Below are 57,671 nucleotides of genomic sequence, written 5' to 3' on the forward strand. Positions count from 1 at the left end.
AACTGGTGGTTTTGATTATGATTTCCAATCGGGCGCGTTGATGGGGAAGCCATGAACTTCAAGACTCTTTCTCAGCAGGGAGTCATGGTTCAACTTTTGTGAGGAGGTCCCCTTGTGGTACCTGCCGGTCTTGCAACTCTTGAAACGCTACTTGAAGATGTTTAATGGAACACGACACAGAATTTAGAATATACGATAATGTAGTACTTGAAAGATCAATTTATCACTAAAATGAAATTTACCAGGCTGTTGGCCTCGTTGATATTGTGCTGAGAAAGTATTGAAAAGCACAATAATTATTTCTGAAAATCCTCTACTAAAAGCGTTCATCTTTAATTGTTGTAATCAATTGTTCCATAAAAACATGGCTAGCTGCACATAAATGTTTATTCTTTCGATAAGCGATTCCAATTTGTGTGGTGATCACCGGATCTTGAATAGGAATCGTTTTGATGTGAATATTATCAATATAATCTAAGTAAGCTTTTGGTAGTATCGTAACACCGACACCTTTGCTTACCATTTGGATGATAGATTCCATTGTCGTCATTTCAAGTACTGGTTTTGGTGTGAAATTCAGTGACCGACACTGTTCATTAATAACTTGTCGTAAGAAATAGGTTTCAGGTAGTAAAATGGATGGTGTATCGTTTAAAATTTGAAGTGTTACAAATTCTTTTTGAGCAAAAGGATGATCTATAGGTACGGCAAGTGCAAGGTTTTCTTTAAAAATCGGAATCGCTTCCAAATCTTCATGTTCGAGAGGTAAAAAAACGATACCCAAATCTAGTTTATTTTGCAATAGGCCTTTGTAAATATCTCCAGTTCGTAACCCTTGTACAGAGAGTTCCACATTGGGATAAGCATTATGAAACCCGATAACTGTTGGGGGAAGCAGGTAATTAACAACTGTGAGTAGGGAGCCTATTTTAAGGGTGCCTCTCTCTAATCCCTGAAGCTCGCTAATTGCAGCACGTGCCTGAGAAATTTCATGAAACACATTGTAGCTGTGTTGTAACAATGTTTTCCCTGCATCAGTAAGTATATTTTTTTTGCCAATACGATTAAACAAAGGCATCCCAACTTCATGCTCTAACAAGGCAATTTGTTGACTAAGAGAAGGTTGGGCAATGCCTAACTTCTCGGCCGCACGTGTAAAGTGTAGCTCTTGACATAATACGATAAAGTATTCCAATTGTTTAAGTTCCACAGATTTCCTCCTCAAAGTACTTATATATAAATAATAGGTTATATCTATCATTTTACATTAAATTATTACAATAATCTAATTAATAAAATTAATTGAAGAAAATAAAAAGGAAGTCCTTTAGATTTAACCTTTTGGATGTGATACAATGAAAAATATAAAATGTTTTCTAGGGTTCCGCAATTCATATGATTGGTCTGGTCCGAGAGAAAACTCACAGCTATGCTGTGCCACGGAAGGATAAAAGCCTGGGAGATAACTGTTAAACAGTTTCTCTTAGGCTTTTTTATTTTGTTTTTATGTAAATACTAAAAAATGGAGGTAATATCAATGAGTAAAAACTGGATTAAGTTATTTGTTGCAGCCTTTTTAGAAGTTTTTTGGGTAATTGGATTGGCTCATGCATATGATTTTTGGACTTGGACTGCTACAGTGATTCTGATTATATTGAGCAATTATTTAATGATAACAGTAGCACAAGTACTTCCTGCTGGAACGGTTTATGCAGTTTTTGTGGGATTAGGTGCAGGAGGTACTGTTATTGCAGAAATTATATTCTTTGGAGAACCATTCAAATGGGAAAAAATTTTTCTAATAGCAGTACTCTTATCGGGAGTTATTGGATTGAAATTAGTTACAGATGATAAAAGTGACAAGATTGAGAAAGGAGTTAGATCATAATGGCTTGGTTAACTCTAATTTTAGCAGGTCTATTCGAAACTTTTGCTGTTGCTATGATTAATAAATTGTCTATAAAACGTAATTGGCAAACAGTTGTTTTAATTATTTTTGGGCTTGGATCAGCCCTTGGTCTTTTAAGTTATTCATTGCAAACGATTCCTATGGGAACAGGATACGCAATTTGGACAGGGATTAGTGTTGTAGGCAGCGCCTTAATTGGAATGATATATTTTGGAGAATCAAAAGATTGGAAAAGAATGCTCTTTATAACTTTAATATTAGGTTCTGCAATTGGATTAAAACTTATTTCTTAATTTAATATCGACATATCGACAAACTGTATTTTAATTACGAAATGACATTTGAAGAAAGAACTACGGTTACAGTATATACATCTGAGGAACATTGCCCTATATATGCAACACGCTCTTGTAAATCAAGAATGTACCAATGTTCCTCTTACTTCGCCTCCGAATTAACTATTATTTTTCTTAATGAATCATCAAAAAGACGTTTCAGCAAATTGATATGAATTGTAGTTGTTTTTATTTTAAGTAAACTCATTCTATATTAATGACTTATATTCGGGAAAAGAGCATACAATCGTATCAATCAATTAAGTATTGCTTTGATTACGTCTATATTACCGGTTGCTCTCGTATAAATTGTACGTATAATTGATTGATAAGATATCTTGGAGATAAAATGGGAAACTGTCTATTCGAACGAATATTTTTTCATTTTCTCTAGAGCCTCAATCTTGTTTGATTACTAGTAATCGAACTACTTCACAAAAAAGAGGTGATTACAATAGGAAACTTAAATGCAGGTTATGGTCTAGACTCGAATGGATTTATTTTAAGCGATGTCAGTAAAGACAAAATCGATGATGTCTATTTCCCTTGTATTCAAAAATCTATTGAGAGGCTTAAACATTTAATTCCTGAAACATTGCATAGTGTTTATGTGTACGGTAGTGTAGCAAGGGGAGAAGCGATTATAAAAAAATCCGATTTAGACCTTATCGCAATGTTCTATACCAAACTTAGCTCCGTTAAGTTAGCCGAATTAAAGAAGCTTGCCAAGGAACTATCCGAAAAATATCATACGTTAGTCAGGGATGTTGGAATAGCTATAGCATACTATGACTATACGATTGACCCCTCTAATTATTATGAAAATGCATTTCTTAAAGAACTTTGTGTTTGTGTGTATGGAGAGGATATAGGAGAACGATTTGGTCCATACAAACTTACGTCAGAGATAGCAATCCGTTTTAATGGAGATATTGGTGATGTTCTTAATCGGACGTTAAAAAGGTTAGAAACAGCTTCTATAGAAGATTTCAAAACAGGGACACAAAATTTTGCACGTAAGCTCATTCGAACATACTATTCAATGGTATTGGTACGTTCGCAGATTTGGACGACACGACTTCACGAACAATGCGAGGTATTTATTCGCTACTTTCCGGAAAAGGAATCAATAATTCGTACTTTGTTAGTTTGGATAGAAGCACCTCCGACAGACCGCGAGATGGTGTATGCATTTTTTAAGAGTGAGGGTGAGTGGGCTAGTGTGAACTTTTTAAATGAAGCCAAAATTCCTTATTAAATAAATGTATTATCGGTTACGATAGTCATATTAAAAAATAAATAAAAAAATCAATCCTTGAAAGTGGTGAAGATCCTTGAATAAAATTTTATTGCATCTAGAGGGGCTAGCTGTTTTGGCAATAAGTACTTATTTTTACTTTTATCTGCAATTTAGTTGGTTTGTGTATATCATTTTATTATTCGCACCAGACTTGTCAGCACTAGGATACTTGAAAAATAACAAGGTTGGCTCAATAGTGTATAATTTATTTCACACATATACTATACCAGTAGCAATCATAATCTTCAGTTTACTGATGCAAAATCATATTATTTTAATGATTAGTTTAATTTGGGTAGCTCATATAGGGATGGATAGATTGTTTGGCTATGGGTTGAAATATCCTGAAAAGTTTCAAGACACTCATTTGAATCGCATCTGAATCATTTTCAACAACGCGTACAATATGTGAATAAAATGGTACTAGAATGGTCATTTAGATGAAAAGCAATACGTGGGTATGAATATGAATGACCAAAATTTTAAATAGAAACAGTAGCTTTCCGTTTCATCGCAGTTAAACTGTTTTCATCTAGGTGCTTCGTAGCAGGCAAGTTTCGAACCTCTGAATTGATAAGCCAAAAGAGTGCCACGAGGAGTACAATCATTCCACATACTATAATAACATTTGGACTGCCAATCCATACACCTAAGCTACCACCAAGTAAAGAACCGATTGGTGCAGCAATTCCGGAAAGACTCGTTGCTGCCGTAAAAATTCGTCCTATTAAATGTTTCGGTGCTGTTTTTTGTAGCATGGTAAAAATGACAATGTTCAAAGCACCAGCAGGAATCCAAGCAATCATATAAAGGGTTAATGTAAGCCATGCGAATGGTACTAAAGCAGCAAGGACCCACAATGATCCCGCGAATAGATAGCCGAATGCATACATTTTACCGAGTGGAAAACGTTCAAGTTTTAATACAGGGGCGAGGAGTGCACCGATTAAGCTTCCTAAAGCAATGGACATTAATAAAAATCCTACATACTCTGTTCCACCAATCACTTCACCGAATGCGGGGAAAACGGCGACTGTTGCGGCTCCGACTAAATTCAATATAATAGCACCGTAAAGTAATTTAGCAAGAAAACTATTAAACATAAACGCTATTCCTTCTTTCAAATCACCTACATAGTTCTTAATAATATTTTTGAACGGTTTTTTCTCTGTTTGCTTTTCCGTTGTAGCTGCTACTTCCGTGCTTGCTGGAAGTTGAATAAAGTAAAAGATTGCTGCGCCAATTAAAAATGTAATGGAGTTAACCGTATATAAAGCAGATGGTCCAATTACTACGAACAGGATACCTGCCAATCCATTGAAAGATATATCGATACCTTGGTATGCGACTGTGAATAGAGAGTTTCCTTTTGTTAATTCTTCTTCAGGCAATACTTTAGGGAGTGCAGCCAATTGTGCTGGGAATATTAATATATTTAATGTTGTGATGATTGGTGTTAAAATTAGCACGAGTGCAACGGATAGAAAGTTAAACGTAGCTGCAATTGGTATAATTAGCAATAATCCAGCTTGAAATAATTGTGTTCTGACTAGTAAAGAACGAATGGGAATTCGGTCAATAAGTGGACCAGAGCAAAACTCGACAATTCGTGGCAAAATGGATAAAAAGCCAGCCAACCCTGTGTAGAAGGTTGAACCTCCAAGTTGATATATTAGTAGCATGGCAGCTACTGTATATAGACTGTCACCAATATTTGAGACAATTCTGCCAAAAAACATTAAACTGAAATTTCGATGCTTAAAAATTTTCACTTTGTTCCCCACTCCTTTTATTTTATTTTTCTTCCTCAGTTTTCTCTCTTCTAGAAACAAAGTTTACACCAATTACATATTCCTCAGTCCCGCTATATCCTGCTTTCGATGTTTTTACGACCCATTTCTTAATAAGATCTGTAAATTCTTCTAATAACTTTTCTTTATCTTCTTCATTCAGATACAATGCAGAACTCGAACTTACGGAAGAAGCTGCATTAAATCCTGGTTTTAGTTCAGGGTAAATTCCCTCAGGACTTTCAAACGAACTACTTCGTGCAAGATAGTATTTTTCAATAACACCTCCAACTGGTTTCTCTTCTACCAAATCAATCAGTTTCCCATTATAAAGTTTTTGGATATGATAATGGACATTTCCTGGTGATTCACCGATCTCTGTAGCGACTTGTTTGGATGTCTTAGCTGTTTCTTGGAGAACACTGATGATTTTTATTCTTAATGTGTTACCTAACAACTTTGATTGTTCAACTGAGATTGGAATAGATTTCTTTTTCTTGTTTATCATGGTTTTATCCTCCATCCATTTTGTATCATTTTTAATCTGCAATATTAGTTTGGTCTAAATAATTTATTCAATCTAAAAAAATAGATTGTAATATTATTATAGTCGATTACTAAAAAATGTAAACTACTTTTTTAAAAAAATTTTTATCTAAAAATGGGGGGATTTTCTAAATATTCTAAGCAAGTTGAACCTATTAGTGAGTATCGAGGTTGATTAGAGTTTTTGTGTTTAAATGTTGAAGTGGATATTGTATTTGTTGATCCCGATATACTTTTTAATTGTACGAATAAAATGATTATAATCCGTAAATCCTGACCGTTCTTATACAGAGAATACAAGGATGTTTTGTTTTAAAAGTTAACAAAACCGATATCTTCTGCATGAAGTGAATATACTGGGAAACTGTTGAACCAGGATACTCCTTAAAAATACGATTAATCGTATACAAAAGAGATATTAGAAATATATCAAGAAAGGTCTATTTTGGTACAGATCTTTTTAGAAACTCAGATTAACAATTTTTATTATCTCTTCAGAATGAAAAAGAAGGTGTATTTTACGAATCTGGTTTAATGCTTTCAAGTGCAAGAAGAATGCCAGAACTGGATCATTATGAAAACAGAGGCACTGAAAGAAGCGTTAACAACAGAATTATTCAGTGCAGATGTTCATCATAAAATGCTTGGAATTATAGGGATGGGGTGAATTAGTAAAGCAATTGCACAGAGAACTTATTTAGTTTAATATGGATATACTCTGTTATGGTTGCATGCCGAAACTGGATGCAGAAAAGTGTGTAAATGCAAATAAACATAAGTCTCGAAGGTCCGCTTAGAAATGCAGATTTTGATGCCTAATTACTCCTTTAACCGACAAAACAAGGGGAATGATTGACAAGAAAATAGTGAAGCCATCTGTTATTCTTAACAGATAAGAAAATATAAAGGGTTAGAATAAGCAAATTTTTCTAATAAATGTTTCCCTAGGCAGCATTATTGTAGAAAAGGACTTATTAAAGTATTAGTAATTATGAATTATTAAAGTTGAATAATGTTGTTACATTACCGCACATTGGATCAGCTACGTATGGAAAGAAAATGGGAGAATGAGCAGTTGAAATTTACGAGAAGGATTGAATGGTGAAAACCTAGGAATTTAGTAAACCCAGGTATATGAAAGGGAGTAAGGAAATGACAAAACAACTGAGACTAAGAGCATTTGAAGAAGATGATAATATCTTTTTACACAGATTAGTAAATGATCCTGAGATTATGTCTTACTGGTTTGAAGAGGCCTACTATTCGAAGACTAGATTAAGTGAAATATTTCAAAAAAAACAACAAGATAGTACTGTACGCAGTTTTATTTTAACAGATGGTGAGAAACCACTTGGTCTAATTCAATTATATGATATTGACTTTGTTCATCGCCATGCTGAATATGCGATCATGATTGATCCCGAGGCTCAAGGAAATGGCTATGCTACTATAGCGACGAATTTAGCATCAGATTATGCCTTTAAAGTGTTAAACTTGCACAAATTATATTTATATGTAGATGAAATAAATGAAAAAGCGATTCATATCTACGAAAAATGTGGGTATAAACGTGTTGCTACATTAGAAGAAGAATTCTTTGTCAATGGCGCTTATCATAATGCTGTCTTGATGAACATTTTTCAGCGAAATTATCTTGATTGAGAAGAATATAAATGATTGCGGCAATGGTAGTCGATACTGCACCTCAAAAATTAGAGGTAAAATCTAATTTCTGGGTGTTGTTTTCGTTGAATCTATATTGAAAATTCTATAGGAATATCGAGAAGTTACATTAGGATATAATTCATTACCTACGTATCCCTGATAAATTAAAATAAGCAGGAGGGTTCGTGAAGGTAATGAATTTTGGTAATGTGGTACTATCAGGGAAAGATTACTCTGTTCAATTTAAGTTAGATTGATTAAAGGGATAAAACTAGACGGGTAACCTAGAGAATGTGCTATAAATATATTTATTTTTATTAATTCATTTCCATAAAAGCTTGACGATAAGCCAAGCTTTTTGCTTGTTTAAAGTTGTGATTAAAAGGCTTCATTTTAACATACAAAGTCTATCCAATATAAATCTTTATGCCAGATTATGCTTGAAGGCATATACAACTGCTTGTGTCCGGTCCTGTACTTCAAGTTTGCTTAATGTATTGCTGACATGTACTTTTACGGTTTTGACTGCAATATACAATTCGTCAGCAATGTCCTGATTTGATTTCCCTTCAGCAATTAATAGAAGTATTTCCAGTTCACGAGGTGTCAGCTCCTCATGCGGCAATCGTTTCTGACGGAGTTTATGCATCATTTTCCCAGTTACTTCGGGTTCAAGAATAGATTCTCCATTGAAAGTGGCGCGAATAGCGGCAGCAATTTCACTTGCTTTGGAAGTTTTTAATAAATAGCTCATCGCGCCTGCTTCAAGTGCTGGATACACTTTTTCATCATCGATAAAACTCGTTACAACAATGATTTTTGCTTCTGGCCATTTGCTTATGATCTGCTCGGTCGCCTCAATTCCGTCCATTTCATCCATGACAAGATCCATCAAAATGATGTCGGGTTTTAATGACAAAGCTTTTTCTACTGCCGTCTTACCATCGTTCGCTTCTGCTATCACTTTCATATCAGGCTGTGCGGATAAATACGCACTGACACCAATTCGAACCATTTCATGATCATCTGCAAATAATATATTAATCATCGTTTTCACCATCCTCATGTATTGCTGGTATTTTCACTTCAATCCGTGTTCCTCTATTGGGTAAACTGACGACTTTGAAATCGCCGCCCAAATCTTGGCTTCTTTCTTTCATTGTATCTAGACCATAAGAACCTGTACCGGTATCCTTCATTTCGAAACCTTTACCATCATCAGAGATACGCATGATGATGAATCCTTCACGTTTGATAAGGGATATTTTTATTGATGCTGCTTCTGCATGGCGTAAGGTATTCGAAACAGCCTCTTGTAAGATACGAAATAACTGGTCTTCAATCCCTTTTTCAATCGAAAAATCTTCAATATTATAATCAAGTTCTATCGGCAAGCGGGACATGAGTTCAGAAAGTAAATCCATAATCCCTTCTTGTAGTTTCTTGCCTTTTAATTGTACCGGTCGCAAATGCAACAATAGAGCACGCATTTCCAGTTGTGATTGCTGAATCATTTTCTCAACCATTTTTATTTGATGGTTCAATGCCGGATCATCGGTCTGATTTGATTCCGTAATAGCAGACATCATCATCGATGCAGCAAATAACTGCTGGCTTACTGAATCATGTAAGTCTCTTGCAAGTCGGTTTCTCTCTTGCACAACAATTTCCTGTAGGCTTGCTTCTCTTTCATTTGCGCGTTCTGTTGCAAGACGTTGTGCATGTTCTACTTGTGATGCAATTTTTTTCTGTAATTGTTTAACCCGTTCATCGACTTGTTTAAGGTCTTTATATTCTTCATTGATAAGGGACTGCCCGTGAATTAATTGATCCAACTGTCTTTCCATATAATAAATATGTTGTTTCCACAATTGACTGCCAAGGATGCCAATAAGAAGTCCAGCAACGAGAATAATGATGCCAACTACTGCAAGATAAGATAAATTGAACAGTTTCGTTGTGATCAACGATTGGATATCTTCTATCGGAAACAATAAAAATGTAATGCCTAGGACAATACTTGTTACCAAAAACAAAACTAGTAAGTTGATAGCAATTTGACGTAGTATAATTCTCATATGCGTTTCACCTCGATATTCCCCGAGATAAGCGAAGTGACAATTTTCACTCTCGTTTTCGCATACGGATAATTTTCTGTCTGATAGGAAAGTTGCTGATTTAAGAGTTGCTCATGCTGTTTGTTCAAAATGTAGGCACGGCCAAAGATAGCACTATGATGTATCATGAAGTCTGTATCATATGGGATATAAATAGTTATATTCCCTATGCCATGCCGAATCGAAATGATTGCCGTATCATCAAGTGATACCGCATTGCTCAAGTCGATTACTCTGTCACCAACCCCACCCTGTATATTGATATCGCGCCATTCATATGCATTAGATTCAGTTTCTTCATTACCATAAAGTATTTGCCTAAATAGTGGATGCAATTTCACAAGTGGTTCATCTTGCATGATGATCGTATCTTTTGAGTGTTCTGGTTTCAAATAATGTTTATTTTTCGTTTTGGAATAATCAATCAGGAATAAGATGATAAATATTAGAACAAGAAAACGCACAGCCATCATGTTCAGAAAAGTAATGATCAACCCGATGATACCAATCCAGAAAACCACTTTTCCCCATGAAGTTTCTTGGTTCTTCCAGCCGACAAAGGCTGCTGCACCAAGGAAGACAGCCGTTGCAATCAGTCCACCGTGGAAGAAAAGGATTTCAATTACAAAAAGGATTATTCCAATTATTAAAATCCAGTTGACTGTTTGTGTGGATAATCGATTTAACATGGAAATAACCCCCTTTTCCTGAACGGTAACTTTAGATGAAAACAGACGCAATGGGAAGCGTCTGTTTTAGTATAGCATTATTTATAGTAGAAATCGCTAGGTTATGCGCGGTTTTCGTCTGAATTTTCCTTTGCAAAATTCATGTCTCTTTCCAAATCGGCGATACGCTGATCGAAGGTGCTCTCGTAATATGCTTTGTTCACTTTCTTTTCAATCCGGTCGATAAAGCTTTCCAGTTCATTGAAGCGGTTATAGGCATTTTCACCATCTCCATGAAGTACACGGTTGATTTGCTGATTGGTTCTGGCCACATTTTCTCGACCCATTAGTTCCATCTGTTTTAACTTCATGTCCTTCAATTTATGATTCATCTCTTTGTATTTGCTTTCGAGCTGTTCGATTTGGGCAATTGTATTTTCGCGGGAAGTTTTCATGCGTTTCGCACGTCTATCATATTCCTCATATTCCTTCATCGCATAATGATACAGTTCTTCTTCATTTGCCCGTTTGGCAATGTCTGCTTGACTTTTTCGTTTCATCGCTTGTTCTTCTGCTTGATGGTATTCATTTGTAAATTCTTCTTTCAATTTATAGTGACGCTGCAATAATTTTTTTACCTTTTCCTTTTCTATTTCCGATTGACGTAAATAGTTATTCAGTGCAGCAATCGGATTTTTCTCTTCCTTCTGGTCTAATAATTGATGTACGTCCGCTGATATCGCATCTTTTATTCGTGTAAATACATTACTCATGATTTAATCTCTCCTTTTATATGGTAGTCATTATTTTGTGAAGTGTCCCCACTCACGTTCGAAATTCGTAAATGGATCATTATTCATTTCAACTGTTGGTTCAATTGTGTCCTTGTTCCAGTTCTTGTATATCCAATATAAGACGAATGCTGCAGCAAGACCGATCACCGCATATATATTGGAAATGCCGATGGACAAAATGATTAGTCCGACTATGACCCAACCAATTTTAGATAGGGTGGAATGTGCTTTGATAAACCGCTTGAATACTAAGTATAAAAGCCAGACGCTTACGCCAAGCAAAACCATTGGTCCTAGATTTACGACCAAAATGATCAGTGCTGTCAAGCCTGCCAAAAACATAAGGAAATGTCGCATGGATTTCTGCCTCCTTTCTATCTTGATTCAAGTGTACCGGATTTACTTTCTTGTTATAATGAGCTGCAGGCATATTTTCTTCTAGGTCTCTAGGCTTAATTGGCTTGTTTGTTGTATTATTTTGGTAAACGTAGTGGGGAAAATAAAGAATCTTACATAGCAGTAAAACAGATAATCGAATGGAATTAGAAAGTAATAGGGGGTACCATTGTTTGCAGTCCAAACAAACGTAAAGAGCCATATAATTTGGAAAGGTAAATGCTTCTAATTAACATGTAATTTCGGGTACGTATATGAAAAGATTTTACTATGAACAAGTTTACATACATTCATTAACTATTTAGTTTATATGTTTTTATTCTGACATGGGAGATGAAGGGGACACAATATCCCATATAATGCTAACATGTTACAACCAATATCAAGGATTTTTTAACCTAAATAGCGTCAGGAAATGCTGTTCCTGACGCTATCCCATCTATATTGTTTTTAACAACTCCGCTTATTTCTTTATGATAGATTCATTACAACCGAAACACATATTCAAAGATGCTTTACTCTTTTAACATCTTGGTAAAAACTAATCAGTCTTCCATTTCCATCAGAGCGTTAAGTGCGATCTCAGCAGCCTGTGAGATTAGCGTATCGTCATACTCAGCATCCTCCGTATCATGTCGGGACAGAATTGCAATGACAATTGGTTCTTTATTTGGTGGCCAAACAATGGCAATGTCGTTTCTTGTTCCATAACTTGCGGCCCCGCTCTTATCACCAACCTCCCAATCTTCAGGTGCGCCCGCACGAATTAGTGTATCACCTGTAGCATTGTCTTTTAGCCAATCTGTGAACACTTCACGTTTATTACCTGAAAGTAAGTCGCTGACTGCGAATGCCTGAAGACTAGTGGCAAGAGCCCTCGGTGTGCTGGTGTCACGAGTATCTTCCGGGGTGAAGTTATTTAAATCTGGCTCCAAGCGTTCCGCCATCGTAACATTATCATCTATTTCTCTTAAGGCTTGTTCAAATCCATCAGGCCCACCTATTGCTTCAAATAAAAGGTTCCCCGCGGTGTTGTCACTGAACCGAACCGCCGCCTCAGCTAATTCCGAAAGGGTCATCCCAGTATCTACATGTTTCTCTGTAATCGGAGAGTAGGGCACTAAATCATCTTCTGTATAAGTAATTACTTCTTCGAGATCTTTCAAAGAGTTTTGCTGCAGCAAAATAGCTGCGGCTAAAGCTTTGTAAGTAGATGCAAAAGCAAATCTCTCTTCTGGTTTATATTCAATGATCTGATTTGAGCCTGTATCAATTGCATAGACACCAATCTGAGCGTCAAACTCATTCTCAAGTTGGGTAAACTTTTCATCTGTATTTACTGTTTGTTCTTCTTCATTCTTCTCTTTAGTCGGAGTGTCTTTATCTGCACAAGCAGTGAGTGTAATCGCTGTGACTAACAACATAACCAATGTAAAATGATGCATGCTAAATTTGCGAATATATCTTTTTATCAAATTCAAAACCTCTTTCTAGTTATAATCTATTCAAAATATAACTTTTTTATCTAGCAATGATGAAATATGTTTTCTACCAATTGATAATAAAATATTAATTTATAGGTTTGATGCCTTATCAATACTTACAACACCAACTTAAAATCACTGATGTAGCCAGCTAATACCTAATATTTCCCTCCTTTAATCTCCTTGACTACAACTGTAGTCTAATATTACAACTGTAGTCTATAGATGTCAATTCTTTTAACTTTAAAAATTTCTCACTATTTCTTTTAGGAAAAGATCATAAAGTCTATCATGCTTTAAGGCTATTAGTTTCAATCCTTTTACAAAGAAATTGATAAATTGATAAAATAATATTGAAATGTTAAACTTCGAGTACCACAAAAGACTTTTATAAAATCAATTGCAATAAAAGTTGTTAAAATTTCTTAATAGAAATCATCGGAATGTAAAGCATTAATAATGATACTTCGGAAGGCGGAGGTAAAAGAAGTATGTTTTTCACTCATTTAGTCACAAGTTTAATAGCATCCTCTGTTACGATAGTAGTTATTTTGCTTATTAGGAGATTGTTCTCTAAGCAACTTTCAGCGAAATGGCAATACAATCTTTGGTTTTTATTATTAATCGCATTAACTCTTCCATTTATACCGAAGCAGTTGATTGATTTTAAAAATCATTTTATTTTTTTTGATATTAATCAAAGCAATACAGTTGGTGACTCTTCTATTAGCACTACTGAAGCTTCTAAATTTAGTGACGTAAACTGGATGCAAGACTTTGCGATACCTGTCCATCATCTTAATCTGAAATTCTTAAATGTTGGATTAACAAGTATTTGGATTGCAGGCATGTTCGTTATGGCTGTTCTATTCCTACATGGGTGGTTCAAATTAAAGAAAATTAAAAATACGACAAAAGTCTTGAACAATAAAGATATTTTACACGTATTTGAACGATGCAAGCATCAGTTAAATATATCTAAACCGTTAATTGTAGGTGAGTCATCACTTGTCAAATCTCCCATGACATTCGGTCTATTTAAGACCTATGTTGTCTTGCCGGTACATCTTGATGAATGGATGTCCATAAAGGATATCGAATATATTTTTATGCATGAACTTCATCACTATAAATACAATGATATAGCAACGAATTACCTCATTATCATGTATCAAATTTTGTATTGGTTTAATCCGCTTGTATGGATTGCTTTTAAAAAAATGAGATTGGATCGTGAGATAGCTTGTGATACAGCTGTTTTGAACTCTTTAGAGGAGGATTGTCATGCAGATTATGGGAATGCAATTATTAATTTCGCAGCCCTAATATCACACTCAAAAAACTTTGCTTTGGCCAATCAGTTTAATGGGTCTAAGGAGCAAATGAAAAAACGGATTGAAAAAATTGCATCATTTACCATTGAGTCAAAGTGGATGAAGTTGAAGAGTATTTCAATTTTTACCCTTATTGGTGTATTTGTAGCGATTCAGGTTCCATTTATTTCTGCAATGGCTACTCCTAATGACCGTTACGATTTTAATAATAAGAATACGCTTTATGAGGATTTAAGCCCTTATTTTAATGGTTACGATGGAAGCTTTGTATTATATGATATGAAAGCTGATCAATATAGTATTTATAATAAAGATAAAAGCACGCTAAGAGTTTCCCCGAACTCTACTTACAAAATATATGGCGCATTACTTGGATTAGAGTCAGATGTAATAACTAGAGACAATTCCACGATGAAATGGAATGGAAAGAAATATCCGTATGAATCTTGGAATATGGACCAAAATGTATCAACTGCCATGAAAAATTCAGTAACCTGGTATTTTCAGGAATTGGATCAAAGAATTCCACGTGAAACAGCTCAAGCTTATCTGGAACAGATGGGTTATGGAAATTATGATCTTTCTGGCAGATCGGACTATTGGCTTGAATCTTCATTAAAGATTTCTCCAATTGAACAGGTACAATTACTATCAGCTTTTTATACAAATCAATTTGAATTCGAGGATAAGAATATTCAAACTGTTAAAGATTCCCTACTATTAGAGGAAGACAACGGTTACCGCCTCTCTGGGAAAACGGGTACAGGTAATGTTAACGGCAGGAATATAAGCGGTTGGTTCATTGGATATGTTGAAACCAAGGACAATACTTACTTCTTTGCAACTAATATACAAAATGAAGATAATAGTTATGGAAGCAAGGCAGCGGAAATCACATTATCAATTTTAATAGATAAAGGAATCTATTCAGGAAATAAGAGACTGGATTGAAGCATGTTGCACCAAAATTGGAAGGAGGAGAATCAGGTTGACGAAAGAAATCCCTAATATTTCTGAATCAGAATGGGAAGTAATGAATGTTCTGTGGGAAAAAGCTCCCCAAACGGCTAGTGACGTTATATCGACTTTGCAGGAGCAGACAGATTGGAAGCCTAAAACAGTACGCACTCTTTTGGATCGTCTCGTTCATAAAAAAGTGATAGGTGTCAATAAAGATAAGAGGGTCTATACGTTTTTCCCACTTTATTCGCAAGATGAATGTCAACGCGCTGAGGCACATTCTTTTGTTAAACGAATTTATGGTGGGGCGTTAAAGTCGATGCTCGTTCAATTCGTTCAGGATGATTCTTTGTCGGAAGAAGAGATCAGAGAATTACGTTCCATTTTGAATGAAAAGCCTGACAAAAAGTAATAGTCCATTGAAAAAGTCATAGAAAGAGAGAGTTTGAAGGGATCGGCATTGAAAAATACGGAGATGAAACGACACTTAAGTTGGTTCCCGTTCCGACAGACCATTAGGACCTAACGACCTACTTATTTCAATAAAGGCTAGTGGTGTAAACCCTGTAGACTGGAAAGGACGGGAGGGACATTTGAAAGAAAGCTTTCCGTATAAATTCTCTCTAATCTTGGGATGGGATGCAGCAGGTAGGGGGCAGCTGTTGGAACAGATGTAAAAGAATTTCGATTTGGAGATAACGTATTCTTCCGGCCAAAAATGGAGAAACAAGGTACGTAAGCAGATGAAATTGTTGTTCCTGCAAATCTATCGTATCGCTAATGATTAATAATTATGTGTTTTTCCAGTTATCTGAGTTTATTACAGAGAATCCAAAAAGTACAACGCATGTTTTCCATATTGTCAGTTTGTTTTGGGTATCAATGCAATATCCTATTTCTAGGTGGATGTACTTTTTGGTATCTTTCTCGTTGGAACAGGTACCATTCTTTCAGCTGCTCTATACCGATTTGGTTATCTATGGATGCTAGGTATCGTTGTAGGCTTAGGAGTAGTTGGATTTCTTTGGTTTACATTAGGAGATATGAGCGGAATAATCAAATGGACATTAGAAAATATGTATTTGTTCCTTCATTTGTTAGCCGGATTAGGGATTGTATGTATCGTACTCACATATCCGGTCATTAAGCGTGTTACGTTATAGGTATAATTCAAAATGGCTCTGGACTTCTGGTTCATAGTTCTAAACAAAAATCCCTACCAAATAAAATGGTAGGGATTCTTAACGTGGAAATCCACTAAAAGTACTATATACAAACGAAAAGAACTTATTTAACTATTACATGAAAATTCTTCATTTATTGAAGTTGCCATACACTAGAATCTCCAGGTATATCTCCTTGCGTCCACCATAATGCTTTATATATTTTACCATCATATAAAACAATATCCCCATTTGTATAGGCTGTATTGGCGTTCCATTCTAAAACTTCCGGATCCTCTCCATTCTCTTCTTCCGTAACAAGGACCCAAACGTTAGATTCTCCCGGAGTTTCTCCCTGTGTCCACCACTGTGCTCGATATGTTTTACCATTATAAGTTACTGTATCTCCAGCTAGATACACTTTTGTTGCATCCCAATCTGATTCATTTTCACCTGGTTCTCCCGGCTCACCTGGCTTTCCAGGTTTTCCCGGTTCGATAAATTCACCATCAAAATTCGCATCGATTACTTGGTAAAAAGCATTAGGAGTATCAGCCACTTCCCAATAAGCTAGGATAACATGATACCCTGTACGTTCTGGGATAACACAATCGTGTGATACACTGTAATCGGGACGTTTTCCTCCATCATCAATGGAACAAAATAACTCGAGATCAGATCTTTTTAATGGTGTATTAGGATCCCAATTTTCTTTGGTAATATAATAATCCCAATTTCTAGTAGCGTGAGCTGCTGTTAATGTCCAACGAAATGTGTAAGCACCACTCGACATCGCAACTTTTGCCCATCGATCTTCGCTTTGTTCATCTAGTTTCGGAAAAACACCTCCACCACTAGCAATTTGCCCATCTGGTACACCAGCTTGTGGGAAATCCCCAGGTCCTTCAATACTTTGTGGTTCATAAATAACTCCACCACAATCAAAGTTAATTCCTTTTTGACATAGGACAGCTCTACTTTCTGGACTATTTACATATCCATGTGCAGACGCTTTCGTACTGAATCCAAAGGAAAGCGCTATCATTATTGAAATACCAAATAACAAATAAATAGGATTAAACTTCATTGTACGTAATTCCAACTTAAATCATCCTTCCATTTTTATTTACTATTCCTAATCATGATGCACGTGATCATTTTTCCTCCTATCAATTTTATTATAACGTTATAATGTTATTGTATGGAAGGTAATTACATAAGTAAAGGGTATAAAGGACTGTTTTAGAAATTAGATGGAGACAAAAATTTGTATTTGCAATAATTATCAGAATAAATAAAATACTAACTTGACAACGGACCTGCCATTAACTATTATATACATTATAATCTTATAACATTATAAAATTTTAGCGGATAATAGATTATATGAGTTACCTTTAGTTCACTATAAAAAAATGTATTGGAGGAGGATTATTTTTGAGAGCGGTTACAAAATGGTGGAAAGGAAGAGTATCTATTATATTTTTTATTCTATTATTAGTATCATCTGTATTACTACTTGATCATTTTCAAAAGAATAATAGTGTGCAAGCCCAAGAGAATTTCAAAGTAGTTGGATATTATACCTCTTGGGGACCACCTGGAAACCTAAATCCAAACAACATCACTCATATCAATTTTGCATTTGCAGATGTGTGTTGGGATGGGGAACATGGAAATCCAGAAGTTTGGGTACCTGAAGGAGAAAGTAATACATGGGCTTGTACTGACTTACAAGGAAATGAAGCTGAAATTCCAAATGGAAGTGTTGTTTTAGGTGATCCTGAAAGTGATATAAGGGCTCTACAAACATTACGTGAATTAAAACAAATAAACCCTGATTTAAAAACACTTGTTTCCATCGGAGGATGGTCATGGTCTTATAATATTTCTCTTGCAGCAAGAACAGAGGAATCTCGAAAAATATTCGCCGAATCGGCTGTAGCATATATTCGAGAATTTGGAATGGATGGGGTTGATCTTGATTGGGAATACCCTGTAGAGGGAGGGATGTGGAATAATCATCGAGATCCTAGTGATAAGGAAAACCATACATTATTGTTAAAAGAAATCCGTCAAGCCCTTGATAATGCGGAAGCAGAAGATGGGAAAGAATATTTATTAACAATAGCCTCAAGTGTAAGTTTTTCTTATCCGACTAATAACGAATTAGACAAAATAGCCGAAATTGTAGATTATATTAATATTATGACATACGATTTTAATGGAACTTGGGCTCCAATGAGCGCACATAATGCACCATTATATGAAGATCCCCAAGCGGTAGAGGCTAATGTTCATCCTTATCATATTGATCAAGCGATTAATGGGCATCTAAATGCTGGAGTACCTGCAAATAAACTAGTCATGGGACTGCCTTTTTATGGGCGTTCTTGGGGAAATTGTAACCAAGACAATAATGGTGAAATGACCACGATAAATGGTGGATATCAGTTATGTGAGGGTAACGGTGGCGGTGACCTAGAACCCGGAGTATATAGTTATGATTATATTAGGGGGAATTTGGTTAATAAAAATGGTTTCAAATACTATTGGAATAATAATGCAAAAGTTCCTTACTTATACAACGACGAGATAGGAGAATTTATTACATTTGATAACGTAGAGTCAATCGGATATAAGGTGAATTATATTAAAGAAAAAGGCCTTGCAGGTGCGATGATTTGGGAACTAAGTCAAGATGATGAAGAATATAATCTATTAAAAACAGTTTCCAGTGGATTAGGTATTTCTAACGAACAACCAAAACCAGAGCCTGAAGAACCAGAAGACGGTGATGGTACAGAAGATGATGAGGATAAAGGTAAGGAAGACGGTACTGAAGAAGATGAGGACAAAGGTAAGGAAGACGGTACTGAAGAAGATGAGGACAAAGGTAAGGAAGACGGTACCGAAGAAGATGAAGACAAAGGTAAGGAAGATGGTACAGAAGAGGATGAGGACAAGGACACAGATGATGATTCTGAAGATAACGGGGACAAAGATAAAGAAGATGATTCCGATAAAAACGAGGACAAAGATAACAGTTTAGAAAATAATGGAGAGACCGGTAAAGATAATAATGGTAGCAAAGAATCCGGTCAGAAGTTACCAGCGACTGCAACTAATATGTTCAATACATTAGCAGTAGGAGCCCTTATTATTATAATAGGGTTCGGAATATACTACTTTCAAAGAAGAAAAAGAAGGAAGGTAAAGTAGCAGGTCTCTAATACTTTTATTATATGTATTTCTATTAGTGAATGAAGAGAGAAAATAGTAGCTATCAATAACAATACAGCTTAAAAAAATGTACGTTCAATCAATAAATTTTTGCTTTCCCCATTTTTAAAAGCAAACATTTATCATTACAAACTATTATCCACTTTAGGAACTTATAATGAAAATGATCTTATAAAACAGTAAATCTCTAATGGTTTACTGTTTTTTCTTTATTGATTAAAGAATTGAACCGCAAAAAACAAGAAGAAACTTGCACTCTTTTACTAGTAAACTAAGAGCTAAAAAGGGGTGTAATCATGAATAATAAATCAATTGGATTGTTTCAAGGAATTGCGTTATATATTGCAGCTATTCTAGGTTCGGGTGTTCTTTTTTTATCGGGAGTTACTGCCTCAATGGCAGGCCCTGCTTCTATAGTATCCTGGCTTATTGTTACTATAATCAGCTTTCCGCTTGCTTATTCCTTTGCTTGTCTAGCAAAAAAATACCCGGATGCAGGGGGAGCAGCAACTTTTGTTAGAATTTCTTTCGGATACCATCTTGGTAATATTGTCGGGTGGTTTTACTTTGTAACAGCAGCAGTTGGTCAAACAATTGTTTCTTTAACCGGTGCCTATTATGTCAGTCAGGCATTTGGATTTTCAAATGTTACAACAACAGTGATTGCCATTTTGATATTAGTAATAGCAGGGGCCTTCAATTATTATGGCGTAAATGTTAGTGGTAAAGTTGCACTGATTTTAAGTACCTTATTACTGATTCTTTTGCTGGTAGCTGTATGTGTTTCACTTCCAAGAATACAATGGGGGAATTTTACACCCATTGCTCCAAATGGATGGTTTTCAGTTGGGAGTGCTATAACTATTATTTTTTGGTCCTTTTTCGGGTGGGAAGCAATTTGTAATTTAGCGGAGCACTTTAAAAGACCTGAAAAAGATATTGTCAAAGCGTCAATAATTAGTGCAATTGTTATAGGACTATTATTTTTAGCATTAAGCTTTGTCACTATTGGAACAGCAACGTATGGCAATCAAGAAAGCAGCCTATCTCCTATTGGTGTTATAATGGAAGATACAATAGGAGTAGGTGCCAAAATTGTCACTGCCATTTTGGCGTTAATTATTTGTACAGGAACATCAAATGCTTTTGTAGCTAGCCTCACGCAATTAGGGTATTCATTAAGTAGAGATGGTGCTTTTCCAACGATTTTTTCAAAACGACATGTAATTACTCAAATTCCAAGACGAATGGTATTATTTATTATTAGTTTTTCGATAACAGGTGTTATAGTGACGAAATTTTTATCGTTGACTTTTGATGATATTTTGTTCATTCCAACTTCTTTAGGGATTCTAGTTTATGTTCTTTCCATGGCAGCAGGTGTCAAGTTATTTAAGAAGAACACTTTGGCATGGTGGGCATCATTAACCTCTTTAATTTTATGTTTGTTGGTAATCCCATTTTTTCAGTTATATATATTTGTTCCATTAATTGTCTTAGTAATATATGCGGTTTATATGATTATAGGTAAGAAGGTTTTTACATATAAGGGGGCTTAATATCTAATGAAGGATAAAAATAACCTTTCCGAAGATACAATGTGGGAAGCGACGTTATTATGTGATGCTGCATATGACGGAATTTTCTTTTATGCGGTAAAGACAACTGGAATTTTCTGTCGTCCTTCTTGCAAGTCTAGGGTTCCCAATGGTGAAAATGTATCTTTTTTTGGGTCAGCGGATGAAGCTCAAAGGGCAGGCTATAGACCATGTAAAAGATGCCGACCTGATTTAAGCTATAGAAAATATGATCCGTTTGATTTTATTTTAGAGGATACTATGCGATTGATAAAGAATAACTATATTCAAAACATGTCTTTACATGATATTGCATCAAATGTAGGAGTTAGTCGTTTTCATTTAAATCGGATATTTAAAGAAAGAACAGGATGCACACCTAGAATGTATTTAGAAAAAGTTAGAGTAGATAAAGCAAAAGAATTACTTTTAACAACGGAATATAATAGTACGCAGATTGGTTACCAAATAGGGTATCAAAGCATCTCTAGTTTTTATAATGCATTTAAACGAAATACGGGATTTTCACCAAGTCAATTCCGTACTCATCATGCTAGTAATACCTTAAATCAAAATCAGGATTGAGTTCATAATTTGAAACAAAAAAAGAACAAATATTACAGTTAACTTAACCACACGATCATAGAAAAAGAGAAGTATAGTAGTATTTAAGAAATGATTGGAAGTGAAAATGTGCAAAAGAATATTCTACTTGTAGAAGATGATGTAGATATTAGTAAATTGGTTACAAGCCATTTGGAACAGGAAAATTTTACAATATTCACTGCATTTGACGGAGAAGAGGCTTTAACTCTTCTTAGAAAAAACAAATTTGATTTGATCTTGCTTGATTTAATGCTTCCTAAGTTAAGCGGAATGGATTTTTTGAAACAGATAAGATCAACAAATTTAATTCCTGTACTGATAATTTCAGCAAAAGGGACTGATATAGATAAAGCGTTAGGTCTCGGTTTTGGAGCTGACGATTATATTAGCAAGCCCTTTTCTATGATAGAATTAACCGCCAGAGTACATGCTGCTATTCGAAGAGCAACACAATATCTTCCAAAAGAGAATCAATCTAAGCCTACTACCATACATTTTAAGGAGCTTTCCCTTGATTTAAACACCTTTTCAGCAAAAATTAAGGATAAATATGTCCAGCTTACATCAAAGGAGTTTCATATGTTAAAGCTTTTTATGACAAACCAAAACAGAGTATTTACGAAGGAGCAAATTTACAATTTTATTTGGGAAGACGACTATTATGGAGATGAAAATGTGATAAATGTTCATATCAGAAGGCTTCGGAAAAAAATTGAAGACGATCCGTCTAAACCAAAGTATATTCAGACGATTTGGGGAATTGGATATAGGTTGGGTGAATAGCTTATGGTTTTTATTCTTAGTGTAGTCGTTGTAGGACTAGTTATAATCAATGGAGTACAATACTTTTCCAAAAGAAAATTTAACCAAGAGCTTCAAGAAATTAGTGAAAAAGTAGCAGACATTTTGAAACATTCGTCCTCAGAAAAAGTGCTCATTCAAACAGATCAAAAAAGTATTCAACTTTTTCTTATTCAAATTAACCGTCTCTTGGGCTATAACCAAAAGGTAATTGCGGATTATTCAAAGACAAAAGAAAGTTTAAGAAAAATGCTCTCCAATATGTCACATGATTTGAAAACTCCACTAACTGTTATTTTGGGTTATGTAGAAAAATTAAAATTGGATCAAAATTTGACCGAACGAGAGCGGAATGAGATCACTTTCCGCCTTCATCAAAAAACGTTAAGTGTAATCGAGCTAATGAATAATTTTTTTGATCTTGTAAAAATTGAATCGGATGATTATTCAATTCCTTTAAGCAGAATATCAATTAATGAAATTTGTCGAAAAAATGTGTTGGAATTTTTTGAATTACTACAAGCAACAGGTCTTCAAGTTGAGATTGATATCCCAGAACAACCTTATTATGTCCTTGGAAACGAAGACGCGTTAAATCGCATACTTAGTAATTTAATCTCTAACTCCATTCGATATGGAAGTGATGGAGGAGTGTTTGGTTTAACGCTTCGAGAAGATGGAAAATACATGGCAATAGACATTTGGGATAAAGGGAAAGGAATATCTGAGGTACATCAAGATCGGGTGTTTGAACGGTTATATACGTTAGATGATGCAAGAAATCCACAATTTCTAAGAAGTGGCCTTGGTTTAAGTATTACAAAACGATTAACAGAATCTATGAAGGGCTCTATTCATCTAAGTAGTAAGCCATATAAAAAAACTGTCTTTACTTGTGTATTTAAACGTATTAATTTGTAAGAAGAGGTGTTCTGTTGACCTACCTTAACGCGGTTCACAAGTATTTAAGAAATTTGTAAGGAATGGGAAAGAAAAATAATATATCTGTTCCTTATGATGAAAGTAGATACTAAGGGAGGTAAAAAAAATGAATAACGCCATTCGAACAAAAGGGCTTACGAAAAAAGCTAATGGTAGAGAGCTCGTTTCTAATATCAACCTTCATATTATTAAAGGAGAAATATATGGGTTCCTCGGGCAAAATGGATCTGGAAAAACAACCATTATGAAAATGCTCACTGGATTAATGATCCCCACATGTGGAGAAATAGAATTATTAGGTAACTTATTGACTGAAAAAACGAAATCGGTTTTAAAACGGGTCGGAAGTGTTATTGAATATCCCATTTTTTTTGATCATTTAACCGCCATTGAGAATGTAAAACTTCATTGTGATTATTTAGGGTTTTATGATGATAAAGCTATAAGCGAAGCCTTGGATTTGGTTCACTTAAAGGGTGTTGAAAAAAAGCAAGTGAAGAACTTTTCACTCGGAATGAAGCAGCGATTAGGGATTGCTAGAGCGATCATCACTAAGCCTGAACTAATTGTTTTAGATGAACCAACCAATGGGCTGGATCCAGTAGGTATCAAGGATGTCCGTGATTTAATCCTTATGCTTAATAAGGATTACGGGATTACCTTTCTGCTTTCAAGTCATATTTTAGGTGAAATGGAACAGATTGTAGACAGGATTGGTGTGATTAATAACGGAAAGTTAATAAATGAGGTCTCTTTAGCGGATATTCGAAAGCAACGAACGGATTATATTGAGCTTGTAACGACGGATGTAGAAAAAACAGTTTATTTACTTGAAAGTGAACTCCAAATTTCCAATATGAAAATCATCCAAGATAAAAAAATTCGGATTTATGATTGGACACAATCACTAAATACCATCTCCAAAATGTTAGTCTTACATGATATAGAGATAGAAGGAATTCAAAAACATATAAGTTCATTGGAAGACTATTTTTATAAGCAAATTAATGGGGGACGGCATAGTGAATAAACTAGTAAAGCTAGAATGGATAAAATTAAAACAAAAATCTATTTTAGGTGAGATAGTCATTTATTTGTCTATTCTTATGTTGTTGCCGTTGTTTTTTATAAAAATGGTAAGCGCTGATTTTGGACAGAACTTTGATTCTCTGTTCGAACTTATTAAGTCCATCCAGAGGGGGATGGTTCTGTTGGGGGCATCGATGATTAGTCAGGTTTTCATAGAGGAATATAAAAATAAAACCATCACACTCTCCTTCGGATATCCGATTAGCAGAAAAAAACTGTTTTTGGCAAAAGTGTTGTTTATCGCCCTTTTTATCTTTATGGTTACCATTGTCTCTTTTCTATTGACAGGGGTGGCAACATATTTACTTAATCAAGTGTTGCCTATTATTCATTTTTCAATAACGGGATCAAATATTGTAAGTTACTTTAGTGGTATGATTGTTGGATCGTTTATTGTCACGCTAATTAGTTTCATTCCGCTCTTTTTCTTTGCAATTTGGAAAAGAGCAACAGTTTCAACCGTAATCTGCGCAATAATAGCAATGAATTTACCAAACTTTTCCCCGATTTTTCATTTTAATAATGAGCTTATGATAGTAATACTATGTTCAATAGGGGCACTAAGTGTTTATCTTTCTATAAAGACAGCTGACCGGATAGGGGAGATATAGTTACATCTTTAATCGTTGGATGTATTTTCATCGTATGTTTGAGAGGAGTTTGAAGGTGATAAGCGATTTGAATAACGAAAAAATACCGAAGGAAGCGATTAAAGTATAACCTTGTAAAGGAGTTGCTTGGCTGTAAGGTAGTCGCGTTATATCTATTTGGTTCTGCCGTAATTGGTGGCTTGCGCATTAACAGTGATGTAGATGTCCTAGTGGTTGTAAATCATAGTTTACCTTAATTAACACGGAGAGAGTTTACAGACAGACTAATGCTTATATCTGGAAAGATAGGAAATACAGATTCTATGAGACCACTTTAAGTCACTGTCATAAATCATGGAGACGTTGCACCCTGGCGATATCCGCCAAAAAACGAATTTATCTATGGGGAGTGGCTCAGGGAAGAATTTGAGAATGGCCAAATCCCAGAACCAACTTCTGTCCCTGATTTGGCTATTGTTTTAGCACAAGTAAGAAAGAATAGTGTTTCACTTTTTGGTCCTTATGCTTCCGATACACTTGCCCCCGTGCCCGCGACAGATATTTGAAGAGCGATTAAGGATTCTTTACCGGGGTTAATTGAGGATATCAAGGGTGATGAACGTAACGTAATTTTAACCTTAGCTAGGATGTGGTTAACAGTAACTGTTGGTGAAAATTCTCCAAAAGATGCGGCTGCAGCATGGGCTATTCCACGGTTGCCTGAACAGCATGCAACTTTACTTGATTTAGCTAGAAAAGCCTATCGGGGAGAGTATGTTGATCAATGGGAAAGACCGGACTCCGAGGTGAGGACACTTGTTAATCATATGAAAAAATCTATAGAGTCATATCTTAGTGGCGGAGCATAAAGCGATAACAATGCAAATATAGACGCATTTCTCTGTAAACTTATGGTAAATAAATAATCCATTTTTTAAAAAAATGGATTATTTTGCGGAACCGATGTTCAAACTCCTTAATTACTAATCTATAGTGATTTCCAGTTAAGATAGATTGGTGGATCACTCTTTATGATCTAATCGCGGTAAAATCTCTTAGAAAACTTAAGGAGAAAATTTTATTCTAGTGTCTATCCATAATTCTGAATTTGTATTCTTAAAAATAAACAACCTCCTCAAGCATTATTTAAAAAGATTCATGGTTGTTCGTTTATTCAGGGATGGACGGGATCAGCTCTACGAGTCAGATCGTTTTGCACCATTATCAAGTATGTTAAACCATTCTCTATTTCTCCCTAGACATCTATTTCCTTTTATTGTATAATTTTAACTAACTAATTAGTTAGTCATTGAAGGTGAGGGGAGATTTAATGTCCAAAAAGAAAAGTGAAGTTAGCCGGGGGAAAATACTTTCTTCTGCTGAACGGCTGTTTGCTGCTAACGGTTACCATGGCACTACAGTTAGTCAAATTGTGAATGAAGCTGGTTTGACGCAGGCAGCGTTTTATCTATATTTTAAAAGTAAAGAAGAAATACTCAATGAAATATTTTGTATCTTTGAAGAACAATTAGTTCACTTTGTAGAAGCAGGTCGACAAATCAGGCAAAAGTCCTCATCCGAAGTGGAGGAATATTTATTTCAATCCTATATCGATTTGTTTAAATTGTTCGGGGCAAATAAAAATGTTACCAAAATCGTATTCAATGAAGGTAGTAAAGGAGAAGAATTGCGAAGCAGAATAGTTAAACAGATTCATGCAAACATGGTTCAAAACCAATCACTTGGAATTATAAGATCTGAAGTTGACACAGAATTGTTTGCAGAATTACTAGTTGCTTCTATTGAACGCATTGTTGTCCGTTATGGGATGGATGAAGAAGGGGGGTACTCCGCTGAGGCGTTAGGAGGTTCACTTGGAGGTATCGTCTGTCATGGAGTGTTAAATAAAATGTGAATTGATCCTATATGTATGTTGGAACTCATACTAAAAATAAAAGGAGATAAATAATGGATATCAATTTTTGGATGTTGATGTTTTTAATCGTCTTTATGCTTCATAATTTTGAAGAAATATTTACGATAGAATATTGGTTTAACACGACATATGCTGATATAAAAGAACATATTCCTTCATCAATTATAATAGAATTAGAGAAGTCAAAATCAATGACGGCTGGCCAGTTCGCAATGGCTGTGTGTGTGTTGTTTCTTGCTGTCTCCATGCTTTTAACCATCTCAGTAACAACAGAACTTTATTGGCTTTTTTTGGGGGCTAATATATTTTTTGCTTTAAATATTCTTACTCACCCTATCCAAGCGTTATTGCTTAGAAGATATGTTCCTGGATTATTGACAAGTATTTTTCTTATAGTGCCTTACAATTTGATTCTTTTTAACGTATTGTATCAAGAAGCTATGCTGGATACTAGTATGATTGTTTTATCTCTGATCGTAGGCGCCTTGTTTGTCCCACTGCTCTTATTGAGCCATAAAATAGCTGAGATATGGAAACAAAGATATACTTAAATATTATCTGGACATAGAAGTTCTTAGTAAAAAAAGCGAGTTCTTTATCAATTCCAGTTTTGCTACTCCATATAAAAAGGTTATTAGAGTTATACTCTTATAACCTTTTTATATTCCGATTCCAATAAATTGTACTCTATATTGGCAATCATTTAGAAGACAAAAAGTTAAAACTACCCAATTAATTTGGTTGTATATGTCCAAAGATTTTGACATTATTGTCGTAATTGATATAATGAAAATGTCCAATACTTTTGACATAGGTGATACTTTTGAAAAATAAAATTAAAGCAATACGAAAGAAACTAGGGATAACACAAGAGCAACTTGCCAAGGAGTGTGGAGTTGTTAGACAAACAATAAACTGTATAGAGAATGATAAATATGATCCCACACTAGAGCTGGCTTTCAAATTATCAAAAACATTAAGAGTAAAGGTAGATGAATTGTTTATTTATGAGTAAATTTCATTCGAATTATATAATAACAATGAAAGATATTGTAAGGGAAGGAAATGAAATCCTACATCTACCAACACAAAAAGTGATGGTACCTCCATCTGAGGAAGATAAGGAAACATTAGCTTGTATGATGAATTTTTTGAAAAATAGTCAAGACTCCTATCTATCTAAAAAATATAGATTACGTGCAGGAGTTGGCTTATCAGCGAATCAGATTGGCTTGAATAAACGTATGTTTGTAGCTTATTTAACTGACGAAAAGGGGATAGAACATGAATTTACCTTTATTAATCCCAAAATAATCAGCCATTCAGTTTCTTTGATTTACTTACCGCAAAGTGAAGGTTGCCTCTCTGTTGATCAAGATATAAAAGGGTTTGTCCCAAGATATGAGAGGATTAAAGTGAAAGGGTTTAATTTAGAGGGAGAAGAAATAGTATTGAAACTAAGTGGCTATTCCTCTATTGTTATTCAACATGAAATAGATCATTTAAATGGAATCATGTTTTATGAGCGCATTAATAAAGAAAGTCCTTTTAAACTACCGGAAAACGCTAAAGGTTTGTACTGAAATTTTCACAAATTAGGTCGGTATTCTAAGTTGTATAATGATATTCTGGGTCAGAAACGAATTATTATTCTCCCAACACAACGTCTATACAGAGTCCTTAATGATATTGTTACATCCGCATAGTATTTTCCTGCATAGTAGAATCATCAAAAAAACTCCAAAAGCCTAGAAATGTTTAATCTATTATCCTAAAGGAATGAATATGATTTCCTTTAGGATATATTTATTTATAACATGTATTTCTAAATCCTCATCCTTCTATGAAGGATTTTTTGTTTTTGAATAAAACATTCTTTAAATGAGCAAAATAATAAGACAAAGAAGTTAAAGGAATATGTATATGAAGTATGACTCTATTTCAGTTATCCATTTTATTTTATTATCCATGACATTTATTGGTTTAAAAAACCACGTGACCATTTTGCCACCACTTTTATCGCATGCAGGAAGAGATGGGTGGGCGTCTGTTTTACTGTCCACTTTTTTCTTATTATTCTGGGTGTTTTTACTTTTATACATACATAAAAAAACAAATCAAAAAGAGATCAAACAATTGTTAGGAGAACAGATAGGTAAAGTATGGTCTACTATTTTTCATGTTATTTTGGCTATTTTTTTTATGTTATTGGCAGCTTTTACGATGCGGGAGACATTACAATGGATTAATGCGACTTTCTTAATTGAAACTCCTATTTTGTCTTTATTAATTATCTATGTAGTACTATGTATCATGCTTGCATCGACAAGTTTACGAACAATTTTAATTACGAATGCTATCGTTTTATTCGGAGTTGTTATTTTCGGCTTTTTTGTAGCGATTGTTAATATTCAGGTAAAAGATTACGTCTTATTATTGCCCTTATTTGAACACGGTTTTCAACCCGTATTAAAAGGTATGATATATCCAGCATCGGGAACGATTGAAGTTGTATTTCTGCTTTTTTTGCAGCACAAAATGAAAGGTCGTCTTCGATTTATTCACTATCTCATCATCATTGGAATTTTGACGATACTAACACTAGGTCCATTGCTTGGAGCAATTACTGAGTTTGGTCCTGATGAAGCGATAAAACAAAGATTTCCCGCTTATGAAGAATGGGGGCTTGTTAGTATAGGTCGATTCATTGAGCATCTCGATTTTCTATCTATTTATCAATGGTTAACAGGAGCATTTATTAGAGTAGGATTAATATTATATATCGTTATTCATCTGTTTGATTTTCATAGGAAACCAAAGAAAATATGGTTTATCATTTCTCCAGCATTTCTTATAATATGTCTTATTTTATTGAAAGTGGAAGATCACACATTTATTAAATGGCAAGGAGATTATTTTTTACCTATGACTTTTGTTATGTTTTTTATCATCTCCCTGTTTTACGGATTGGTTGCTTTTATCTCTAGTAGAAAGAGGAGGCAGAAACGTGAGTTCAAATGAGAAAGAAAGTGGTTTAGATGCTAATAATGAAAGGATAGCGAATGCTAAACAATTAAAACAGTTATTTGAAAGATCGTCTGATGTAAACTTTCAAAAATATACATTTAGTAAGTATAGTGTCTTTTTTATTACGTGTGATTCAATGATTGACAAACAAATGTTGCAAAGCGTAATTGTGGAAAGAGTACAGAAATACCTACTAAATACGGATGATAAGCCAATAAAAAAAACGATAGAAAATCAACTGCACATTCCTAGTCTACAAAAATTAGAAACTCAGGAAGATATTATTTCACATGTTTATACGGGACATGTCCTTCTTTACTTTGAAGATGTCAACCTGATTTACTCAAGTAATATTGAAAGCAAACCTAATCGTAATCCAGAGGAAACAAAAACGGAAGTCCCTGTTAAAGGTCCGAGAGATAACTTTATTGAAGATATTTCCGTTAATATTGCACTAGTAAGAAAACGGTTACCGACAAATTCTCTATGTGTAGAAAAGTTTGAAGTAGGAAAAAGGACAAAAACAGCAGTAGCAGTTCTATATTTCGATGATATTGTAAACAAAGATATTATTAATGGAGTCAAAGATAAAATTGAAAAAATTGATTCAAATATAGATGTACTTTTTAGCGGGGATATTTTAATGGAGTTTATTGATAAGCGTTCCAAACTTTTCCCTAGACATGACTATACGGGAAGACCAGACTTTGCTGTGCAATCTTTAATAAGAGGGCGAGTGTTTATTCTTGTTGATGGGGTGGCGTACGGATTGATCACACCAGTCAATCTTTTTTTACTTTTTAAGACTCCAGAAGACAATGAATATCCGACCGTATTTAGCTCATTTGCACGATTATTACGAGTATTTGGAATTATAGTAGGTACATTACTTCCGGCTTTTTGGTTAGCCTTAACAACCTATCATCAACACCAATTACCACTACAATTACTTGCGACAGTTGTTCAAGCAAGTACGGGGCTACCGTTCCCGGCTGCTTTTGAAATGATACTTATGCTTATTATGTTTGAACTGTTTCGTGAAGCGGGACTACGATTGCCAGAAGCAATTGGAGGTACATTAAGTGTAGTTGGGGGGCTAATTATTGGAGATGCAGCAATTCGTGCAGGAATAACGAGTCCAGCAATGGTTGTAATCATAGCTGTATCGGTTATATCTACGTTTACTTTAGTCAATCAATCATTTGTTTCCGCTGTAAGTATCATTCGTATCGTAACCATTTTAGCCACTGCTTTATTTGGGTTATTTGGATTCTTTGTAGCCTTTTACTTTGTCCTTTTATATTTAGCCAATATCCGAATTTTTGGAACTCCATACTTAAATGTAGCAGATCATATAAAATGGTCCATAATAAAACACACATTTTTACGTCAATCCCAAATTAATTATAAATACCGTCCAACTGAATTAAAGACAATTGATAAGACAAGATTAAAAGAGGATAAAAAATGAAAATAACAATCAAAATTGTAATGATGACTGTACTGGTAGTTCCATTTCTTTCGGGATGTTGGGATAATAATGAAGCTGAACGGTTGTTGTATGCCCACGCAATCGGTATTGATTTTGTGGATAATCAATATAAGGTTGATTTACAAATAATCAATTTAACAAGTGTTGCTAAGTCAGAAACGCCTATTTCAGCGGAAGAATCTCAATCTGAAGTTGGAAGTGCTACTGGAAAAACGATGGAAGAAGCAATTGCTAATTTATATAAGTCGTTAGACGCGGAACTTTTCTGGGGGCATTTAACTTATATTATTTTTTCTGAAGAGGCATTAAAAGAAAAACGAGTGAATGAAGTGATTGACAGTTTTATTCGTTATTACGAAACTAGATATAGAATTTGGGTATACAGTACAAAAGATGATATTAAAGAAATACTATTAACTGTACCAATTAACAATCTCCCTATAACGATTTCTAAACTGGATGATCCTTTAAACTCATATAGTCAATATTCTTTTATTCGCCCAATCAATATACGAGAACTCATTATTGGATTAAATGAACCTAATCATGAAATTGTCATACCATTTGTCACAGCTAAGGAAAATTGGAGTGTTTCAAAGGGAAAATCACCAAAACCCACTATAATTGGAGGGAGTCTTTTAAGTTCAACTTCCTATAAAGAAACGTTATTAGGTAGCAAAATAGCAGGTCTTCAATGGATGAATAGCAAGTCCAAAGAAGGAGAAGTGTCTTTCTTACTGAAAAAAGATAAGGAGGAATCACTTGCGTCTATTTTTATACAAGATGTAAATGTGAAAGTCACCCCCATTATTAAGCAAAATGACGTGACATTTGATGTTACCATATCGGTGAAAGCTCTTGGTAATATCATTCCTTCAGGGGCAAAAATGACAGATTTAGAAAAAGGAGTAAAGGACACGATAAAACAAGAGGTAAAGAGGACGTATATGGAGGCATTAGAACATGATGTAGATATTTACCGTTTATCAGAATTTGTTTATCGATACCATAATAAAGAATGGAAAAGATTACAGGAAAATGGAAAAGTAAAATTAGATGAGGATTCACTTTCGATAGATGTTAAGATACGAAAGTTTAAATCAGGAAGAAAATCTATTGATAATTTATAAGAGCTAACGTACTTCATCCATCAAACGATATAGTATAGTTTCACGTATAATTCTTTATTAGGTAAAATACTCAACTTTACAAGAAAGCACGTACTATGTGTTTTTCAAATTTAATATTCTCCTAAAAGGAAAAATAATTATCCCTCTAATGATTAGTACCACATAATGAATTGTACCCGTTTTGTAAATTATTCATAACGGTGGAATTCATGTGATAAGTAGAAGCTTAAGCAGGTAATAAAAATAGCATTGTACTCTTAACTGCAATGCTATTTTTAATGGCTTATTTTGTTGTAATGGATTATTATTTCGTCTAATTGTTTGCCCACCCCTGATGGTTTCGTGATAAATAAATAGTTGCTAACTCTATTATTTTTCTTCCCACGGTAAGATATCTTCCTTTCAGAATCACTCTATAGCCGATTCACCACATACGTTTCACAATACATAAAAATTCCCTAATTTAATTAATGGTTTACTTATTACTTGAAAGTTACTCAACGTCATCTTGTAAACTTTTAATATAATCATTAAATAAGGTTGGTGCTATTAATTAAAGAGGTTATAAAAAACGGGTTTCAGTGAGTACATTTGGATGGTGTTTATTGTAGGTCTGAGTATATTAATAAAAACGTAATATTCTTAAAAACATGGTTTATATAGTAGGGGGAGTTTAATTGAAAAACATACTTTCTTTAATATTATTAGTCTTTCTTACTCTACTGTCGGGTTGTAACTCCGAGGGAGAAGATAATGAATTAATTGATCTTGATGGGGTTGATACAATTTATATACTTAATGGTAGTACTAATGTAAATCTAACAAATACGGAAGATACAAATTTAGAAGTAAATCACGGTAATTATAAGCTTGACATTAAGCAAGATAAGAGTGAGATTCTTCTAAATGTGAAAAAAAGTTGGTATCAATTTGGACCGAGAGTTAATCTAAATAAAAAATTTAAAATAGCTATTCCAAAAGACTTTTCGGGGAAAATAATTTTAGAGGGAGGATCGAGCAATATCACTTCAGATAATTTACAGGCAACGGACCTTGATATTAAAACTAGAAGTGGCAATGTCACAATTGAATATGTGAATTTTCAAAGTAACCTAGAAGTAAACACTGTGAGTGGTAATGTCGATATTTCTTTGAACAATGATTCACCCGATATCAACTTAAAAGTAAATACAGTAAGTGGAAATCAAATGGTTGCAGTTCCCTTAGACAAAATTAACTTGCAAAAAGAAAATAGAATTGAAGGAACATCTGGAAATGAAACCGACAATGTTCATGTAGAGACGACATCAGGAAATATTTCGATTAAATGATTTAGTATTTCATTATTATGACTTGGACGGTAATGCATTTAATTGGTTCACTGTTTTGGCTAGACTGAAATTACTTTATTGCTTATTTTTAGAAAATCTGAATGTAGTATTTACATTCCTATCACAGAGGTGAATAAAATGAATTCTCATAATCGGACTTATGGGGAATGGAGTGGTTTGGATACCTCTATTGTGTTCATTGCTTGGCTTATTCTAAGTACGGAACCACTATTTAATGGGGCAGGAAGAATATTTGATAAATTGTTTTCTTCCCCAGTAATTGCGGATTATATTGGAGCAATTGTAATTCATTTAGTGCAATTAATCATCGTAGTAGTTTTCGTTCTTTCTAAACACCAAATTTCTTGGAAAAATTTCGGATTTCGTTCGATATCAAAGCAAAGTCTGAAACACTTATTTTTATGGAGTATTATCGGGTTGATACTAAATGCGACTGTATTAAGCTTAACCGCACTTGTGTGGTCTGGGGGATCTTCTAAAGCCGATACCATTCAAAGTACAGGATTCTTCTTATCGATAGTAATGGTGGCAATCATTGCCCCGATTGTGGAAGAAATTGTTTTTCGGGGAGTAATCTATAAATTTTTGCGAGTAAAGTTGGGGGTTCCACTAGCAATTTTAATAAATGGTTTTCTATTTGGTATTAACCATGCTCCTTCATGGGAACTGTTATTAAATGCTGCAGTAATGGGGGCGTTTTTTGCATATATTTATGAGCGTTCTGGTACTTTATGGGTACCTATTATTGTTCACGGTCTTACAAACGCTGCTGTAACAATTTTGTTTTTTTTACTTATCGGAACATAACATACTCTCGTTCGTTGTCTAAGTACCTCAGATGGAAATATTTTGACGGATTTTATGTGTATCTTTTGTAAGTTTCGCTATATTAACTTTCTTTAAATACCGACATGGATTAAATGTAATTGTAATGCTCATTTTTCCTTTATGTTATTGCAGTAAGAGGAGATAAGCCACACATGTTTACCGATGATCCAACAGTTTCAATATATTTTTATTTTGTTGGCATTACTTTCGAAGATTATATAATTGGTATTGGGAATAAACCAAGAGATGTATATAATGACGAAAAAGCGCTTTTTCTGCATCTGAGCTTCGAAAGAAACTCTACGGTGAAAAGATAAAAAAGAGAATACGAAAGATTAAACGATAATCTCATTTCACAAGAGTTGACCTAATGAAATGAAATAGTCAGCATCGTTTAGTTTATTTGATTTGCAAATATTTTTGTTTCATAAAAAGCCTAACTGAACTGATCAATAATTATATGACCCTTATGGCTTTTATTCTTTGATTTAAGAAACCACTAGTTGCATAAGTTTTATAAAAAGGATTTAAAAGTGGATGAAGTACATCAGTTTAGTGAAGAACGTTTGTATTCCTTAAAATTTTCTTGACAAGATGTAAATTACTAATTATTATTTAACTAGTTAGACTAACTAATTAAAGGAATGATTTGATGAATAATCTAGAAAACTTTTTATTGCCTACTTATATAAATAGGCTTTCCCATTTTTTTTCCCAGTTAATTCAAATAAAAGCCGAACCATATGGAATAACAAATGCACAATTAAATGTAATGTTTTGTCTCGTTGATGGTGACCCGATAACACAAAAACAATTACTCCAATATCTTGATGTCAAATCCTCAACATTAACTGTTTTGCTAGAACATTTGGAACATAAAGGATTAATTATTAGAAATCAGCACCCCGATGATTCGAGAGCAAAAATTCTATTACTAAGTGAAAAAGGGAAGAATTTTATTCAGCAGACTGTGGAACCAATGGCGAAAGAATTGGAAATACATTTGCTAAAAGGATTTAATCCAAGTGAAAAAGAACAATTATTTAATCATTTTGATCGCTTACTTATAAATATGGTACAAATTAAAAAGCAATTTAGAGAGCAATAAGATGTTATTAGCTTAAAATGAGAGGAGATTGGGATATGGAGATATTAAAAAAATTTGCTTCACAGTTTGGAAAGCCAGAAGGAATTTTAGGCAACATTGCAGGCAGATTAATGGCATCGACAGGTGTTCAAAAAAATAAATGGACAGTCTCATTATTAAATATTCAAAGTACGGATAACGTCTTAGAAATTGGCTTCGGACCAGGGGTTGCAACTGAATTAGTGTCAAATGTTATTCACGAGGGACATTATGTAGGAATTGATTATTCTAAGGTCATGTTACAGCAAGCAAAAAACAGAAATAAAGAGGCAATACAAGAAGGTAAAGTTACATTAAAACTAGAGGAAGTAAGTAATGTTCCTTCATTTGAGCTAAAGTTTGATAAAGTATTTTCAGTTAATTCCATTATTTTTTGGGAAGATCCTGTTAAATCATTGAAGAAAATACGACAAATTATGAAGCCTAATGGTCTTATCGCTCTAACTGTTTTACCTTATATGAAGGGGGCAACTGAAGAAACATCTAAAAAGCTAGGAAAGGACATTGTTAGTTATTTAGAACAGGCAGGGTTTTCCAATATTAAAACGGAATTAAAGAAAAAGAAACCCGTTACCGCTATATGTGTACTAGGAGTTAATAGTTAAGAAGAAATCAATTTTGAGTAGAATAATAGGGAGTTTTTTCCATCTCCCGAACGGTGGAATAAAAAGTCCTCCTCGTCTTTGTAGATTGATGCTTATTAGAAATAAGAATTTATAAAATAAGCGAACTTTAACACTACAGCGAGGAGGACCGATAATTATTATGAAGAGGAAATTATATGATTTCAGTATTAGTCTCAGATATAACAAAAGGGACTGTGATTTTAGATTATTCATTTTCATTTGGAGACTTATTCGTTAATCCCCTTTTAATGAGCTTCCGACGATACTGATTAGCTACTTACTGGTGGGAATTTTGCTATACTCTTCCTCATAAAATAATCTTTTCAAATAGCGATTTAGCAGTATGTCCTCAGGATCCATTTGTTTTCTAATTTGTAGGAAATCGTTTAATTTTGGATACATCTCTTGAAGGTCTTGAGCGGTTAGTGTATGCATTTTCCCCCAGTGTGGTCGACCATCATAATGGAGGAACACTTCTTCAATCGCGGCGAAATACGCTTCGTACTCCATTCCTTTATACATATGAATAGCGATATAAGCGGAATCACGTTGATAAGAAGGGCTTAGCCATAGATTATCTGCTTGAACGTAACGGCATTCGATCGGGAAGTGAACTTTAAATTTATTTTTCCGGATCACATAATCAATGTCTTGCAGAACAGTGGCCATTTTGTCGGAGGGAACACTGTATTCCATTTCGTTGAATTTTACCAGTCGTGGAGTAGCGTACATGTCAAAGCTATTACCAATTGCTTTTCCTGTTGGAACTCCCAAGGCAATGATCTTACTAATGAATTTACTCATTTTTGGCTGATTTTTACTTAATTCGGACAATACCCAAAGTGCACCGTTTTCAAGGACCATGTTATTGAAGGTACTATTTCCTTTTAGTTTTGTAACGTCTTTATCTCCCGGTGAATTTAATGTTTTAATTTGACAGGTACTTGAATACGGAAACCAGAAAAACTCGAAATGACGATTGGAGGTTGTTAAGCTATGTAAGTTTGGAAATATCTCACCTGTTGAAGCTCGGCTGCTTTCGCTGATCAGTTGATGAGTGTCGATGACTTGGATTTCTACTTTTACGATGATTCCAAGCATACCGAGAGATAGGCGGGCGGCGTCAAACAAATGGTTGTTTTTATTTTCGGAAACAGTTAATATTTGTCCGTCTGCCGTGACGATGGTTAGTTCGGTGATTTGTGTTGATAGACTACCGTAGTTTATCCCTGATCCATGCGTCCCCGTACTAATTGATCCTGCGATTGTTTGTGAGTTGATATCTCCAAGGTTCTCCATTGCATATCCTTGTTCGTGTAAAAGATGTCCGAGGTCTTTTAGTGTCGTTCCAGCCCAGACAGTAACTCGTTTTTTCTTGTGGTTGATTTGATCGATTCCTCTTAAATTTTCCAATGACAGAAGTACCCCTTCTGTGGCTGCAATAGGGACGAACGAATGGCCAGCTCCGATGACGCGAATTTTTTTCCTTTCGCGTCGGCATGTGTTGACAATATTTCGAATGTGCTCAATGCATTTTGGATAAAGAATATTTTGAGGCTCATTTAAGAAAGATTCCGACCAGTTTTTCCATCTCTTTTTCTTTTTTAAAGGAAACATTGATAATCACCTCGATATGTTTTATACGCGTCTATAATTTTGTCGTCTTTTATCAAATGAATATGATGAAAATGCTCACATAGTTCTCCCGCTTTGCTGTGACGAAGAAAAATCGGATCACCGTGTTTAAGTGGAATGTCTCCGTCATAATAAATGGGAGTCTGGACTTCACCCGCACCTTCGTTAGCGGTGAGGCATGCTCCTTCCGGCAGGTAAATGTGAGGCATTCGGTCCTCGCCCATTGCCCCGGAGGCAATGTAGCCACCACCAGTACAGGTATACATATGTTTTTTCGGTATTCGAGTGATTTCAATAGCGTATGCAAGTGCCGGTAGATTGGAATAATCTTTATAAAAATCAAACAGGCGAGAGTTGAAAAATCCGGAACCGACTGTGATTTCTGTGACATTCTCTTTCGCTGTCTGGTGCAAGCTCCCAGTACCTCCGCCATTTATAAAGCGGAGATCAATTTGTTTCTGGTGAATGACGTCGATAATCTCCTGTCTTTTTTTTATTAAAACTTTTGATGAGTGGTTTTTAAGGAAGCGTACGACCTTGTTTTTCAACCGTTGTTTTGGGTTATTGTCGGTTACGCCAGCAATTTGGGCTTCGTAACCCATGATGCCATCAAGTTTCATGTAGGGTGAGTCATCAATCCGATTGATGAGGGCAACAACTTGGGAAACTGTTTTTACAGGTGATCGATGGACGCCAAAATGCAAACCGGGATATTCGCTTGAGAGATCGATATCCAGGCAGACGAGGAACTTTTGATTATTTTCTGCAGCAATCATTTCAAGATGATTGATATGTTCAATAGAATCAACCATTACGGTTATGGTCTGCTTGTTCATGACTCGGCTTGCTATAGCTTTTAAATGTTCGGGGTTCCAGACAGGATAAGCTATAAGCAAATCGTCCAACCCATTGTCATTTAAATAGATTGCTTCATCAGCAGCATAGCACATGATTCCTTGAAAAGTTGATGAAACGTTAAGGATTTCTTTGAGGATCGGCACACTGCGGATCGATTTGCTAGCAATGCGGATGTTTTTGTTGTTGCTAGCACTTATAATATTTTGTATATTGGTATGAAACATATCCATATCTAAAAATAAACAAGGCTTTGGAATATTTTTTAAAGCATTTTTATAGCTTGTATATGCTTCCATTGGATGTGTCACCTCTTAGAGAAAATTCTCATTATTCATATTTTATCATGGAAGTTGGGTGATATGTGAAAGTATTTTAATTCTTTTTGAACTAATGTCACCATTAATTACTAGATTTTGAGCCAAGATCATCATTTTTTTTATTAATTTTGTAATCACTTTTACAATTACTTTTTTATTCTACCTGAATATTCCTATACAAGCTCAATATATAGCTGCAATATTCTTATTATTCTGTTGTTTTTCCATCTTTTAATAAATTGATAAAGTTCTGGGCAGCTTTAGATAAGCTATGATTTTTTCGCCATATTAATCCGACTGGGGCAGAAAACTTAGTATTGGAAATTTTACGAGCATGTATAGGATATTCTTTATGTTGTTTAAGTACTGTTTCTGGAACAATGGATGTGCTAAAATTTCTCGAAACCAAATCCAATAGGAGTGTAGTATCGGAACATTCACCAATGATGTAGGGATTTAATTTAAAGCGGGAAAAAGCTTCCAAAATTAAATAATGCACACCTAATCCTTCTGTACTTGGTAAAAGGAGTGGGCAGTTTTGAATTTCATCAAGAGAAACATTATGGTTGATTGATTTCTGGTTTTTGGAAGTAATGAAATAAAAAGGTTCAGTATAGAGATGAAGAACTGAAAAGTCATCCAACTCAAGTGGTAATCGTATAAAGGCCAATTCTATAGCCCTATCTCTTACAAGTTGACAGAGAAGAGAGGATTCATTTTGCTGAATTTTATAAGTTACTTTTGGATATTGTTTCTGAAATTGTAGGAGAGTTTCAGATAAGTTTGCTAATGAGAAGGTGTTAACACCTAGCATCAATGTTCCCCTGATTCCAGCCCCTACTTCTTTTACTTCCACCTTGGTTTCCTCCATTAACTGAGTCATTTGCAGGGCATATTTGTATAACGTCTTTCCTGCCTCGGTTACTTCAAAGTATTTCCCACCTCTTTCCACTAGTTTGGAGCCGAGTTCTTTTTCCATTGCTTTCAGCTGTTGACTTAATGGTGGTTGAGACATGTGAAGGCGTCTAGCGGCAGCGGAAATTTTTCTTTCCTCAACAATTGCTATAAAGTATCGTAGTTGTCTTATGTCCATTTTAAAAAACTCCTTTTATTATATGTAAAACCTTAGTAAAATTAACTTTTTTAATATTTTTCATATACATATCTTCATGGTAGCATATTTATAAAGGAGGGAAAAGAAACTATGAAGGTGTGGCAAATGTTTTTAATTCTGCTATTCATTTTTTTGCTTACCGCATGTCAATCAACTTCTGAATCCCCGGAAAGCTTGTCAAAAGAACCACAATTGATAGATGAGGAGAGAGACACGATGAATCAACAACTTATTGACTCTGCAGAATGTGGGGACACTGAAAAAGTTCTGTATTTCCTTAAAGAGGGAGCAGATATAAATGCAACGGATGAACACGGGATGACAGCTGTAATGGCGGCAACCTATAATCATAAGACAGACACTGTGGAAACACTTATCCAACAAGGTGCAGACATAGATATTCAGGATAATAATCAGGATAATGTGCTTTTGTATGCTGGTGCAGCAGGATTTCTTGATATTGTTAAACTTGCAGTTGAAGCAGGAGCTGATACAACGTTAACAAACCGGTATGGTGGAATAGCAATTATTCCTGCTTCAGAAAGAGGACATGTTGACGTAGTAAAAGAACTTTTAGTACATTCCGATACAGATGTTAACCACATTAATAATTTACACTGGACTGCATTATTGGAAGCAATCATTCTGGGTGATGGCGGTAAGGATCATCAAAAAATTGTACAATTGTTAGTTGATCATGGGGCTGATGTTAATATTAGTGATAGAGAAGGAGTTTCTCCTATACAGCATGCCCAAAATTATGGATATAAAGAAATAGAAGCAATATTAAAAGAGGCAGGAGCATAGGTGTTGTCTAACAAAATGACTTTTTTAAAGACTTTATATTAATCATGAAATAGAGGTGAAATTTAATGGATTTTGTGAAACATACCATCGAATTGGCACATAAAAATGTAGAAGTAGGAGGTCGTCCCTTTGCTACCGTGATTGTACAGAATGGAGAAATTGTAGCCGAAAGCCCAAATTTGGTAGCACAAACACACGATCCAACAGCTCACGCTGAAGTGCTTGCCATCAGAGAAGCATGTAAAAAACTGCAAACGGAACATTTAACAGACTGCGAAATTTATATTCTGGCAAGTCCGTGTCCAATGTGTTTGGGATCCCTTTATTATTGCAGCCCCAAAAAAGTTATTTATATTACCACACGTGAAGATTATGCACCATATTATCAAGATGATCGTAAATATTTTGAACTGGAAACATTCTATGAGGAATACAATAAACCAATTGAAGATCGCCGATTGCCTATGGTTCAACAACCGAATGAAGAGGCTATTAAGGTATACCAACGTTAGAATGAATTAAACTCCAAATGATTAACATAATCATACGTTGAAAAATAATACTTTAGGAGGCAATCGACATGGCAGGTAAAACTTATTGGTTAACTAATGTTAGATTAGAAACAGGTTACCAATACGAAAAAGGTTTAGTAACAGGAACAGACACAGAACAATTTCATGTGCGGATTGAAAATGGAACAATAAAGGAAATTGTCTCCGTAGATAAGCCGTTAATAACGGATTTACCTATAAAGGATGCGAACAATTTTTTAATGCTCCCATCTTTTAGGGATATGCATATTCACCTTGATAAAACATATTATAGTGGTCCTTGGAAAGCGCCCACGATTCCATCAAAAGGTATTATCACACGATTGGAAGAAGAGGAGGAATTACTCCCACGCCAACTGCCTGTTGCAGCAGAAAGAGCGAAAAATTTACTGGACTTATTGTTACGTGCGGGCTCAACGCACATTCGTACACATTGTAATGTTGATCCTATAATCGGATTAAACAATCTTGAAGCAACTTTACAAGCGATGGAAGCATATAAAGGAAAAGCTTCTGTTGAAGTTGTCGCTTTTCCGCAGCATGGAATATTACGAAGTCAGTCTGTTTCACTTGTTAGGGAGGCACTACAAAACGGTGCATCCTTAGTAGGAGGTGTTGATCCGGCTTCCCTTGACGGAAATATTGAAAAATCATTACAAACGGTGATGGAATTAGCCGTAGAAGCTAATGCAAATATTGATCTCCATATACATGATCCTGGGCATCTTGGTATTTTCACTTTTAAGCGATTAGCAGCTTTGACTGAGGAAGCAGGGTGGCAAGGAAAAGTAACCATCAGCCATGCATTAGCGCTTGCAGACATCTCATTTGAAGAAGTGACTGAGGTTGCCGAGATACTTGCTCATCAAGGTATTTCCATTACCTCATCGGTTCCCATAGGAAAAACAATTCCGATTCCTCTATTACAGAAAAAAGGAGTAAACGTTTCTCTGGGTGATGATAGTATTACGGATCATTGGTCTCCATTTGGAAAGGGAGATAGTTTGGAGAAAGCAGGTATGCTAGCGGAAAGGTTTAGTTTAAGTGATGAACGTTCTTTAGGGCAAACCTTAGGATATATTACAGGAGGCATCACTCCTTTAAATACAGAGGGTGAACAAATTTGGCCGAAGGTTGGAGATCATGCAGATTTTGTTTTTGTAGACACGAGCTGTTCAGCAGAAGCGGTTGCAAGGAGAGCAAGTAGAATAGCTGTTTTCTATAAAGGGAATTTAGTCGTTGGTGCATTGTAAAATTTATATTAGAAAGGGTCGATCATATGAGTTCTGGCTATTGGCTAACGAATGTAACTTTGGAAACTGGCTATCAAATGGAAAATGATGCGATAACGGGTACAAAAACTAAACAAAATCATCTGTTCATTCAAGATGGAAAAATCGAGAAAATTTTACCCGCTCTAGAATCTATTAAAGACAATTTACCACAAAAAGATGCAAAGGGATTGTTGGCTCTTCCATCCTTTGTCGAAAAACATTGTCATTTAGATAAAACATTACTTGGTGACCGATGGCGTTCAGTAACATCTGTAAATAGTATTTTTAAACGTCTTGAAATCGAGAAAAAAGTTCTTCCTAACTTGGAAACAACTACACAGGAGCGAGCGGAAAAGCTACTTAATAATTATTTGACAACTGGTGTGACACATGTACGAACGCATGTAGACATTTATCCAGAAGTCGGATTGAAGAATTTGGTCGAAGTTAAAAAAGCACTGCAAACATTTGATGGGAAATTATCTCATGAAATTGTTGCATTTCCTCAACACGGTTTATTACGCTCGAATGCAAAACATTTAGTCAGAGAGGCTCTTCGTCAAGGGGTGAATTATGTAGGTGGTGTTGATCCAGCTACTGTAGATGGTGACATTGAAACTTCCTTACATCAGATGGTGGAACTCGCTGTTGAAGGAAATGCAGGAATCGACTTGCATTTACACGATGCCGATTATCTTGGTGTATATACAATGAAAAAATTAGCACAATTAACGAAAGAAGCAGGTCTTCAAGACAAGGTCGCGATTAGTCATGCATTTGGTCTAGGGGATATCCCTTTATCTCAAGTCGAAGAAATTGCGGAAACACTTGCTGACGCAGGAATCACCATTATTACTAGTGTGCCGATTAATCGAAAGTTCCCACCTATAGGATTATTGCGCGAAAAAGGTGTAGCGACTGCCATTGGGTGCGACAATATTTTTGATGTATGGTCTCCCTTTGGAAACGGAGATATTTTAGAACGGGCCGGTCGTTTGGCAGAAGTTTCGGGATGGGTAGATGAAAGATCATTATCTCAAACACTTTCCTTTATTACTGATGATAAGGCACCGCTTGATCCACATGGGAAACAAGTTTGGCCACGAGTCGGTGACGACGCAAGTATCGTTTTCGTTGAAGCCTCCTGCTCGGCAGAAGCCGTTGCTAGAAGAGCAAAAAGGGTTACGACCATATACAAAGGAGAAGTTGTTTCAGGTTCGCTTGGTTTACATGAAAAATAACAAAAAATCGTCTTAGGAGTTAAGAGTACCTTCGTGTTTAAAATGATTAACTCCAACCTTCCTTTACTAAAAAATAAGTTTGTCAAACAAGGTGGACTTGCACACCTTGTTTGACAAACATAAAGGATATGTTTCCTAGGTGATTATGATGTAGTTGAATACAGAGTTTCCTTGGTCTGACATCAAGAGCCACTTATTTAATTGCCACCAGGTAAAATCTATTCGACTAGATATCGTATCCTTGTCTAAGTGTTTTATAGGTTTTCCCCTTTTAACATTAGTGAGCAACTTGTCCACCATCTACTGCATATACATAACCATTACAGAAGCTTGCTGCATCAGATGAAAGGAATACTACCATTTCAGCGATTTCTTCTGGTTGAGCAGCACGTTGCAATGGAACGTTAGAAATAACTTCTGCCCATTTTTTTGGGTCATTTTTCCACATTTGAGTCATTGGGGTTTCAGTTAAACCGGGTGCAACTGCGTTTACACGAATACCATCTTGAGCGTAATCAAATGCAGCAGCTTTTGTTAAACCAATAACAGCATGCTTTGCAGCAACGTATGGTGCCATATTAGGATCAGCGATTAAACCAGCAACTGAAGCAGTGTTTACGATTGTTCCACCACCATTAACAACCATATGCTCAAGTTCTTGTTTTACAGCAAGGAATACCCCTTTTACGTCAACCGACATTACTTTATCAAATACATCTTCTTCGATATCTGCGAATTTTGCTGGTTTATTTAAAATTCCTGCATTATTGAATGCATGATGTAATCCGCCAAATTGTTTTACTGTTTGTTCAACAAGTGATTTTACTTCTTTTGAGTTTGACACATCTGTATTAAAGAATGCGGCTTCCCCGCCTTCTTTTTGAATAAGTTCAACAGTTTCATTTGCGCGATCATCAACGTCACCAATAGCTATTTTAGCACCACGCCGAGCAAAAGTAAGTGCTGATGCACGGCCAATACCAGTTGCAGCTCCAGTGATTAGGACAACACGGCCTTCAAAATCTTTTCTATTCATATATATTTCCTCCATTTTTCTTTTGAACGTTATCTGTGTTTAGAATAACCGTTTTGACTATTTTTATAATTATTCTGTTCAAAACAGCTGATATACTTTTCGTTTATCTGATTAATGTATTTTATCCTTTTATATGTATCAATCTCAGGCCTGCACAAAGTTGAAAATATGAATCTACATAAAATAATTACTGAAACTTACAACATTGTGATATTCTTAATTATGCAACGAAGTAGATTGTTTCGATTTGACCATATATGCTAGTAGAATCACCGTATTCATATTTAGATTTAATCTAATAAAAATTAAGGAGTATTTTAAATGATGAAGAAAGTAGTTTCAGCCATGGAAGTCGCTAAATTGGCAGATGTATCACAATCAACGGTATCAAGAGTTTTTACACCGGGAGCAAGTGTTTCAGAAAAAACACGAAAAAAAGTGCTGGAAGCTGCTGAGAGGCTAAACTATTACCCTAATGCTTTAGCTAGAGGGCTAATTACTAAAAAAACAAATATCGTGGGCTTAGCCATGAAAGATATTCAAAATCCTTTCTATCATGAAGTGTTAGGCTTATTTACAAAAAAGCTAAGAGAGAAGGGCTATTTTGTATTATTTGTCTATACGGAGAATGAGGAGATTCAGCAAGAAGAAATCAACCATTTTCTGGAATATAATGTGGAGGCAATTATTGTGACGGATGCTCTGTTGTCTTCAAAGTTGGTTGAACAGCTAAGGAAAAACGATATCCCAGTCATTTTATTTAACCGATATGAAAAGAGCTTGCAATGCAATTCAGTTAGCTCTGACAATGTTTATGCAGCAAGGAAGATTGCAGATTATGTATATCAAACAGGATATAAGGACATTGTTTTTATTACTGGAAAAACAAACACATCTACAAGTAGGGATAGGCAAAAAGGGTTCACGGAATTTTTAAAGGGTAAAGGAATACATGTCAACATATTGGAAGGGAATTATACGTACGAAAAATCTTTCTGTTTGACTAAACAAATGTTAGAAGATGGCTATAAACCGGAAGTGATTTTTGGTGCGAATGATATAACTGCTTTGGGAGCAATGGACGCACTTAAAGAAAAAAATATACGTATTCCCGAAGAGACGGCCGTAATTGGTTTTGACGATATTAGAATGTCATCATGGCCAAATTATGCTTTATCGACGTGGGTACAGCCAGTTGAAGAAATGGTTGATGAAGTCATCAATATCTTAATTTCAAGTGACAAAAGGGATAAACAGAAAGCAATTAAACTAAAAGGACAATTTATTCATCGAAAAACGACGATCTTGCAAAAAGGTTGACAACTGAAAGCGATTAATTTAGTGTTTTAGTTATAAAAAAATAATTTTGCATACGCATGCAATTTTTTTAATTCACTTTGCATACGTATGCAAAAAAGAGGAGAGAGATCAGAATGGCGATATATTTAAAGAAAGGCAAAATAGCGGAAGAAATTCAAAAGGATGATGAGAAAGTTTCTCAAATTGTGAGTTCTACCATCAAGAAGATTGAAGAGGAAGGGGATAAAGCAATAAGGGAACTATCAGTTAAATTTGATAATTGGAGCCCTGAAAGCTTTCGATTGAGTGATGAACAGATCAAACAAATCGTTGATTCCATACCTCAACAAACGATTGAAGATATTGAGTTTGCTCAAACTAATATAAAGAAGTTTGCGGAAGAGCAAAGAAAATCAATGCAGGATGTCGAAGTGGAGATCATGCCAAATGTAATTCTTGGTCACAAAAATATACCAGTGAATAGTGTCGGCTGCTACATTCCAGGTGGACGCTACCCAATGGTTGCTTCCGCTCATATGAGCGTGCTGACTGCAAAAGTGGCCGGAGTTAAAAGAGTTATTGCCTGTACCCCTCCTATTAATGGAGAAATCCCTGCAGCAACTGTCTATGCAATGCATAAAGCGGGGGCAGATGAAATTTACATTCTTGGTGGCATTCAGGCAATGGCTGGGATGGCAATTGGAACTGAAACCATTGAATCTGTCGACATGATTGTTGGACCTGGGAATGCATTTGTTGCGGAAGCCAAACGACAACTCTTCGGTCGTGTTGGGATTGATTTGCTTGCAGGACCTACAGAAACATTAGTCGTTGCTGATGAGACCAGTGATCCTGAATTTATCGCAACGGATCTTCTCGGACAAGGTGAGCATGGCCCAACTTCACCGGGAGCATTGATTACAACATCGAAAGAAATTGCTGAGCAGACAGTTGAAGAAATCGAAAGACAGCTGAAAACATTGCCTACAGCCGATGTAGCCAGAGTATCATGGGAAGATTATGGACAGATTATCCTTGTTGAAGATGAAGAAGAAGCTTTAAAAGAAGCAGATAGATTAGCATTTGAGCATGTGGAAATCTTAACAAAAAATCCTGACTTCTTCTTGGAAAATATGACAAATTATGGATGCTTATTCCTAGGTCCTGAAACAAACGTAGCTTATGGAGATAAGGTCATTGGAACAAACCATACTCTACCGACAAAGGGAGCAGCTAGATATACTGGAGGACTGTGGGTTGGAAAATTCCTTAAAACAGTCACATATCAAAAAATTACGAGTAAAGAGCAAAGTGCTTATATTGGAGAATATGCAGCAAGACTATGCCAACTAGAAAATTTTGCTGGACATGCAGAACAGGCATTGCTACGCGTCCGGAAATACGGAAAAGGTGAATAATCTTAGTTAATAAAAAGGGAGGTGCCTTTTATGATAGGTATGGTTGGTTTAATTGGCGGTTTGATTTTATTAACCGTTCTAGTAATGCGGGGGATGAATCTTCTTATTGTAGCTCCCCTTTCAGCATTATTTGTAGCGCTTTTAAACGGGGTTCCTCTTTTTTCACAGTTTGCAACTGAAGGACAGACGGATTTTATAACCGGATATATGGATGGGTTCGCAGGATTTATAACATCATGGTATTTGATGTTTCTAGCAGGAGCTATTTTTGGTAAGGTAATGGAAGACAGTGGAGCGGCTGATAGTGTTTCTCACTGGATAGTAGAAAAGATTGGTATGAAACATGCTGTACTTGCCATTATCCTTGCCTGTGCCGTGTTGACTTATGGTGGAGTCAGTTTGTTTGTAGTGGCATTTGCAGTCTACCCAATGGCAGTTAGCTTATTTAAAGAGGCCAACTTGCCAAGAAGGTTCATTCCGGCGGCCATGGCTTTTGGTTCAACTACGTTTACAATGACATCTGCTGGTTCGCCTGAAATTCAAAACTGGATTCCTATCCCTTACTTGGGGACAACACCGTATGCTGGATGGGAAGTAAGTTTAATTACAGCAGTATTTATGCTTGTGTTCGGTTATTGGTGGCTGATGAAAATGATTAAAAAAGCCGTGAATAAAGGGGAACACTTTGTTGCGAGAGATACAGATGCTAAAGAAATCAGAAAGGATCTGCCCCATCCACTCTTAAGTTTAATTCCTTTGTTATTCGTTTTGGCAGTCGCATTCATTTTTCATGATAAATTAGCTCAGTCGGCATTGATCCTAGCATTGCTTAGCGGTATTCTCTCAACGTGGATAATAAATAGAAAATACTTCAAAAACTTTATGGCTGCGGTTGGTGAAGGTACAACAGGAGCTCTGATCGCGATTGGAAATACGGCTGCAGTTGTTGGATTTGGAGGAGTTGCAAAAATAACGCCTGCTTTTGAAACAGCTGTTGACTTCATGACAAGCATTCCAGGTGATCCATTAATTGGAGGAGCATTGGCTGTCATGGTAATTGCCGGATTGACCGGATCGTCATCAGGTGGTCAATCAATTGCTTTGCCAATTTTAGGACCTTTTTATTTGGATATGGGGGTCAACGCCGAAGCTCTGCACAGAACGGTTTCCTTGTCTTCGGGAACATTAGATTCTCTTCCACATGGAGGATATGCCGTTACAACGATAAGGGCCATATCAGGGGAATCGCATAAAGATGCATATCCTGCATTTGGAGCTATGACAGTGGTTGTCCCTATTGTTACGGTAATTCTTGCAGTTATTTTATTCTCACTTGGGGTAGGTATTTAAAAGTAAATGAATATGGTAACAAAAGTTGAATGAAATTTTTAGTTATAAATGGATAAAGTGTAGTATTTCTTAGACTTATAATCGAGCCGGATTAAGTCTTTATTGCTGACGGTTATCTATAAAGTTTCCAACCATCCAATTGATGGTTGGAAAACTTTTTTAATTAAATTTGGCGAGTTATGTCATTTACTTTCTCAATGAAAATCTATATAATAAGATTTTTTTAATGTCTATTACTTTAGTTTTTCATTTAAAACATTCTCTTCTAATACAGTAAATTTATCACCATACACTTTGGTAATATGTTTTTCTCCCCATTCACATAAAGAGTTTAAAATATCTTGTAAACTCCAACCATATTCACTGAGTTCATATTCCACTTTTGGAGGAATTTGATTATGAACAATCCGATTAATGACTTCATCTGATTCTAACTCACGTAATTGTTGGGTTAACATTTTTTGTGTAATGTTTGGCATCAGACGTTTTAATTCATTTGTACGTTTTTTACCATGGGTCAGATGGCAAAGGATAACGCATTTCCATTTTCCTCCTATTACTTCCAATGTTGCTTCAACTGAAATATTGTACTTCTTTTTATGCATGTTATTCCTCCTAATCTATAGGAACTAAAAAGTGCCTATATACCTTTTTGGTATCTATAGCACTTAAAAGTGCGTACTTTTCTTTATGGTATATATACCTCATAATAGCATTAGTCAGTTGATTTTCAACCTTGGAGCAAGAAGTAAAAAGTGTAGCGAAGTGATTAATTGGGTAGATTATTAAAATAAATGTACAGAATATCCATGCTATCAAATATATTTGCATTCAATACATTTCACCTTTGATCTAGAATCAGTGAACTTGCTAAAAGGGAGTGATGGATACTACATAGTCAGTAGTACGAAAGAACTAAATTTCAACTTATAATAATCGGGAGGTTTATTTATGATATCGAAAAACTTACAAGATAAAACAACTTTGCATAATGGTGTTAAAATGCCTTGGTTTGGTCTCGGAGTGTTTAAAGTAGAAGAGGGTCCTGAGTTGGTGAATGCTGTAAAAACAGCCATTAAACACGGTTATCGCAGTATTGATACAGCAGCTGTTTACGGAAATGAAGAGGGAGTCGGACAAGGTATTCGTGAAGGGATTAAAGAAGCCGGCATTTCTAGAGAAGATTTATTTGTAACATCGAAAGTTTGGAATGATGATTTAGGGTATGAATCGGCAATTGCTGCTTATGAAACAAGCTTAACGAAACTTGGCTTAGAATATTTAGATTTATACTTGATTCATTGGCCGGTTGAAGGAAAATATAAGGATGCTTGGAAAGCATTAGAAACTCTTTATAAAAAAGATCGAGTAAAAGCAATTGGTGTAAGTAATTTTCAAATACATCATTTGGAAGAATTAATGAAAGAAGCAGAAATAAAACCGATGGTGAATCAAGTGGAATACCATCCACGTTTAACTCAAAAAGAGCTTAAGTCATTTTGTCAGGAGCAAGGAATTCAGATAGAAGCTTGGTCTCCATTAATGCAAGGCCAACTATTGGATGATCCGAATCTTTTGGAAATTGCTAATAAATATAACAAGTCGATTGCACAAGTTATTTTGCGTTGGGACTTACAAAGTGGCGTAGTAACTATCCCAAAATCTACAAAAGAACATCGAATTGTTGAAAATGCAACCGTATTTGATTTTGAGCTAACGTCAGAAGATATGAAACGAATTGATGACTTAAATCAGAATTATCGAGTAGGTCCAGATCCAGACAATTTTGATTTTTAATTAATGCAAAAAAGTAAAGTCGCATTTTACTTCTATATCTTTTTGAAAAAGCGAATGCTCCTCTTATTTTAAGTTTAAAGTAAGAGGAGTAATCCATACTATTAACGATATAGGCTAATAGTCTAAAACACGAACCCGGGAGGGACATATATGAATCTGAACTTATATGGAAAAACGGCATTGGTTACTGGTTCTACATCAGGAATTGGAAAGGCAATCGCCATGTCATTAGTAGCAGAAGGTGCCACTGTACTTATTAATGGACGTCGTGAAGAAAAAATTAATCAAACGATAAAAGAAATTCAAGCAAAGTATCCTGGTGCCATCCTTCAGTCAGTAGTAGCTGATTTAGGAACAGAAGAAGGATGCCAGATGGTTATTGAGAAGTACTCAGAAGTAGATATTCTTATTAACAATCTAGGAATTTTTGAACCTGTTGAATATTTTGATATTTCTGATGAAGACTGGTTTAAGTTGTTTGAGACCAACATTATGAGTGGTGTTCGGCTTACTCGCCAGTATCTAAAACAAATGATTCAGAAAAAAGAAGGTAGGGTCATTTTTATCGCTAGTGAGGCAGCGATTATGCCCTCTCAAGAAATGGCTCATTATAGTGCAACCAAAACGATGCAGCTCTCGCTTTCCCGTAGTTTAGCCGAGCTGACTAAAGGAACAAATGTGACGGTCAATACGGTTATGCCTGGTTCCACTTTAACAGAAGGAGTGGAAACGATGTTAAATAGCCTTTATCCTAATGAAAATTTGACAATGGAAGAAGCTGAGAAGCGATTTATTAAAGAGAATCGTCCAACCTCTATTATTCAAAGGCTTATTCGACCAGAAGAAATTGCTCATCTAGTCACCTTCTTAAGTAGTCCTCTTTCCTCAGCCATTAATGGTGCCGCCTTACGGATTGATGGGGGATTGGTTCGTAGTGTGTTTTAATAAACATAAGCAACGGTCCTGCATCTGAAAAGGTTATAATTCAGTAATAACCATCCATATTCCCATATTTAGAAGAGCTAATTTTATATAATCTGATTTGGCAAAGATGTCCTAAAAAAACCATGTTAATACAGGGCTCTAGGACATCTTTTAATAGTCATGATAATTGATATAGTGCCTGCATAAATTGAATACTACTATAAAGTTGAATTTGTGCATCTTCACTTGTTTCTAACGTTAAACATTTAAAATACATTAATTAGTAGGGTTAAATTAACCGTTTTAAATGAACATTCGGTTTATAGGATCTTATTGATAATGAAGATTTTATTCGCTTAATAAAATCTTCATTGGCCAACAAGGGACGACCAAAAGCAGCCAAATCAACTATACCACTGTTTAATGCACTCTCAGCTGATTCTGGAGTAAGATTACCTACACCAATAATTGTTTTGTTCCAATATTTCCGGATAAGACCATGTAAAATAAGTGGATGGTTTGTTAAAGGTTTAAAAAATTCATTGACAGATGGGTGAAGAACTTGAATTTGCGCTTTATGAAATACTTCTATTAATTTTTGTACTTCCTCTTCCGGACTTTCCCATACATATAACGGTAAATCATCTTTATGTTCAGAAAAACGAACAATAATTTTATTTGGACCAATTTCTTCTCCAACAGCTAATAAAATTTCTTCTAAAAATAAATGTCTATTTTCTCCGTAATTATCTTTTCTGAAATTAGTTTGGGTGGAAAGGAATTGATCGATTAAATAACCGTGTGCTGCATGTATTTCAATACCATCAAATCCAGCTTTCATCGCATTTTTAGCAGCATGAACAAATTGCTTTATAACAAGTTGTATATCATGAAATGTCATTTTTTTCGGCATCTCGTATGGAAAATGTACTTTATGTGTTACTCCATTGGCTTGAATAGGAGATGGGGCCAAAGGTTTTCTTCCCCTTGTAAAATAGGGATGCGATAATCTTCCGACATGCCAAAGTTGTGCAATAATTATGCCCTTCTCTTTATGAACAGCATTAGTAACCTTACTCCAGGCTTCTGTTTGTTCATTTGTATATAGCCCAGGTATTCCAACTGTTCCTCTAGCTTCATCGGCAATAGCAATTCCTTCTGTAATAATCATTCCAATACCATCTTTCGCCCTTTGCTGATAGTATGCTGAAGTATCGGAATGAATAATCCCTGTATTAAAATCTGCGAATCCCCTGGTCATTGGTGCCATAACTACTTTTGATTGTAATTGCCACCCATTCATATACGTTGGGGTTAATAAATTCATTTTTTATACCTCTCTTTTAATTTTGTTAGTTTAATTTTATTGAAGAAATAGCTATAATGGAAGGAGGTAATAAAGGTATTTTGTATGTTTTGCTTTTAAAGTATAGTTATTTTTATTATTTTACTTATAAAGGAGAGATTATGTGGATAGTGTTGATTTTTCAATCATCAAAATTTTGCAAGACAATGGGAAAATTTCGATGACAAAGCTTGGTAAAGAGGTTGCGCTAACTCAACCTGCTGTTACAGAGAGAGTAAAGAGGTTGGAGGAACAAGGAGTAATTGAGAAATACAGTGCAGTAATTAGTACGAAAAAAGTAAACAAACCAGTCACTGCTTTTCTGTTATTTCAAGCAAGACACTGTAATGACTTTGTAAGGTATTGTAAGGATGTTGTAGATGTATTGGAAATTCACCGGATAAGCGGACAATATAATTTTTTAGTTAAAATTATTGCTGTTTCCCTTGAACATTTAGAAAAAACAATAAATGACTTGGGGAAACATGGAGAGTCAACAACTTTGGTTGTATTATCTTCACCAATGATTCACCGTCCAATCATACCTTATTAATTAATTATAAATATCTAAAAATTTAGAAACGACTAAAAAGGATTTGTATAACCCACATTGCATAAAGAGAGAGGTTTTAAAAAATACCCAACATTATATATTTTTTTATAAATTCTTAACTGGAATAGTCAGTGAGGAGTCATGGTAATGAATAATAATCTAAAGAGTTGGAAGCATCCTGCAATATTATTGACTTCGATAGGAATATCAAGCGTGGGAGAATTTATCTATTTAGTTGCCATAAATATCATCGTCTATCAACTTACGGGATCCGCTACAGCAGTTGCGGGTTTATGGATTATCGGACCCCTGACGAATATTGCAACAAAGTTCTGGACTGGTAGTTTTATTGACTATAGAAGTAAGCGAAAAGTAATGTTAGTGACTTATATATTTAGAGCCTTGTTTATTGGTTTGCTTCCACTTGCACCTAATATGATGTTAATCTATGGGATTTTAGTTGTCATCAGTATAGCAAACGCCTTTTTTACCCCAGCCTCCATGACATATGTAACAATTCTTGTTCCGATAGATAAAAGAAAACGTTTCAATGCAATTCGCTCATTTACGAGCTCGGGAGCTTTTATTGTTGGACCTGCAATTGGAGGGGCTCTTATCATATTAACATCCATTGAAATAACGTTATGGCTTAATGCAATGTTTTTTGTTGTTGCGGCATTTTTATTATTATTTCTTCCAGAAAAAGAAAACATCGATAAAGAGACCATTCCAGCGTTAACCATTTCCCAAGTACTACGTGACTTTACTGTTGTTTGGGATTTTATGCTAGCTAATAAATATGTATCTACCATTTATCTCAGTTTTATTATTATCCTAGTCTTTTCGTTTGCGATGGATACTCAAGAAGTTGTATACAAGTAATTGGGCTTTCTGAATTTGACTATAGTTTGTTAATTAGTATAACTGGAATTGGAGCTGTTGTTGGTGCCAGTCTGTTATCCGTTTTTTCAAATAAACTCTCACTCAGACATATGATTACAGTCGGTTTAATGATGATGACATGCGGTTATGTCATATATGCTTTTTCATGGTCCTTTGCATCAATTGTTGTTGGGTTTGTAATTTTAGGGTTTTTCAATGTATTCTTAAATGCTGGGATTATTACGTTTTATCAAAATAACGTACCAATTGAAGTGATGGGAAGAGTCACAAGTATTTATCAGTTAGTCCAAAGCATAATTCAAGTCATTTTTATTTTAATAATTGGGATAATAGCTGATTTACTATCTTTACGACTTACCATTATCACTTTGGCGTTAGTTATGTTGATTTCAACAATAATATTTTCCTTTTACGTATTAAAGGACAATAAAAAACATTTTTACAGAGAAAAAGAAGAAATAAAAATGAGTAAAATAAGCCGATAAATACTCTCTGTTTTTTGTATAAAACGTTAAGAAAAATGCTTGCGTACCATTGATTTGAGTAGCACTAATACATTGGCTATTTAAAATAAATTTGACGTTTAATTGGTTCTCATGTAATATTTTGTATTAATTGTTCCTAATTTTCCTATGTGAACAATCAAAACGAAAGAAAAGAGGGTGAAGTAAGTTGAAAATAAAATTGGCAGGAGATTTTACAGAATTACTCAATGGAATAACTGAACTGAAAAAGAACCTTTCATTTGAGATTTCGGAGTCGGCTGATATTGAGTTGGTTTGTAAACGCATTCAAGGAGATCATGATATCTCTGTTCTCTTTGAAAATGGTAAAGGAGAGATTGCTTACAGACATACAAATCAATTTTTTAGGGCATTCAGTTTGTTAATCGAAAAAATTCAAAAAGGAGAAACTGAGTTTTCAATTAAGGAGAAAGAACAATTTAAAACGGTAGGTCCTATGTTTGATTTTTCTAGGAACGCTGTTATGAATCAAGATAGCTTTTACGAAATGATTCGAATGCTTGCAATGATGGGTTTAAATTCTGCAATGTTGTATATGGAAGATACATATGAGGTAAAGGGCGAACCGTATTTTGGTTATATGCGTGGAAGATATTCTCAAGAAGAGCTTAAGCGTTTGGATGATTATGCATATCAATTCGGTATTGAACTAATACCTTGTATTCAAACTCTCGCTCATCTGGAAGAATTTTTAAAGTGGGAAGGAGTACTCCACTACAAGGACACAAGAGGTGCTTTACTTTTAGAAAGTGAAAAAACATATGAATTACTAGAAAATATGATTCAGTCAGTTTCTAGTCCTTTTAGAAGTAAACGTATACATATTGGCATGGATGAAGCCGAAGAACTTGGTCGAGGAATATTTTTAAATAAACATGGTCATAAGCCAAGGTTTGAATTAATGGCAAAGCATTTAGACAGGGTATTGCAAATAACGGATGGTTTAGGGTTGGAAGCAGTAATGTGGAGTGATATGTTTTTAAAGCTTGCTTCTGATACAGGTGATAGTTATAGTAAAAAGACTAAAATTCCAGATTATATTATTGAACAAACACCAGATCAAGTCCAATTAATGTACTGGCAATATAATTCAACAGATGTTGATCATTACAGACAGATTATTGAGCAACATAAAGCATTTAATAAAAAGCCAGCATTTGCGGGTGGTATTTGGATTTGGAATACGTTTGCGACAAATTATCAGTTATCTTTACAGGCGAGCAATGCTGCCTTACAAGCTTGTAAAGAAAAAGAGATAGACGATGTTTTTGTAACACTGTGGGGAGATGACGGTATAGAGAATAATCCATATGCGGCATTATTGGGATTACAATTCTATGCTGAACATGCTTATGCGAAAGAACTAGATGAGGATAAACTGTATGAAAGAGTAGCATTTTGTACGGGTATACAGGCAGAGCAGTATTTGTTATTAAATGAATTGGATACACCTCCTGGAGTGGATGAAGGAAATTTAGAACAAACCAACCCATCTAAATTCTTATTATGGCAAGATGTATTGTTAGGGGTTTTTGATAAACATATTGAAGGTCTTGATGTGGACACATACTATGAATCTCTTACAACAAAATTTCAAAATAGCAGAGTAGAAGCAGCTCAATTGGATTATATTTTTGAAGTGCCTGAAAAACTTAGCAGAGTATTAGCCCTAAAAGCAGGGATTGGTGTGAAATTAAAATCTGCTTATGACAAAAAAGATCAGACGGAACTAAGTAAAATAGCTAATGAAATCATTCCAGAAATTAGTACTCGCGTGAAAGAGCTTAGAAACGCACATCGTAATCAATGGTTAAAAATGAATAAGCCATTTGGATGGGAAGTAATCGATATTCGATACGGTGGCTTATTGAATAGACT

The 57,671-nt window shown here is 35.1% G+C and carries 57 protein-coding genes, 1 pseudogene and 1 riboswitch (1 of these 59 running past the window's edge); of the genes and pseudogenes, 42 read left to right on the forward strand and 16 right to left on the reverse strand.

The genetic code is table 11. From position 1 onward, the window contains the following. Positions 1-316: 316 nt before the first annotated feature. The gene (locus SPD48_RS10580; protein WP_336258081.1) at positions 317-1,210 is read right to left on the reverse strand and encodes a LysR family transcriptional regulator; all 894 of its coding nucleotides are present in this window, start codon (positions 1,208-1,210) and stop codon (positions 317-319) included. A 155-nt stretch (positions 1,211-1,365) separates the two neighbouring features. Next, positions 1,366-1,464, forward strand: a riboswitch (guanidine-I (ykkC/yxkD leader). A gap of 73 nt (positions 1,465-1,537) precedes the next feature. Between SPD48_RS10580 and SPD48_RS10585 the strand changes: the two genes are divergently transcribed. The 4 genes from SPD48_RS10585 (at position 1,538) to SPD48_RS10600 (ending at position 3,926) form a co-directional block, all read left to right on the forward strand. Then, positions 1,538-1,888 (forward strand): DMT family transporter, encoded by a 351-nt coding sequence (locus tag SPD48_RS10585; RefSeq protein WP_336258082.1) that lies wholly within the window; start codon positions 1,538-1,540, stop codon positions 1,886-1,888. Next, positions 1,888-2,202 (forward strand): DMT family transporter, encoded by a 315-nt coding sequence (locus SPD48_RS10590; RefSeq protein WP_336258083.1) that lies wholly within the window; start codon positions 1,888-1,890, stop codon positions 2,200-2,202. Before SPD48_RS10585 ends, SPD48_RS10590 begins: the two co-directional genes overlap by 1 nt. A 487-nt stretch (positions 2,203-2,689) precedes the next feature. Further along, positions 2,690-3,502: a nucleotidyltransferase domain-containing protein gene (locus SPD48_RS10595; protein ID WP_336258084.1), complete on the forward strand. Its 813-nt coding sequence runs from the start codon at positions 2,690-2,692 to the stop codon at positions 3,500-3,502. Between the two features lie 76 nt (positions 3,503-3,578). Further along, on the forward strand, positions 3,579-3,926 hold the full coding sequence (locus SPD48_RS10600; protein ID WP_336258085.1) for a DUF4260 domain-containing protein: 348 nt from the start codon (positions 3,579-3,581) through the stop codon (positions 3,924-3,926). Positions 3,927-4,026: 100 nt separating this feature from the next. Here the strand turns inward: SPD48_RS10600 and SPD48_RS10605 are convergent, their stop codons facing one another. Further along, on the reverse strand, positions 4,027-5,316 hold the full coding sequence (locus SPD48_RS10605; protein WP_336258086.1) for an MFS transporter: 1,290 nt from the start codon (positions 5,314-5,316) through the stop codon (positions 4,027-4,029). A 22-nt stretch (positions 5,317-5,338) separates the two neighbouring features. Beyond that, positions 5,339-5,842 carry an ArsR/SmtB family transcription factor gene (locus SPD48_RS10610; RefSeq protein ID WP_336258087.1) on the reverse strand — a complete coding sequence of 168 codons (504 nt, stop codon included), beginning with the start codon at positions 5,840-5,842 and terminating at the stop codon, positions 5,339-5,341. 582 nt (positions 5,843-6,424) lie between these two features. On the opposite strand from SPD48_RS10610, the gene SPD48_RS10615 reads away from it, so the two are divergent. Further along, complete coding sequence (locus SPD48_RS10615) at positions 6,425-6,547, forward strand: hypothetical protein (protein ID WP_336258088.1); 123 nt, start codon at positions 6,425-6,427, stop codon at positions 6,545-6,547. Positions 6,548-7,032: 485 nt separating this feature from the next. Beyond that, positions 7,033-7,542, forward strand: coding sequence for a GNAT family N-acetyltransferase (locus tag SPD48_RS10620; RefSeq protein WP_336258089.1), 510 nt, complete (start codon positions 7,033-7,035; stop codon positions 7,540-7,542). A gap of 427 nt (positions 7,543-7,969) precedes the next feature. On the opposite strand, the gene SPD48_RS10625 is transcribed toward SPD48_RS10620, so the two are convergent. From SPD48_RS10625 to bla, 6 genes are all read right to left on the reverse strand, one after another. Continuing rightward, positions 7,970-8,593: a response regulator transcription factor gene (locus tag SPD48_RS10625; protein WP_336258363.1), complete on the reverse strand. Its 624-nt coding sequence runs from the start codon at positions 8,591-8,593 to the stop codon at positions 7,970-7,972. Further along, a complete protein-coding gene (locus SPD48_RS10630; RefSeq protein WP_336258090.1) occupies positions 8,586-9,623 on the reverse strand; it encodes a sensor histidine kinase in 1,038 nt (345 codons plus the stop codon). Before SPD48_RS10630 ends, SPD48_RS10625 begins: the two co-directional genes overlap by 8 nt. Next, complete coding sequence (gene liaF / locus SPD48_RS10635) at positions 9,620-10,351, reverse strand: cell wall-active antibiotics response protein LiaF (protein WP_336258091.1); 732 nt, start codon at positions 10,349-10,351, stop codon at positions 9,620-9,622. Before liaF ends, SPD48_RS10630 begins: the two co-directional genes overlap by 4 nt. A 101-nt stretch (positions 10,352-10,452) precedes the next feature. Then, positions 10,453-11,103, reverse strand: a complete 651-nt coding sequence (locus SPD48_RS10640) for a PspA/IM30 family protein (protein ID WP_336258092.1) — start codon at positions 11,101-11,103, stop codon at positions 10,453-10,455. Positions 11,104-11,133: 30 nt separating this feature from the next. Continuing rightward, positions 11,134-11,481, reverse strand: coding sequence for a lmo0954 family membrane protein (locus SPD48_RS10645; RefSeq protein WP_336258093.1), 348 nt, complete (start codon positions 11,479-11,481; stop codon positions 11,134-11,136). A 584-nt stretch (positions 11,482-12,065) separates the two neighbouring features. Beyond that, the gene (bla, locus tag SPD48_RS10650; protein WP_336258094.1) at positions 12,066-12,944 is read right to left on the reverse strand and encodes a class A beta-lactamase; all 879 of its coding nucleotides are present in this window, start codon (positions 12,942-12,944) and stop codon (positions 12,066-12,068) included. Between the two features lie 551 nt (positions 12,945-13,495). On the opposite strand from bla, the gene SPD48_RS10655 reads away from it, so the two are divergent. From SPD48_RS10655 to SPD48_RS10665, 4 genes are all read left to right on the forward strand, one after another. After that, positions 13,496-15,289 carry a BlaR1 family beta-lactam sensor/signal transducer gene (locus SPD48_RS10655; RefSeq protein WP_336258095.1) on the forward strand — a complete coding sequence of 598 codons (1,794 nt, stop codon included), beginning with the start codon at positions 13,496-13,498 and terminating at the stop codon, positions 15,287-15,289. Positions 15,290-15,326: 37 nt separating this feature from the next. Continuing rightward, complete coding sequence (blaI, locus tag SPD48_RS10660; RefSeq protein ID WP_336258096.1) at positions 15,327-15,710, forward strand: penicillinase repressor BlaI; 384 nt, start codon at positions 15,327-15,329, stop codon at positions 15,708-15,710. Between the two features lie 130 nt (positions 15,711-15,840). Beyond that, positions 15,841-15,975 carry a hypothetical protein gene (locus SPD48_RS19960; protein ID WP_442962149.1) on the forward strand — a complete coding sequence of 45 codons (135 nt, stop codon included), beginning with the start codon at positions 15,841-15,843 and terminating at the stop codon, positions 15,973-15,975. A gap of 225 nt (positions 15,976-16,200) precedes the next feature. Next, on the forward strand, positions 16,201-16,461 hold the full coding sequence (locus tag SPD48_RS10665; protein WP_336258097.1) for a hypothetical protein: 261 nt from the start codon (positions 16,201-16,203) through the stop codon (positions 16,459-16,461). 154 nt (positions 16,462-16,615) lie between these two features. Here the strand turns inward: SPD48_RS10665 and SPD48_RS10670 are convergent, their stop codons facing one another. After that, positions 16,616-17,506, reverse strand: coding sequence for a lytic polysaccharide monooxygenase (locus SPD48_RS10670; RefSeq protein WP_442962150.1), 891 nt, complete (start codon positions 17,504-17,506; stop codon positions 16,616-16,618). Between the two features lie 392 nt (positions 17,507-17,898). Between SPD48_RS10670 and SPD48_RS10675 the strand changes: the two genes are divergently transcribed. From SPD48_RS10675 to SPD48_RS10765, 19 genes and pseudogenes are all read left to right on the forward strand, one after another. Continuing rightward, positions 17,899-19,683 carry a glycoside hydrolase family 18 protein gene (locus tag SPD48_RS10675; protein ID WP_336258099.1) on the forward strand — a complete coding sequence of 595 codons (1,785 nt, stop codon included), beginning with the start codon at positions 17,899-17,901 and terminating at the stop codon, positions 19,681-19,683. Between the two features lie 317 nt (positions 19,684-20,000). Next, positions 20,001-21,263 carry an APC family permease gene (locus tag SPD48_RS10680; protein WP_336258100.1) on the forward strand — a complete coding sequence of 421 codons (1,263 nt, stop codon included), beginning with the start codon at positions 20,001-20,003 and terminating at the stop codon, positions 21,261-21,263. 6 nt (positions 21,264-21,269) lie between these two features. Beyond that, complete coding sequence (locus SPD48_RS10685; RefSeq protein WP_336258101.1) at positions 21,270-21,866, forward strand: bifunctional transcriptional activator/DNA repair enzyme AdaA; 597 nt, start codon at positions 21,270-21,272, stop codon at positions 21,864-21,866. A gap of 108 nt (positions 21,867-21,974) precedes the next feature. Next, entirely contained in the window at positions 21,975-22,670 is a 696-nt protein-coding gene (locus tag SPD48_RS10690) for a response regulator transcription factor (RefSeq protein WP_336258102.1), read from the forward strand. Between the two features lie 3 nt (positions 22,671-22,673). Further along, positions 22,674-23,609, forward strand: coding sequence for a sensor histidine kinase (locus SPD48_RS10695; protein ID WP_336258103.1), 936 nt, complete (start codon positions 22,674-22,676; stop codon positions 23,607-23,609). A 127-nt stretch (positions 23,610-23,736) separates the two neighbouring features. Then, positions 23,737-24,660 carry an ATP-binding cassette domain-containing protein gene (locus SPD48_RS10700; RefSeq protein ID WP_336258104.1) on the forward strand — a complete coding sequence of 308 codons (924 nt, stop codon included), beginning with the start codon at positions 23,737-23,739 and terminating at the stop codon, positions 24,658-24,660. Then, entirely contained in the window at positions 24,653-25,330 is a 678-nt protein-coding gene (locus SPD48_RS10705; protein WP_336258105.1) for an ABC transporter permease, read from the forward strand. The genes SPD48_RS10700 and SPD48_RS10705 overlap by 8 nt, the downstream gene beginning before the upstream one ends. A 58-nt stretch (positions 25,331-25,388) precedes the next feature. Next, positions 25,389-26,178 (forward strand): annotated as a pseudogene (gene ant(9) / locus SPD48_RS10710) (aminoglycoside nucleotidyltransferase ANT(9)). Between the two features lie 461 nt (positions 26,179-26,639). After that, complete coding sequence (locus SPD48_RS10715; RefSeq protein ID WP_336258106.1) at positions 26,640-27,224, forward strand: TetR/AcrR family transcriptional regulator; 585 nt, start codon at positions 26,640-26,642, stop codon at positions 27,222-27,224. Between the two features lie 53 nt (positions 27,225-27,277). Continuing rightward, entirely contained in the window at positions 27,278-27,796 is a 519-nt protein-coding gene (locus SPD48_RS10720) for an HXXEE domain-containing protein (protein ID WP_336258107.1), read from the forward strand. Positions 27,797-28,068: 272 nt separating this feature from the next. Next, entirely contained in the window at positions 28,069-28,260 is a 192-nt protein-coding gene (locus tag SPD48_RS10725) for a helix-turn-helix transcriptional regulator (RefSeq protein WP_336258108.1), read from the forward strand. Then, the gene (gene def, locus SPD48_RS10730) at positions 28,253-28,828 is read left to right on the forward strand and encodes a peptide deformylase (protein WP_336258364.1); all 576 of its coding nucleotides are present in this window, start codon (positions 28,253-28,255) and stop codon (positions 28,826-28,828) included. The genes SPD48_RS10725 and def overlap by 8 nt, the downstream gene beginning before the upstream one ends. Before the next feature lie 334 nt (positions 28,829-29,162). Then, positions 29,163-30,266, forward strand: a complete 1,104-nt coding sequence (locus SPD48_RS10735; RefSeq protein ID WP_336258109.1) for a GerAB/ArcD/ProY family transporter — start codon at positions 29,163-29,165, stop codon at positions 30,264-30,266. Then, positions 30,253-31,743: a spore germination protein gene (locus SPD48_RS10740; RefSeq protein WP_336258110.1), complete on the forward strand. Its 1,491-nt coding sequence runs from the start codon at positions 30,253-30,255 to the stop codon at positions 31,741-31,743. Before SPD48_RS10735 ends, SPD48_RS10740 begins: the two co-directional genes overlap by 14 nt. Then, positions 31,740-32,894 carry a Ger(x)C family spore germination protein gene (locus SPD48_RS10745; RefSeq protein ID WP_336258111.1) on the forward strand — a complete coding sequence of 385 codons (1,155 nt, stop codon included), beginning with the start codon at positions 31,740-31,742 and terminating at the stop codon, positions 32,892-32,894. The genes SPD48_RS10740 and SPD48_RS10745 overlap by 4 nt, the downstream gene beginning before the upstream one ends. Before the next feature lie 677 nt (positions 32,895-33,571). Further along, the gene (locus SPD48_RS10750) at positions 33,572-34,225 is read left to right on the forward strand and encodes a DUF4097 family beta strand repeat-containing protein (protein ID WP_336258112.1); all 654 of its coding nucleotides are present in this window, start codon (positions 33,572-33,574) and stop codon (positions 34,223-34,225) included. A gap of 138 nt (positions 34,226-34,363) precedes the next feature. Continuing rightward, on the forward strand, positions 34,364-35,053 hold the full coding sequence (locus SPD48_RS10755) for a CPBP family intramembrane glutamic endopeptidase (RefSeq protein WP_336258113.1): 690 nt from the start codon (positions 34,364-34,366) through the stop codon (positions 35,051-35,053). Between the two features lie 673 nt (positions 35,054-35,726). After that, on the forward strand, positions 35,727-36,182 hold the full coding sequence (locus SPD48_RS10760) for a MarR family winged helix-turn-helix transcriptional regulator (RefSeq protein WP_336258114.1): 456 nt from the start codon (positions 35,727-35,729) through the stop codon (positions 36,180-36,182). A 35-nt stretch (positions 36,183-36,217) separates the two neighbouring features. Continuing rightward, the gene (locus SPD48_RS10765; protein ID WP_336258115.1) at positions 36,218-36,826 is read left to right on the forward strand and encodes a class I SAM-dependent methyltransferase; all 609 of its coding nucleotides are present in this window, start codon (positions 36,218-36,220) and stop codon (positions 36,824-36,826) included. A 294-nt stretch (positions 36,827-37,120) separates the two neighbouring features. Here SPD48_RS10765 and SPD48_RS10770 read toward each other — a convergent pair whose 3' ends face one another. The 3 genes from SPD48_RS10770 to SPD48_RS10780 form a co-directional block, all read right to left on the reverse strand. After that, the gene (locus SPD48_RS10770) at positions 37,121-38,464 is read right to left on the reverse strand and encodes a D-arabinono-1,4-lactone oxidase (RefSeq protein WP_336258116.1); all 1,344 of its coding nucleotides are present in this window, start codon (positions 38,462-38,464) and stop codon (positions 37,121-37,123) included. After that, on the reverse strand, positions 38,452-39,636 hold the full coding sequence (locus SPD48_RS10775; RefSeq protein ID WP_336258117.1) for an alanine racemase: 1,185 nt from the start codon (positions 39,634-39,636) through the stop codon (positions 38,452-38,454). Before SPD48_RS10775 ends, SPD48_RS10770 begins: the two co-directional genes overlap by 13 nt. Before the next feature lie 229 nt (positions 39,637-39,865). Then, positions 39,866-40,750: a LysR family transcriptional regulator gene (locus tag SPD48_RS10780; protein ID WP_336258118.1), complete on the reverse strand. Its 885-nt coding sequence runs from the start codon at positions 40,748-40,750 to the stop codon at positions 39,866-39,868. A 237-nt stretch (positions 40,751-40,987) separates the two neighbouring features. Between SPD48_RS10780 and SPD48_RS10785 the strand changes: the two genes are divergently transcribed. From SPD48_RS10785 to SPD48_RS10800, 4 genes are all read left to right on the forward strand, one after another. After that, on the forward strand, positions 40,988-41,578 hold the full coding sequence (locus SPD48_RS10785) for an ankyrin repeat domain-containing protein (RefSeq protein WP_336258365.1): 591 nt from the start codon (positions 40,988-40,990) through the stop codon (positions 41,576-41,578). A 65-nt stretch (positions 41,579-41,643) separates the two neighbouring features. Continuing rightward, positions 41,644-42,090 (forward strand): nucleoside deaminase, encoded by a 447-nt coding sequence (locus tag SPD48_RS10790; protein WP_336258119.1) that lies wholly within the window; start codon positions 41,644-41,646, stop codon positions 42,088-42,090. A gap of 68 nt (positions 42,091-42,158) precedes the next feature. Further along, the gene (locus SPD48_RS10795) at positions 42,159-43,382 is read left to right on the forward strand and encodes an amidohydrolase family protein (protein WP_336258120.1); all 1,224 of its coding nucleotides are present in this window, start codon (positions 42,159-42,161) and stop codon (positions 43,380-43,382) included. 26 nt (positions 43,383-43,408) lie between these two features. Further along, positions 43,409-44,644, forward strand: a complete 1,236-nt coding sequence (locus SPD48_RS10800; RefSeq protein WP_336258121.1) for an amidohydrolase — start codon at positions 43,409-43,411, stop codon at positions 44,642-44,644. Positions 44,645-44,921: 277 nt separating this feature from the next. Here the strand turns inward: SPD48_RS10800 and SPD48_RS10805 are convergent, their stop codons facing one another. Next, positions 44,922-45,680, reverse strand: coding sequence for an SDR family NAD(P)-dependent oxidoreductase (locus SPD48_RS10805; protein WP_336258122.1), 759 nt, complete (start codon positions 45,678-45,680; stop codon positions 44,922-44,924). A 321-nt stretch (positions 45,681-46,001) separates the two neighbouring features. Between SPD48_RS10805 and SPD48_RS10810 the strand changes: the two genes are divergently transcribed. The 3 genes from SPD48_RS10810 to SPD48_RS10820 all read left to right on the forward strand — a co-directional run bounded on the left by SPD48_RS10810 (position 46,002) and on the right by SPD48_RS10820 (position 49,747). After that, positions 46,002-47,000: a LacI family DNA-binding transcriptional regulator gene (locus SPD48_RS10810; protein ID WP_336258123.1), complete on the forward strand. Its 999-nt coding sequence runs from the start codon at positions 46,002-46,004 to the stop codon at positions 46,998-47,000. Positions 47,001-47,113: 113 nt separating this feature from the next. After that, complete coding sequence (gene hisD / locus SPD48_RS10815) at positions 47,114-48,397, forward strand: histidinol dehydrogenase (protein ID WP_336258124.1); 1,284 nt, start codon at positions 47,114-47,116, stop codon at positions 48,395-48,397. 30 nt (positions 48,398-48,427) lie between these two features. After that, positions 48,428-49,747, forward strand: a complete 1,320-nt coding sequence (locus SPD48_RS10820) for a GntP family permease (RefSeq protein ID WP_336258125.1) — start codon at positions 48,428-48,430, stop codon at positions 49,745-49,747. Between the two features lie 233 nt (positions 49,748-49,980). Here SPD48_RS10820 and SPD48_RS10825 read toward each other — a convergent pair whose 3' ends face one another. Then, positions 49,981-50,352 carry a winged helix-turn-helix transcriptional regulator gene (locus SPD48_RS10825; protein ID WP_336258126.1) on the reverse strand — a complete coding sequence of 124 codons (372 nt, stop codon included), beginning with the start codon at positions 50,350-50,352 and terminating at the stop codon, positions 49,981-49,983. A gap of 346 nt (positions 50,353-50,698) precedes the next feature. Between SPD48_RS10825 and SPD48_RS10830 the strand changes: the two genes are divergently transcribed. Together SPD48_RS10830 and SPD48_RS10835 are read left to right on the forward strand one after the other, a co-directional pair. Continuing rightward, complete coding sequence (locus SPD48_RS10830; protein ID WP_442962143.1) at positions 50,699-51,544, forward strand: aldo/keto reductase; 846 nt, start codon at positions 50,699-50,701, stop codon at positions 51,542-51,544. Between the two features lie 150 nt (positions 51,545-51,694). Then, positions 51,695-52,489, forward strand: a complete 795-nt coding sequence (locus tag SPD48_RS10835) for an SDR family NAD(P)-dependent oxidoreductase (RefSeq protein WP_336258127.1) — start codon at positions 51,695-51,697, stop codon at positions 52,487-52,489. 268 nt (positions 52,490-52,757) lie between these two features. On the opposite strand, the gene SPD48_RS10840 is transcribed toward SPD48_RS10835, so the two are convergent. Next, positions 52,758-53,795: an oxidoreductase gene (locus tag SPD48_RS10840; RefSeq protein ID WP_336258128.1), complete on the reverse strand. Its 1,038-nt coding sequence runs from the start codon at positions 53,793-53,795 to the stop codon at positions 52,758-52,760. Positions 53,796-53,937: 142 nt separating this feature from the next. Between SPD48_RS10840 and SPD48_RS10845 the strand changes: the two genes are divergently transcribed. The 4 genes from SPD48_RS10845 to SPD48_RS10860 form a co-directional block, all read left to right on the forward strand. Next, a complete protein-coding gene (locus SPD48_RS10845) occupies positions 53,938-54,366 on the forward strand; it encodes an Lrp/AsnC family transcriptional regulator (protein ID WP_336258129.1) in 429 nt (142 codons plus the stop codon). A 147-nt stretch (positions 54,367-54,513) separates the two neighbouring features. Next, complete coding sequence (locus SPD48_RS10850) at positions 54,514-55,248, forward strand: MFS transporter (RefSeq protein WP_336258130.1); 735 nt, start codon at positions 54,514-54,516, stop codon at positions 55,246-55,248. A 26-nt stretch (positions 55,249-55,274) separates the two neighbouring features. After that, positions 55,275-55,754 carry an MFS transporter gene (locus tag SPD48_RS10855; RefSeq protein ID WP_336258131.1) on the forward strand — a complete coding sequence of 160 codons (480 nt, stop codon included), beginning with the start codon at positions 55,275-55,277 and terminating at the stop codon, positions 55,752-55,754. Between the two features lie 187 nt (positions 55,755-55,941). Further along, positions 55,942-57,671 carry the 5' portion of a beta-N-acetylhexosaminidase gene (locus tag SPD48_RS10860; protein WP_336258132.1) on the forward strand. 184 nt of this gene lie beyond the right edge of the window, so only the first 1,730 of its 1,914 coding nucleotides appear in the window; its start codon is at positions 55,942-55,944; the stop codon falls past the right edge of the window.

This window comes from Pseudogracilibacillus sp. SE30717A (assembly GCF_037071985.1).
GTDB lineage: Bacteria > Bacillota > Bacilli > Bacillales > Amphibacillaceae > Pseudogracilibacillus.

Bases quoted from the DNA above. Each gene is read 5' to 3' on its own strand.
- SPD48_RS10585 (WP_336258082.1), top strand. From the start codon at position 1,538: ATGAGTAAAAACTGGATTAAGTTATTTGTTGCAGCCTTTTTAGAAGTT.
- SPD48_RS10590 (WP_336258083.1), top strand. From the start codon at position 1,888: ATGGCTTGGTTAACTCTAATTTTAGCAGGTCTATTCGAAACTTTTGCT.
- SPD48_RS10610 (WP_336258087.1), bottom strand. From the start codon at position 5,842: ATGATAAACAAGAAAAAGAAATCTATTCCAATCTCAGTTGAACAATCA.
- SPD48_RS10620 (WP_336258089.1), top strand. From the start codon at position 7,033: ATGACAAAACAACTGAGACTAAGAGCATTTGAAGAAGATGATAATATC.
- SPD48_RS10625 (WP_336258363.1), bottom strand. From the start codon at position 8,593: ATGATTAATATATTATTTGCAGATGATCATGAAATGGTTCGAATTGGT.
- SPD48_RS10630 (WP_336258090.1), bottom strand. From the start codon at position 9,623: ATGAGAATTATACTACGTCAAATTGCTATCAACTTACTAGTTTTGTTT.
- liaF (WP_336258091.1), bottom strand. From the start codon at position 10,351: ATGTTAAATCGATTATCCACACAAACAGTCAACTGGATTTTAATAATT.
- SPD48_RS10640 (WP_336258092.1), bottom strand. From the start codon at position 11,103: ATGAGTAATGTATTTACACGAATAAAAGATGCGATATCAGCGGACGTA.
- SPD48_RS10645 (WP_336258093.1), bottom strand. From the start codon at position 11,481: ATGCGACATTTCCTTATGTTTTTGGCAGGCTTGACAGCACTGATCATT.
- bla (WP_336258094.1), bottom strand. From the start codon at position 12,944: ATGTTGTTAGTCACAGCGATTACACTCACTGCTTGTGCAGATAAAGAC.
- SPD48_RS10655 (WP_336258095.1), top strand. From the start codon at position 13,496: ATGTTTTTCACTCATTTAGTCACAAGTTTAATAGCATCCTCTGTTACG.
- SPD48_RS10670 (WP_442962150.1), bottom strand. From the start codon at position 17,506: ATGATAGCGCTTTCCTTTGGATTCAGTACGAAAGCGTCTGCACATGGA.
- SPD48_RS10680 (WP_336258100.1), top strand. From the start codon at position 20,001: ATGAATAATAAATCAATTGGATTGTTTCAAGGAATTGCGTTATATATT.
- SPD48_RS10685 (WP_336258101.1), top strand. From the start codon at position 21,270: ATGAAGGATAAAAATAACCTTTCCGAAGATACAATGTGGGAAGCGACG.
- SPD48_RS10695 (WP_336258103.1), top strand. From the start codon at position 22,674: ATGGTTTTTATTCTTAGTGTAGTCGTTGTAGGACTAGTTATAATCAAT.
- SPD48_RS10700 (WP_336258104.1), top strand. From the start codon at position 23,737: ATGAATAACGCCATTCGAACAAAAGGGCTTACGAAAAAAGCTAATGGT.
- SPD48_RS10715 (WP_336258106.1), top strand. From the start codon at position 26,640: ATGTCCAAAAAGAAAAGTGAAGTTAGCCGGGGGAAAATACTTTCTTCT.
- SPD48_RS10720 (WP_336258107.1), top strand. From the start codon at position 27,278: ATGGATATCAATTTTTGGATGTTGATGTTTTTAATCGTCTTTATGCTT.
- def (WP_336258364.1), top strand. From the start codon at position 28,253: ATGAGTAAATTTCATTCGAATTATATAATAACAATGAAAGATATTGTA.
- SPD48_RS10735 (WP_336258109.1), top strand. From the start codon at position 29,163: ATGTATATGAAGTATGACTCTATTTCAGTTATCCATTTTATTTTATTA.
- SPD48_RS10745 (WP_336258111.1), top strand. From the start codon at position 31,740: ATGAAAATAACAATCAAAATTGTAATGATGACTGTACTGGTAGTTCCA.
- SPD48_RS10755 (WP_336258113.1), top strand. From the start codon at position 34,364: ATGAATTCTCATAATCGGACTTATGGGGAATGGAGTGGTTTGGATACC.
- SPD48_RS10760 (WP_336258114.1), top strand. From the start codon at position 35,727: ATGAATAATCTAGAAAACTTTTTATTGCCTACTTATATAAATAGGCTT.
- SPD48_RS10765 (WP_336258115.1), top strand. From the start codon at position 36,218: ATGGAGATATTAAAAAAATTTGCTTCACAGTTTGGAAAGCCAGAAGGA.
- SPD48_RS10770 (WP_336258116.1), bottom strand. From the start codon at position 38,464: ATGTTTCCTTTAAAAAAGAAAAAGAGATGGAAAAACTGGTCGGAATCT.
- SPD48_RS10775 (WP_336258117.1), bottom strand. From the start codon at position 39,636: ATGGAAGCATATACAAGCTATAAAAATGCTTTAAAAAATATTCCAAAG.
- SPD48_RS10780 (WP_336258118.1), bottom strand. From the start codon at position 40,750: ATGGACATAAGACAACTACGATACTTTATAGCAATTGTTGAGGAAAGA.
- SPD48_RS10785 (WP_336258365.1), top strand. From the start codon at position 40,988: ATGAATCAACAACTTATTGACTCTGCAGAATGTGGGGACACTGAAAAA.
- SPD48_RS10790 (WP_336258119.1), top strand. From the start codon at position 41,644: ATGGATTTTGTGAAACATACCATCGAATTGGCACATAAAAATGTAGAA.
- SPD48_RS10795 (WP_336258120.1), top strand. From the start codon at position 42,159: ATGGCAGGTAAAACTTATTGGTTAACTAATGTTAGATTAGAAACAGGT.
- SPD48_RS10800 (WP_336258121.1), top strand. From the start codon at position 43,409: ATGAGTTCTGGCTATTGGCTAACGAATGTAACTTTGGAAACTGGCTAT.
- SPD48_RS10805 (WP_336258122.1), bottom strand. From the start codon at position 45,680: ATGAATAGAAAAGATTTTGAAGGCCGTGTTGTCCTAATCACTGGAGCT.
- SPD48_RS10810 (WP_336258123.1), top strand. From the start codon at position 46,002: ATGATGAAGAAAGTAGTTTCAGCCATGGAAGTCGCTAAATTGGCAGAT.
- hisD (WP_336258124.1), top strand. From the start codon at position 47,114: ATGGCGATATATTTAAAGAAAGGCAAAATAGCGGAAGAAATTCAAAAG.
- SPD48_RS10820 (WP_336258125.1), top strand. From the start codon at position 48,428: ATGATAGGTATGGTTGGTTTAATTGGCGGTTTGATTTTATTAACCGTT.
- SPD48_RS10825 (WP_336258126.1), bottom strand. From the start codon at position 50,352: ATGCATAAAAAGAAGTACAATATTTCAGTTGAAGCAACATTGGAAGTA.
- SPD48_RS10830 (WP_442962143.1), top strand. From the start codon at position 50,699: ATGATATCGAAAAACTTACAAGATAAAACAACTTTGCATAATGGTGTT.
- SPD48_RS10835 (WP_336258127.1), top strand. From the start codon at position 51,695: ATGAATCTGAACTTATATGGAAAAACGGCATTGGTTACTGGTTCTACA.
- SPD48_RS10840 (WP_336258128.1), bottom strand. From the start codon at position 53,795: ATGAATTTATTAACCCCAACGTATATGAATGGGTGGCAATTACAATCA.
- SPD48_RS10850 (WP_336258130.1), top strand. From the start codon at position 54,514: ATGAATAATAATCTAAAGAGTTGGAAGCATCCTGCAATATTATTGACT.